This is a genomic window from Paenibacillus sp. tmac-D7, from assembly GCF_006519665.1.
GTDB classification, from domain to species: domain Bacteria; phylum Bacillota; class Bacilli; order Paenibacillales; family NBRC-103111; genus Paenibacillus_G; species Paenibacillus_G validus.
In genome coordinates, this window is record NZ_VIDW01000021.1 from 1 (window position 1) to 57,671 (window position 57,671).

Below are 57,671 nucleotides of genomic sequence, written 5' to 3' on the forward strand. Positions count from 1 at the left end.
CATTGCTATTGTACTTTGTTATTTTACTTTTTGGAAAATATTTTATAAAATGCCGAAAAAATGATAAGGCAGCCGTTTTTTCGGCTTAACGGCCGAATTTTCGTCATTTCAATGATAAAAACATAGCGTTTCTGCGTTTTTAGGGTTGGCATGGGTTTTGCGTATGTATGAAAGTGTTGCATGCCAAGCAACCATATTCGTTCATTTTGAAGGAGGATTCAAATGAAAGCTGCTATTGTAAATCAATTTCATCAAAAGCTGGAAATCAAAGAAGTACCGACTCCGGATGTCGGACAAGGAGAAGTACTGGTAAGAATCACAGCATGCGGAGTTTGCCATACCGACCTGCATGCCGCTCATGGGGATTGGCCCGTGAAACCTAAACTTCCTTTGATCCCTGGTCATGAAGGCGTTGGCTATGTAGAAAAAGTCGGTCCGGGAGTAAGTTCCATAAACATCGGGGACAGGGTTGGAATTCCGTGGCTGTTCTCCGCTTGCGGCGAATGTGAGTATTGCTTGACCGGTTGGGAAACGTTATGCAAAAGCCAATTAAATGGCGGCTATTCGGTCGATGGGGGATACGCGGAATATTGCGTCGCACCTGCTGCCTATGTCGCGAGAATCCCGGACGGCGTATCGGATGAAGAAATTGCCCCGATCTTATGCGCAGGCGTAACCACCTATAAAGCCCTGAAGGTGACGGGTGCAAAGCCGGGAGAATGGGTGGCGATCTATGGCATTGGAGGTCTCGGACATATTGCGCTCCAATATGCGAAGGCTATGGGATTTAACGTCATTGCAGTCGATATCAGCGACGATAAATTGGAACTTGCCAAGAAGCTGGGAGCCGATCTTACCATAAACGGCAAGTCGGTAAATCCGGTAGAGGAAATCGAGAACAAAGTCGGCGGCGCTCATGCTGCAGTGAGCGTGGCAGTGACTCCGAAAGCGTTTGAACAAGCGTATCGTTCTGTAAGACGCGGCGGCACACTGGTGGTAGTCGGTCTTCCGAGCGGCGAATTGCCAATCCCGATTTTCGATACGGTTCTCAACGGCGTTACAGTAACAGGTTCGATTGTCGGTACAAGAAAAGACATGCAAGAAGCTTTGGATTTCGCTGCCCGCGGCAAAGTGAAAGCGATCATCGAAACACAGCCACTGGAAAAAATCAATGAAATTTTTGAACGTATGGAAAAAGGAAACATTAACGGACGGATCGTCTTGACATTTTAATAATGTAAGCGCTTGCCGCTGAATTTATTGTGCAGTGACACACAAAACACCGTTACGTTATTGGATTTAGCTGAATCACCACTCCACTGAAATCCAATGCGTAATGGTGTTTTTTTCTGATTTGCCGAATAGAATTGTTGCGAAGCAGTGCTCCTATGTGAAACGGAAACGGTGTCTCTCGGTGTCCGAATTTGATCAAATCGTACCGTCGGTAAGGTGTAACATTTTGAAACAATCTTGTTTAAATGGGCACATCTGGATATCCATTATGTTATACTACAATCAATATCACACATGTTGTGTGGAGGTGTTTACGTTGTCATCTCTGGAAATAAGGAAGCATTCAGATGTTGTGGCGAGCTCTTGGAAGCGTTGTCAACAATATGGGTTGAAACAGATGGATCCTGTGTATGACCAATTGGTTACAGGAAAGCAAATTCATGAAATCCTTAAAGAGAATGAGGCTCTGATTAAGCATACCTCACATATTTTCGGGAAAATGGAGCACTTCATTAAGCAATCGAGACAAGTGGCCCTTCTTATCGATGCTCAAGGCAATATTATTTATTCCGTCGGAGATCCTGAATTCTCCAAACGGGCGGCTGCGGTTCAGCTCCAGGTGGGCGCCAATTGGGCTGAAAACAGAAAGGGAACGAATGCCATCGGGGTTGCCATTAACGAAAGAATACCTGTCCGCGTTCATGCCGAAGAACACTACTGCCAGTTGAATCATTTCCTTACTTGCGCATCGTCGCCTGTGTTCAGTCCGACCGGGGAGTTGTTGGGCGCCATCAATTTCAGCAGCAAACAGGAAAACTATAATGCGCTTAGTCTTTCTCTCTCAACGATGGCCGCGGATTCATTGCAGAACCAACTTCTCATCGAAGAATCCAGGAAGGAACATCTCATCACTTTGAAGGAATTGGAATATTCGATGAAAAACAATCCGCTTCCGCTCCTTTCGCTGGATCACGAAAACAGAATCATTCGCGCCAATCAAGCCGCTCTCCGGATTTTAGGCAAGGATGCCATCGGCCATGAATTCTCCGGCATCGAAGGATTTTTTATCGAAGAAATACACGATCATCAACAAAAAGTTTGGCGTTCCATAGCGATTCAAAAAAAAGTGATCAGCGTAAATCGCATGTATACTTTTTCCGATATCGCCGGATCGTGCCCAAGCCTCATACAGAAAAAAGAACTGGCCTACAAAGCGGCTCTCACCGACTTTCCGGTTCTGTTGTTGGGAGAAAGCGGCACCGGAAAAGAATTGTTTGCGCAATCCATTCATTCGGCCAGTTTGCGTTCGAATCAACCCTTCATAGCCGTTAATTGCAGCGCAATACCCGACAGCCTGGTGGAAAGCGAATTGTTCGGTTATGAGCGGGGCGCATTTACGGGAGCCAATCGGGAAGGAAATGCCGGGAAATTCGAGGCTGCCCATAAGGGTACGATTTTTTTGGATGAAATCGGCGATATGTCTTTGCGCGCACAGGCGGCTCTATTGAGGGTTTTGCAGGAACGCACCATCACCCCCGTCGGAAGTGCCAAAAGTAAGCCCATTGATATAAGAATCATTGCAGCGACTCATAAAAATTTGCAAAATGAAATCAAGGAAGGACGGTTTCGCGCCGATCTTTATTACCGTTTGAAAGGAATTCAAATTACATTGCCTTCACTCCGCGAAAGAAGCGATATCGTTGAGCTTGCCATACATTTGCTACGCAGCCATAACGATCCGAACCCTCATTTATCGAAAGAAACGGCAAATAAGCTCTTGCAGTATGCTTGGCCCGGAAACATTCGCGAATTAAACAGCGTCCTTATTCAGGCCGCTTTTCTGGCCGAGGGAAGTCCCATTCGCCCCGAACATCTGCAGTTCGAAACCGACTGTCAAACCGGGCGGCGGGAGGCTCAGGCTGCTGATGATTCCGTCCCTTCGCTTAAAGAGGCGGAAATCGAGGCAATCAAAAGGGCATTGCAGGCAACGGGCTGGAATTTGAGCAAGGCCGCAGCTCTTTTGGAAATCGGAAGAACGACGTTGTACAGAAAAATTGAAGAATACGATATTACAATCTAAAAAAAGCTGCAGGATCTATTGAAATCCACCGGCAGCTTTTTTTGCAGTTCTCCGCTCGATATGAGGTTTTATGAGGTTATGGATTAAGCTACTTCTGTAAGCGATGCATTCATCTTGATTTCATGACTTGCAAATCCGCCAAAGGCTTCGCTCGATCTCTCCAGCACTCAGGTATAACTTTACAATTATCGACGTAAACAGCCCGTAAATACTTTGACACGTTGATAACCTGATCTTCGATGAGTACCTCCCGTATTTCGGACGCTTTTGTCGGCACGATGTTATTCAGTATGATCTTGAATCCATTTAATGGTAGAAACATATCTGGACTCTTCTTGTAAGAACAGAGAGTCGGAAACCGCGGCGAGCTCCCCGAGTCGTATTTAGATAACTTCACTGCTGAATAATGCTCCAATAATAAGAAATACGCATCGAATTCCAGAATGGCAAACCTTTCATCCGGTTCTCTCCGCGTATAAGTGTCCATCATTTTCTGACAATCCTTTAATGTGGGCCAAAAAAATACATGCCGATCCAGACAAGCCCGAAATTGTTCCTGTGTGGTTTCAGCATCTATCATACTGTCAGGAATCCTTAAATGAGCATTTATTGTAACCGAATATTCATGATAGTTCACTTCCTTGGCCTCTGATCGGCGCTCACCTGCACCGTGGGGATTTAGGTTATAACTGGACAATAGAGCATCAAAATGAGCAATAGCCGGCAAATTCCTTACTCTTGTAAAATGATAAAGGGATTTTCTGCTTGTTGCTTTTGTTATTGCAGTGATAACAGCCTCTTTCATCACCTCACTCCTTCACGTCTATCTTGATAGGAGTAGGATTCCAAAAAAGGCTGCATTTCAAACCCTGTCATTTTTCCGTACGAATAGTGCAACTCTATTTATTGCGATTTCTATAAAGCAGATAAATAAAGAAAGGAGCACCTACACCTGCAGTAAACACACCCGCAGGAATATCGAGTGGAAGAAAGGCCGTTCTAGCAAACGTATCGGCAATCAAAAGCATAAGACTGCCAATAAGAGCCGCAACCGGAATTAAGCCGCCAAAAGAAGGACCTACGAGCTTTCTGGCGATATGCGGAGCAATTAAGCCGATAAACCCGATCGCTCCAGCAATAGCCACGGCTGAACCCGCCAACGCCACACTGATGATCAGCAGCAGGAATCGGTGAAGTTGAACAGAAGCTCCTAAACCTTTCGCGACATCGTCGCCTAGTTCTTGAACATTGATGTTTCTCGAATAAATGAGTGCCAAAGGAATAAAAACAATCACCCAGGGCAGCAAGGCATACACATTATCCCACGATGCACCGTAAATACTTCCAGTTAACCAAATATAGGCTTGACTGGCTGCTTTAATAGGGCTGAGGACAATCATTAACATCGTTAAAGAACTGGTCGCCGCTGAAATCCCAATTCCGATCAACACCAGCCTCGTTGAAGTAACCCCTTTATTCCATGCCAACAAATAAATCACGATCGAAACGAAGCCAGCCCCCAAAAAGGCTGCTACCGGGAGCCACTGGATACTGACCGTACCGGCAAAATAGGTAAAAAAAGCCACTGCCGCAAACGCGGCTCCCCCTGTAATCCCAATAATATCCGGCGAGGCTAGCGGATTGCGGATAATTCCCTGAAGGATCGATCCGGAAACACTCAGAGCCGCTCCAACCAGAACAGCAACTATTATACGAGGAAGCCTTAAAGTGCCAATAATCAACGAATTTACGGCTGTTCCTTGCCCAAGTAACGTTTTGAGCACGTCCACTGGTGAAGTACCCTTGTTGCCCAGCCCCAGACTCATAACAAATACAATGATCAACATTGCCGTTAACACCGAGAGCTGAATCACCGTTCTTTTCTGCACAAGAAAAGAAAACTGTCCCTTTTTGCTTCGAACAACGATTAACTGCTTCATGGCGAAACCCCTTTCGAGCGAAACCCCTTCCTCGCAGTGTAAATAAAAAATGGCACTCCGATTAAAGCCGTCATCACTCCGATCGGAATCTCTCCGGGCATAATCACAAACCGAGCAATGATATCTGCAAGTAACAACAAGATAGCCCCCAGTACGGCACTGTAAGGAATAACCCAGCGATAATCAATACCCACCAGGAAACGGGCAATGTGCGGAATAACGAGACCTACAAATCCGATGGAGCCGGCAACCGCAACAGAGCTTCCCGCCAATAAAATGACCGCAACCGCAATTGAAATTTTCACAAGGCCCGTTCTTTGCCCCAATCCCTTGGCGACATCCTCTCCCGAAGTCAGGATGTTGACAGGCTGTGCCAGTACCAATGCGGTGATCCCGGCGAATACCATATACGGTAAGACCGGAATTAATCCATCAGCCGATTTGCCGGCGACAGAACCCGCTAACCAAAACAAAACATTTTGTAAGCTGGCTTCATTAACAACCAGCATGCCTTGAGTAAACGAGGTAAATAAGGCCGTCATAGCTGCACCGGCTAACACAATTTTCAGTGGAGTTAATCCGTCCCTGCCCAGGGAACCGAGGAAATAAACGGTCAAAGCGCCAATACCCGCTCCCAAAAAGGCGACCCATACCAATTGATCCAGGGAAGAGACGGGGAAAAACGTTAACGCCAATATAACAAAAAAAACGGCACCCGAATTAATCCCGAAAATACTTGGAGAAGCTAAAGGATTTCGAGTCAACGCCTGCATCAGAGCCCCTGCAACGGCTAAATTCCCCCCGATCAGAGCAGCAAATATGGCGCGGGGGAACCGGGTCGTTTGGATAATCACATGTTCGTTCGATGACATATCATAATGGGTAAATGACTCGACAGCCGTTAGAAAGCTTATCTCCGTTGTTCCAAGGACGATACTTAGTATAAAAGAGATCATAAGTATAAAAAAACCAAACACCAAACCCAGCGCTCTTAAAGGTGTCTGGTGTAATAATGGATTCACAAAGACCCTCCTCTTTGAGGTTCATTCCCTCCATAGCCTTCATAACACGAAGCGGTATAAAACGAGTGAACTCATTGGAGGCTGTTGACACCAGCGCTCGTCAACAGCCTCTTTAATTTAACTATATTATTTCAATCCATAGAAAGCATAGAGATCATCCAGCATCTCCATAGCTGCTAACGGACCAGAGCCGTTATTCCATACCGCCGTATCTACCTCGAATACTCTATTGTTTTGAACGGCTTTCAAATTTTTCCACAGCGGATGCTCGCTCCATGCTTTTCTCAAATCCAGTCGACCGTCATTTCTTGTCGTACTCGTTTGATCAAATATGATATCTGCATCCATTTGCGGAATATTTTCTTTGGATGAGAGCTGAACTCCCCATTCTGTTCCCCTCTGACTAGCAGGACGGGCAATTCCCAACTCTTCCAAAACGAGAGCTGAGAATCCGGTATAAACAATTCGGGCATGATCCACTCGAAAGTCAACAATGCCCACTTCCAATTTTAATTTATCGCCCATTTTCCCCTTGAAATCAGTTACTTTTCGCTCCCACTCTGTCAGAAATTGTTTCTCTTCTTCCTTTTTGTTTAGAGCTTCTGCTGACAGTTTCAACGTATCCTTCCACAGATGTACCTCTTCTGTCATGACGGTTGGCGCAATGGCCGATAATTGCTGATAAATTTTCTCGTGGCGTGTTTTGGAAGCGATAATCAAGTCCGGTTGAAGTGAAACCAATTTTTCCAAGTCGGGCTGGTTTTCCGAGCCCAAGTTGGTTGCCCCTTCCATCTGGGCTCTGATGTAATTGTACCAAGGTTGTTCTATCCAGGATTCAACGGCTCCCACAGGCTTAACTTTCAGCACTAAGGCAGCGTCCGTAGCTCCTTGAAACAGCGTGACCACTTTCTTAGGTGTACCTTTAACTTCCGTAGTACCCATGGCATGTTGAATGACTCTGGCCTCTTGATTCTCAGTTTCTTGTACTTGTGTCGGCTGAGAAAGTGCTCCCCCTTGCTGATTCCCCCCGCAACCAGCGATCACGAACATAAATAGAAAAATCGCTGCTAGTACTAATCCATATTTGTTACTTCTAACCATCCTTGTACCTCTCCTTTTTCTTGTTGAACGTATGGTATTGATATTGATTCTTATTCTCATTATAAGAGAGTAATCTATAAAGAACATGGATATTAATGATTACTTTTTGGACTTTTCCGATATTTCAGCAGCTCATGGCGGATGTCCGCTTTTTTACTCCTCATCCGACATCAGCAGCTGATGCACTTTGTCCAGAAATAAGTCATGAGACAGCGCATTATAGCTCGTATAGAGATGCTGGCTGTCATACATACAATAAACTTTTCTGTTCCTGACTGCTTTTAAAGCATGCCATTGTTTGTTGTCATATAACGCACCTACTTCATTTCGGATCGCCTGATCCATCTGTGCAGTCCCATTGTGCCTATAGCTAGTTAATAGGATCCGATCCGCTTCAAACTCAAACAAATCCTCCAGCGTTACCTCCTTATAGTGGGCAATACCCGGCACCCCTTGGGGAGCGGTCAACTTTAAATCGCCATACAGCACCGTCCCCATGTTTCGTAGACCATACACACACATTTTCCCTTCGCCAATACCAACGATTAAGAAGGTTTCATCTCCGATTTTGCTTTTTATTTGTTTTCGAATCGTTTCCGCTTTTCGCTCATAACGCTCCAGCCAACCGTTTGCTTCCTTTTCTTTGCCAACGATCTTAGCTATGGTCTGAAAATGAACTCTCCAGTCATTAGAATAATGAAGAGTGATCGTCGGGGCGATTTGATTAAATATTCTCTCTTTTTGAGATTTTTCCACATGGCGAGAACCGCTCGCCACAATTAAGTCTGGCTTGGCAGTCACCAGTCTTTCCAAATCAGGATTGGAGTGGCCGACAGCAATTGTGTTGCGCAACCGGGTGGTGATCGGATAAGCGTTATTGATGACAGCGGCATAAGGCTCGATGCCCAGCGCAATCAAATGACCTGTTGTTTGATGATTAAGTGAAGCAATTTTGCTGGAATATTTGATTTTTTTCACATAAGACATCGGCGAGTAACCTGTCTCTGCTTTAAACTTGCGACTGAAATAAAATTCATCGCTAAAGCCGACGCTGTGGGCAATCGATCGAAACGATCCGTCAGACTGAACCAGCAATTGCTTGGCTTGGCTAATCCGAATTTCAGTCAAATATTCCATCGGGCTTTTTTCGACTTGTTTCTTGAATGCCCGTGAGTAATAATCCGCACTCAAACCTGCGATTTCAGCAAGCTTCTCTCGGGTAATATGTAATGGATAGTATTGTTCCATATATTCCAAGGTGAGATGAATCGCTTGTTTCAAATCTGACTTCTGTTCATGAATGGTATCCTTGAATAGCGCGACTATCATTTCTTGAAACATCATATTCGCTTTCATGACATCCCAGCTACTGTCACTGCGATGTTTTTTCTCCATCTCTTGAACCATGTCGGCCAGAAACTGAAAATGAGCAGTATATAGTTCATCCGGACATTTCAGTTCCGCAAGTACAAAATGACCCGGATCCGCAGGTTGCAGCGCATAAAACTTTATGTAATAATAATCTGCTTGGCTACTTGGGTGAATGGACAGTTTTACATAGGCACCGGGAGATACGATGAAAATCTTTTGCCGCTGTAAGGGATAGCTCCGTCCGTCGATGACAATGTCTCCTTCAGCTTCCATAAACAACAACATTCCATACAACGAATTATCATGCTGAAATAAGGTTTCATTCGAAATTACGTGTTGACTATCTTCCAGTTTATACAGGCAAGCAGCGAGTCGCGTTGAAAGATGTGAGCTGTTATTCATTTGCACTCGTCCTTTTCTGTGAATAATAATCATTCTCATTACATGTTATTTCGACAAATCTATCGCGAATTCCTTGTTCGGATACGATTTTATCCTTCCTTCAGAACAGTTGCAGCGGCAAATAAGACCCGACCATATCCGTACTTCTTCCGGATCAGTGAGTCCACGTTTCCACAATAACAACACGGTCCTCTCTTAAAAAAACTCACTTTCATTATAGTAAAGCGGAGCGTTCTTGCAAGCTTCTCCCTATCAAGTCATTCGTGTTTCTTAACTACTTTCGGACAGGTTGAACAGTAGCTTTCGTTCGCGGAAACTTTATAATAGAAACAACAAGTCTTTCGAATACGAACCGGTTGATTTGCAGAAGAAGTCATACATGCAGGAAAGTAAAACTTTTCCATGGGATTGTCCGTTTCCCCGAATACGGTCCCTGGCGCTTTACTTATCAGATATTCGAAGTCCTCCTGTATGCGCTTGTTTTCTTGTGAATTGGCCCCTTCCCCCATTCGTTTCTCATACAGCGAATATAAACGAACTGCGGTATTTTCCCATAAAATAGCCACTGGAATGTTGGCGGTTTCAGAAATGGAACGCCACAGTTTTGCCAAATGCCCTGCGAAGAGATTTCTTATCGTTTCATTACGCCATTCATCCCGTTTCCCAGCCGCAGGTTCGGTAACATGCAAATCTGGCGCACATATCCTGGTCGACCAAGATTTATTGTGGGTTACGGACGATTCAAGAAGGCTATTTTCGATACCTAAATCCAATCCTTTATTGTACATCGTCATGGCATATAAACCGGTAGTCAGGGTTAGAAAGGCGTACCTCTTGGAGAACTGCGAAGCGGTAATCATTCTTGACGGAGACCGGAGAACACTTGATAATTCATCCAAATACGACGCACATTTTTTACCGTCAAGCAAATCGACAGATCGAATACAATCCGTTGAATATGGCAATGGCTTGATGGATAAATGAAAATTTTTTGTTAAGTAATCCAATTCTTCCACTTCAAGCCGGGATTGCATATTCACCAAATTTCCTCCCTTTGATTGATTATTATTATTATCAATACAATAAAATGATTTGAACATGGACATTTATGTCCGATTTTTGGAATAATCCGACATAAGCAGGACGATGATAAGCGTTATCCAACCGGAGAGGCAAAATAACCTCTCCCCTTCTGTACGGACCGAAAAAACAGAAAAGCACGCCAAATGCCTATCGGCATTAAGCGTGCTTCGCTTTTTGCGACCCTTTCGGAACTGTTCGGTGCAGCTGCTGGATCTCGAATCGAAACAATTGGACGTCTCGGCGAACCTTATCCTTGTTGGAATCCACGTTGTCCTAACGCAAGTAAACTTCATCGCTGCCTTCATCATGAGCGGGCTTCGCGGAAGTGGACAACAGACTGGCCTTTCTCAAGATTTCCCGGAACGACAAGGAAAAAAAGTCGGGATCCTCCAGCCCGTTCACGTACCCTACCGCCGCGGAAACGGCAACATTGTTGATGAAGACAGAGCAGGAGAATAACCGGATGTAACGATCGACTTCTGCCTCGTCTGCCAAAGTGATCATGACGAATTCATCGCCGGCATATCTGCAAACAAAATCCCGATCTTCCTTTACCAAGGATGCCATCCTGCCGGAAAATTCACGTATCACATCATCGCCGAAAGGATGGCCGTAACGCTTGTTGATGTTGCCAAAACCGTTCAGGTCAATAAATAAAAGATGAAAAGGTTGTTTCTTTTTCAGGAACGCCTCACCGACGGATTGGATATAAGGTGCACGATAGAATCCCGTCAGCGAATCCATAAATTCAGACAATTTCATCTTGATGGCTTCCCGGGTTACCAAACCGGCAAGCTTGCCCTCTTCCATGATTAATAGACGTTTAATTCGGTGTTGATCCATAACTTTCAGCGCGTCCCATATAAAGAATTCAGAGGTAATCGTGATAGGGTCGGGCGTCATGGCGTCCGCTACAATCCGGTTGGGATGCGTTGAGCGCACATCACGGGAAGTGAAGATGCCTACGACCGTGCCGTGATCCATAACGATTAGCGACCCCACTCTCCATTCGTTCATGAGTTCCGCTGCATAGAAAACACTCTTGTCTGACGAAACCGTATAAACCGGGGACGTCATGAGCTCGGACACTTTCATCCCAGTTCGACCTCCCGTTGTACGGAAACTGCAATTTTCAGTTCCGAGCGCAGCACCGTAGTATCGAGGATCAATCGTTCCGCTTCCTCCATGACAATCTTCATGAGGAGGGTTTGGTCCAGCATTTGCAAAAGCGAATTTCGGACCAGAATGGCTTCTATTTTGGGATGATCAATCTTAAGCAGGGTAAATTGTCCGGGGGAGAGCGCCTCTGACATTCGCCTGACGGCTTCTGGACCGATTGGCGCTTTTTTCCCGATAATTAACAAGTCCTGCATCGGCGGAACTTCAAATTCGGAAATTTTGAGTGAAAGTGTTGCTTTGCGTGAATACATGCTTTTATCTTCCATCTTGCGTAGTCCTCCAGTTTCAGATTCAACTTCTTCTTCATATGTTCAGTCGATTCGGTTTCCCTAAATAATACCCCTGTCCGATCGTTACACCGAGACATGCTGCACAGACGAAATCCTCTTCCCGCTCAATCCCTTCCAAAATAAGGGTGCTGTCAGCGTCCCCGCAGTAATCGACAAAGAGCTGGACTACCTTTTGTTTCTTCTTGCAAAGGGATAGCTCTTTGGAAAAAAATTGGTCTATCTTAATGAAGTCCGGCGATATCTCGAAGATTTTCCGAAACGTAGTCGTTCCTTCCCCTACATCATCCAAAGCAATCAAGAACCCATTGTTACGGAGATCTTTGATTCTTTGCATAAATACAGGGTTGCTCCAAATCGGCTCTTCGGTAATGGATTCGTTGATTTCAAGCACAATGCGATGGACAAAAGAAAGGAGCCGCCTCCTGAGATCATTCACAAACAAAGGAAAAGCATCGGCAATGATGGTAGATGGGAAAAGATTAATGAACAACAACCCGTCTTCTTGTGCAACCGGAGAAAAAAAGAAGCTGGAAAGCGCATGATCAATGGACCAGGTATCCAATTGATACAATCGGTTCTGTTCAATAGCTCCTTGAAAAAGCGCATTCGGGCCAATGCCGGATGTACTGCGAATCAAAGCTTCATAACCGACCTTGCCTTGATCGGGAAGTCGCCGCAGCGGCTGAAATACATGGTAGAAATGATTGTTTTCAATAAGATTTGCAATATTCTCCATCGAGTCTTCTTTCCTCTCAAATGAAAGGGCTACTCCGAAAGAAAAGAGTAGCCCTCCAGCATCCATTTCGGTAACCCAACTGCCGCAGATGGAATCCTTAGGCCTGAAGTATTGCTCCCCTGCCTTTGGGCAGGATCGATTCATGCGTCCGATGACCTGTTTTTGAAAAAAGTGAACAGCGACCTCTGGTTAATGTAATTCCAACGTACTGCGCTAATATACCTATATAATACCTTTCGCCAAATTTCACCAAATTCCTTCACAAGCAAATATGTTTTTTGTTTGAACGTTATTCATCTAAACGTTATACATCTAAACGTTCGTCTCAATTGGTGAAGTATTAAGAAGGTTAAGGAAAGCGTGGGGAGATACGAAATGAATTGGTTGCGGATCCGCTTGTTTCGGTTGTTTATGTAACGAGGAATGACGGGGTGTAACCGAATGGTCGGGTTGTTGGGGGTCTGTCCCCCAATCAACCGATTCCATTCGGGAATGAAGCCTTTCATTTGTTAGCTTTAGAGGAAACGAATTAAACAGTCAGGCGATTACCAGCCGGGGACTAGCACAGTCTTACCACCATAAGCTTCCAGAAATGCTTTTTTCATTGCATCACTTTGATACGCTTCCTTCAACACCTTTATTTTAGGTGAATCGACCAACTCCGGACGGGTAGCAATGATATCAGGAGATAAAACTTCTTTTCTTTCCTTCGCCAAAGCATCCTTGTCAAAATCGAACCCATTATCTGCAGCTACTGTGGCATGTAAAAAAGCGGCATCTACGTCATCCAGCGAGCGTGGCAACATGGCATACTCAATTTCTTTAAACTTGTAATTGTGGGGGTTTTCCACAATATCATTAACTTTGACCTGAACACCGCTTACACCATCTCTTAACTTAAGTAATCCCGCGTCCTGAAGCATAACCAATGTACGGCCATTGTTGGAGGGTTCAACCGGAATAGCAATAGTTCCGCCGTCCGGAATGTCCTTTAGACTTCTATGTTTTTTGGAAAAAACACCGCCCCAATCGTAAAACGCTTCAAATGCCGCTACCAGATTAGTTCCATTACCGGCATTAAATCCATCCAGATAGGCTTGATGCTGGAAATAATTGGCATCTGCATTTCCTTCTTTAACCGCTAAGTTTAACTGAATACTATCACTAATAAATTTATAATCCAATTTATATCCTCTTTTTTCTACCTCTGCTGCCAGAACACGAGTGGTATCCTGATACAATTTATAATTCGTTGCTAAGAATACAATCGTTTTATCATTAGAATTACTGCCAGTTGCGGTTTCTTTCGTACTGCATGCCGTCATGAGAAGGAAAATCGCGATAATAACCATCAACAGTGTCTTTTTCATAATAACTCTCCATTTTTTCATATTTTATATTTTATACTTTTAAGTTTTAGATCTTATTTATTTCCTTTTATCCAGTTTCCGGACTGCCATATTTCCGATCATCTGAATCAGCTGCACGATGATCACAATCATCACAACCGTAAAAACCATTACATCTGTCTGATACCTGTAATATCCATATCTTATGGCAAAATCTCCAATGCCGCCGCCTCCAACTAGTCCTGCAACTGTCGAGTACGAAAGGAAGCTGACACTAATAATCGTAGCGGCATTTGCAATTCCTGATCTCGCCTCTACATAAAGAACCTTCCAAATGATCTGATAAGTATTCGCTCCCATAGACTCCGCAGCCTCTATAACACCACGGTTAACTTCAAGCAAGGTTTGCTCTACAAACCTTGCAAACTCTGGAATGGCGCTAATAGCCAGAGGAACCGTAACTGCTGTAGTGCCGATCGGTGTCCCAACTATAAAGCGGGTAAGAGGAATAATGGCAATCAATAAAATGAGAAACGGGAAAGAGCGAACGATATTGACCATTCCGTCAATGACAACGTAAAGACGAGGCGCATTTACGAGCGAGCCGGGACGGATTAAAAATAATAAGGTCCCAAGTGGTGTACCTATCACGATCGCAATACCGAGCGAAATGACCATCATGTAAAACGTCTGGCCGAGCGCTACAACGATCTCCGGCCATAATGCGATGATATTATCCAACAAATACACCCTCTCCTTCCCGGCGTACTTCAATTTCATTATTAAATAAAAACTTCGTGATTCTTGTTTGAGGAACAAAATTCGGGTCTTTTAATTGAAACTTTTCCACGACATGACCATTTTCCATAACGGAGACTTTATTGCAAATAGATTTGATCACCTCCATTTCATGGGTTACGATGACAATGGTGATCCCGGATTTTTCATTCAGTTCTTTTAAAAATGCTAAGATACTTTCCGTTGTTTGCGGATCCAATGCGGATGTCGGTTCATCACAAAGCAGTATTTTAGGCTGAGTCACCATGGTTCTGGCAATGGCCACTCTCTGTTTTTGCCCACCGCTCAATGTAACTGGATAATGATCTGCTTTGTCCGATAAACCAACAATCTCCAAGCACTCCCTGATTTTTTTTCTGCGTTCTGATTTCGACACCCCTGCTATCTCCAAAGGAAAAGAGACATTATCAAAAACGGTTCGGTTGCCGATTAAATTGTAGTTCTGAAAAATCATCCCCATAGACATTCTTTTTTTCAGTAGTTGTTTTTTGGTAAGAAGGGTCAAGTCTTCCCCATCCACGATAACTGAACCGCTGTCAGGCTTTTCAAGCAAATTAATCGTCCGTAAAAGTGTTGATTTTCCTGCTCCGCTAAAGCCTATAATTCCGTAAATATCCCCTTGATCGACTTCCAACGACGCAGAAGAAATGGCCTGGAATTTCCCCCCTGGAGTTACAAACGTTTTATTGATGTTATCTAATAAAATCAATTTTTCATTCCTCCACACTCACGAAGTAACTTGAAAAGCAGGATATCCATTTCCACAGCTTCCAACTCTCAAAAGAAATCGAGCATATAGGTCGTCCGCCGTGGAATAATCGCTTCCCATTGAGCAAGAACTTCTTCCACTCCCCCGATCCGTCCGATTCGATGCAACTCTTCAGGTCTCTTATATCCTAGCAGCAGAGCTGACAGGGTTTGGATATCGCAGCGAATCGCCGTTCGATCAGACACAGTATCGTTTTCATTCAAAGGATTTATGCCTGCCCTCCCTTCCCCATTAATCGTTAGCTCCCATAATCCATCGTTCCACGGCGCGTACTTGTCGGTAAGACGAATGGCAAGCTTAAGTGATTCGCCTGTTGCTGAAAAAACGTACTGCTCTATGAATTGTTGGACATCGACAATTCGCGCCATAAAATACGGCAGCACCTCTTGATGAATGCGCGGGTCGGGAAGCAAAAATGGCAGCGCATCATCTACCGGCGCCGTCACCACGGCTCTTTCCACCATGGAATCGTGATTGGACAAATACGACCACAATCCCCATCTGGCATCCTCATCTAAAAATACAAATTCATGAACGAGTAATTCCCTCTGTACCCGAAATTGTTTGGCCTTAAGATGTTCCGACTGCTTCCTGATCTCGTAAAGAGCATACCCCGCAGGCGTACCGTCCTCCCGAAAATATACAGCTGCATGGCCTTTCTTGCGCTGAAAAATCGGACTTTTCCACCAATCTAACGGACGGACTAACGTACCGTTATATCGTGCGGCATAAACTTCGTATACTCGACTCAATAATTCGATGTCTCCGTCCCGGCGTTCCACATATCCGTTCGTTTCTACACGAGGCGGAAATTGAGCCGTCTCCAGCACATATTGTTTATATTCAGTGTACGTTTCCCATCCGTACTTACGGTAAAAACCAAAGGAAAAGGGCACAAGGAAGGAGAGGGACTGCCCATTCTCCTTCATCGTTTTGAGAGAATGCAATATGAGTTTGGATATCAGCCCCTGCCGACGCAGTTCAGGCCATGTCGATACACGCGTAACCCCCCCTATCGCAACACGAGTTCCATTGATATACGTTTCAAACGGAACGATCGCTAATTGAGCGGAGAGGCGGACTTCGTCAAATATGCCCCATGTTTGCTCCTTCGTGAAACGTGCGCGTAAAATTTCTTTATCCTTTTCATTAAAGTCCAATTGAAAGGCATACTTCGTTAATTCCAGACTCGTTTCGAAATCGTCCTGACCTAAAGCGCGAATCTCCATGCGACACCTCATCTTTTGTACGGAATTTCAACTGCATGATGAAATCAAGAGTAATAGCCTGGCGTTGGATATTCTTTGGTTAACACCCACCTTCCCACGTTGCGTAGCTTGTATTCCGCAGGATTATGGAGAGTATGCGTACGAACGTTGCGCCAGAAACGGTCAAAACCGTATTTGGTCGTGGCAGAACGTGCGCCCATCACATCAAAGATCCGGCTGGTCACGTCCAACGCCACTTTCCCGGCCAGCACATTGGCGGCAGCGACAAGAACGGCCGTTTCCCCGCGTTCCTCTTCGGTCAAATCGAACTCTTTCTCCCAAGCCCGGTCTAATTGGACCCATGCTCTGTCGGCCAAACTTACAGCCCCTTGGACTTCGACCCAAAACTCGCCATACTGACGGAGGATAGAGGGATCCTCCGAGGCTTTTTCCACTCCGGAAGTTATCCATGCGCGTGAAGTCGTAGTGGTGTACTTGCTTGCCTCTTCAATGGCGCCAAGCGCACTGCCGATAAATACATTGAGCAGCACACTTTGAGAAAAGGAAGGAGAAATCGTAGAGAAAGCCGTATGCTTATGATAATTCGTATCCAAGATCTCCTCTTTCTCCACAATGACATCCTCAAAGGACACCGTTCCGCTGCCGGTTTGTTTCTGTCCGATGCCATCCCAATCTTCATGAACCGTAACGCCTTGACGATTGGTCGGAATAGCCCCATAAATCAGCTCGAAAGTTTGATCGTCCTCCCAGCTAATAATGAGATAGTCCGAACCTGGCGCCCCTGAACTAAAAGGCCTCTTCCCGTTCAAAATATACCGATCCCCGTCGCGTTTACCAAACAAACTTCGGCTCATTGCATTTACTGAATTTCCCCAAAACCAGTTGTTTTTGGCCGATTCCGTGTAATAATACTCTTTTTGTTTAGGTGAACCATGCCAATGCGGTGACCCTGCCGCTATAAAATGGTAGCCGTACAAATGGGCAAGTGACGCGTCCACCTTGGCAAACTCCCGAACGATGCGCAGCACAGCCGACCACGGTTGTCCCTCTCCCCCGTATTGCTTGGGGATAAGTAAATTCAACAAACCGCTTTCCCGAAGCATATTCAGCTGCCGGATCGGTGTCCCGCCTGCTTTATCTCGTTCTACCGCATCCTTGGCAAACTCTTGCGCCAACTGAACCGCTTTTTCAAAATATAGATCCGTTTCATTTATCACTAAACTCATTTCTTATCTCTCCATTCTATTTGGTAAATTTTGTACTGACCGTTTATGAATACCGCTGCACTCCTGGGTCGAGGGACAAGACAGAATCTACTAACTTTCGAGTTGACGGGTGTACTGCCCTTTCGTACAATTCATCTGCCGGCAGCATTTCGACCACCCGTCCTTTATCCATCACAGCCACTCTGTCACAGAAAAACTCGATGACCGCCAGGTTATGCCCGATAAATAAATACGTTAGATTTAATTCCTCACGCAAATCCAACAGCAAGTTTAAAATTTGGGCTTGAATGGATACATCCAAGGCGGAAGTAGGCTCATCCAGGATAAGAAATTCCGCTTGTACGGCTAATGCCCGTGCGATCCCGATTCGTTGACGCTGTCCGCCGGAAAACTCGTGAGGATAGCGGGTAAAATGTTCTTTTTTCAACCCCACCTTCTCCAGTATGAGATATACGGAAAATTCCGCTTCCGATCGATGATTGGCAATCCCCATCCTCAACATGGGAGTCACGATTTGTTCTCCGATCGTTTTACGCGGATTTAAGGATGAAGCACTGTCCTGAAAGATAACCTGCATCCTTCGGTAATATGGAATCAATTCTTTATGGGAAAGATTGGTTATGTCTTTGCCGTCAAAATAAACGCTCCCTTCACTCGGTTGAATGAGCCTTGCAATCAGTCGGCCCAATGTAGATTTACCAGAACCGGACTCCCCGATCAGGCCTACGATTTCTCCGCTGCGAATGGCCAAGTCAACCCCGTCAACTGCCTTAAAACGATGCGGCTTCTTCCACAAAAAGCCTGACGTAATGCTGTAGGTCTTACTCAAGTTCTTCGTTTCAACCAGCAGCGTCACTTCGCTTCACCTCCCGTTGAAAGCAAGAGACCAGATGTTCCTGTCCCAAGGAAACTACCCCGGGCGGGTGGCTGAAGCAGCGTTCCGTCGCCTCCTTGCAGCGGCTCCCGAAACTGCAGCCTTGTGGCATATTCATTAAATCGGGTGGAACTCCATCAATTTGAGATAATCTGCGGCGTGCTGACTTTGTGCCTTTGTTCCCGATTTCGGGCACCGAACGGATCAGTCCCCGTGTATACGGATGTTCCGGTGCTGATAGAATACGGCTCGTATTTCCGTATTCCACAATTTTCCCCGCATACATAACCGCCACCTTGTCGCTCAAATAGGCCACCACACCAAAATCGTGGGTGATGATGATGATTGAAGTATTAAACTCCTGGTTGATGCTCTTCAATAAATTCAGAATCTGTTTCTGAATGGTGGCGTCGAGTGCCGTAGTAGGTTCGTCCGCAATAATTAGCTTGGGTCGGCAGCTGATCGCCATCGCGATCATCATACGCTGCCTCATCCCGCCGCTTAAGGCGTGAGGATAGGACTTCAGCACACGCTCTACATCGGAAATTCCCATTCTTTGAAGCCACTGCCGGGCTTCGATCACCGCTTCTTTCTTTTTGATCCCCCGGCGGTACGCAATCGTCTCAACCAATTGCGTGCCGATTTTGTAAGAGGGGTCGAGCGCCGTCAATGGATTTTGAAAGATCATCGAGATTTCTTTACCGCGAATCAGGTTATACTCTTTCTCTTCCAAACTAGTGAGTTCCGTTTGATTAAAACGTATTTCACCAGACGTGATTTGTGCCGTATTCTTGGGAAGCAATCCCATAATGGAAAGTGCGGTCATGCTCTTTCCAGATCCGGATTCCCCTACCAGTGCCAACACTTCACCGGGAGACACTTGGAAATCGATACCATTCACCGCTTTGACAGTACCACGGGGAGTGACAAGCTCCGTATGGAGATTGCGAACTTCCAGTAATGACAAGCGATCGCCTCCTTTTATCGGATTTTATCATTTCATTCGTTTATAAGGATCCAGCCAATCTCTTAATCCATCTCCCAGCCAATTAAATCCAAGTGAGACCAGCATGATGAGTAATCCTGGAATCGTAGCCACATGGGGCGCACCTTGCGTCAAAACCTTCATTCCATCTCCAGTCATTCTGCCCCAGTCTGAATCGGGCGGTTGAATACCCAATCCCAGAAAACTAAGTCCCGATGAGAATACGATCATGGAACCGACTAAAGTAGTGGCATAGACGATTAACGGTGAGATGACGTTAGGAAGCAACTCCCTGAAAAGTATGGACGTCGTAGAAGCTCCAAGCATACGTGCCGCCTCAATATATTCTTTACCTTTCTCCTCTTTGACGGAAGCGAAAACGACTCTCGACATATAAGGGATGAGCGCTACTGTAATGGTAACAAGTATGGTCATCACACCTGGACCTAATATTGCTGCTATCGCAATCGCGAAAAGAATCATTGGGAACGCAAAAAGTACATCCAAGATCCGCATGATCAATTCGCCAATCCTCCCTTGGACAAAGCCAGCCATTAGACCTAACCACATACTGATAACAAAAGCGATTGTGATCGGCAGCAGAGCCGCAAGCAAGGAATATCGGCTCCCCCATATCAGACGGCTCAGTATATCCCTGCCTTGATCATCCAGCCCCAGCAGATGCCCTGGCGTACCAGGAGGCGAAAGGCGTAGAGCACCATCGCCGGCATTCGGGTCATAAGGGGAGATCCATGGCGCCAGCAACGAGATCAGAATAGCGGCTAGCACGATCAAAATGCCTGCTAAAGTTTGTTTGTCTTGACGGATTCTTCTCCATGCCTGATTTACATCTAATTTCGGGTTTAACGTCGTCGGGATCCATGCCTCTCTGTTTCGCATTTTGTACACCTCTTGCCTGCTTGGAAAACTTAGCCGCTCATTCGCGGATTGAGCATATCTACAACGAGATCGGTAATCAAGTTCACGAGTACAAAACTGAAAGCAACGAACAAAACGCCTGCTTGAATCATCGGAATGTCATGGGCTGTTATGGCTTGGTAAAGCAGCGTTCCTATGCCGGGCCAGGAGAAAACCATTTCCACGAATAATACGCCCCCAAGCAAATGTCCGATTTGCAAGCCAGTAATATTGATGACTGGAGATAGCATATTACGGAACACGTGTCTTCGTATGATCAAGCTTGCCGGCATCCCATAGGATCGAAACGTTTTAATGTAATCGGCATTCATGACATCCATCAAGCTCGAACGGGTCAACCTTGCAATAACAGCTAGTGAAACGATAGCCGTAGCAATAGACGGTAACAGCATATGTTCGAGAAGACTGAAGAAGCTTCCCTCATTTCTCATATCGTACATGCCGGATGAAGGGAGCCATCCGAGTTGAAGGGAGAATATCCACATGAGGACAATCCCAAGCCAAAACACCGGAACACTGGCACCGAGCTGTGCAAGAAACATACTGATTCGATCAAACCAGGAAGACGGTTTTAAACCGGACAACACACCGATTACTACTCCTAAACCGACACAAATGATTAGGCTTCCCAAAGTCAGAATGAGCGTGTTTTTAAAATTTTTCATCAAAACATCCATAACCGGAACACGCATAATGATCGAATCTCCCAAATCCCCTTTTACGATGTGACTCAACCAAAGGAAATACTGCATCAAAAACGGTTCATCTAAACCGAACTCTTTACGTAATTCCGCGACATTCTCCGGCGTGGCCTGTTGCCCCAGAATATTGGACACCGGATCGCCGGGGCTTAAATAGACGGTTAAAAATACAAAGAAAGTCACGCTGAAGAGCACAGGAAGTACCGAGAGAATTCTCTTCAATACGAATCCCGACATCAAATCGATCTTCCCCTCCTTATCAAGATTTGTTTACTGTTTAATCCAAACTTTGTTCAAGTCATACCAATCTTGGGCAGCGACAACAAACCCGTTCACATTTTTACCAATCGCATAATGTGTGCGATCGTAATAGATTGGCAGTATTCCAGCATCCTCAGCAATAATCTTGTTAGCTTCTTTCCAATAGGTAATTGATTTTTGCTGGTTCGGTTCCAGAATGGCTTTGTCTACGGCTTGATCGAAGGCAGGGCTTACGTACTTTCCGCTGTTTGACCCGCTATTAGAATGAGCGACAATATATAGCCAATAGGGAGTAACAAATCCCCATTCCATACTGTCTAAACCTATATCTGGCGTCTTGGCTTTCTTTACGGCTAAATAGCTGTTCCAGTCATAGGTCTGGATCTTTAACTTGATTCCGACTTTGGCCAAGTCCCGTTGTATCCATTCGGCGACAGGTTCCTTCCCCGCATAGGTGATCAATTTTGTTTCGAACCCTTCCGGATAACCTGCCTCTTTCAAAAGCGCCCTAGCCTTCTCCGGATCATAGCTGAAATCCTTAAAATTCGGATCAAAAGCCTCATTGCCGGGATTTTGAATACTAAAAGCCGAAGAAACGGTGTTTTTTAACAGATCTCTCGCAAGTCCTTCTCGATCAACGGCATAAATAAACGCTTGCCGGATTTTGGGATCTTTAAAGTATGGACTATCAAAATTAAAAGCATAATAAAAAATAGATGGCAAGTCACCTTCCCCAATTTTGAACCCTTTATCCCTTAGTTTGGCAACACTATCCCTTGATGGCCACGAAATGATATCGATTTCCCCTGTCTCCAAAGCGGTTACTCGAGCATTGTCATCAGGAATCGGCCGGAAAATCACTTTGTCGAGATAAGGTTTATCTCCCCAGTATCCATCGAAACGTTTCAACTCAATTTTTTCCCCACGAATCCTTTCAACGAATTGGAACGGGCCTGTTCCAACGGGATGCTCTGCATAACCGTCGTTCCCCCATTTCTTGAGCGCCGTAGGACTCAAGATCAATCCCGTACCCCCACTGCCTTGAGCGAGCATGCGCAGGAAAGGGGAAAACGGCTTTTCAAATATCAATTCGACCGTGTAATCATCCGGGGTTTTAATTTCTTTCAAGCCGTTATAGGTAAGCTGCATGACTGCGGCGCTAATCTTATCGTAATATTCGAACTGAGGATCCCAGGCTCGGCGGATATTAAATTCCACAGCCGCAGCGTTGAATGGCGTGCCGTCATGGAAATTGACTCCCCGCCTCAAGTGAAACGTATATATCAGACCATCCTCAGAAACTTTCCAGGATTCAGCCAGTGCAGGTTTAAGAGGAGGAATCGGCACTTCCTTTGTCGGCTTGGATAAATCCTCGGTTACCAACGATTCGTGAATTTGACGGTTGACCCGGAAAGTTTCCCAACCTGCCTCCCGTGAAGGATCGAGTACCGTAATTTCCGCATTAAGACCTACGATGAGCGTTCCGCCTTGTTTCGGTGCGTCTTTCGTGGAGGTAGATTCGGCGATGGTTCCCTGCTCTTTGCTTGTGCAGCCCGAAAGTATCATGGCAAAAACGACGACTAATGCTATAAATGCATGTGCTGTCTTTGTTTTCATTGGTTTCCCTCCCCCTAAAAATAAATTGTGATAGGTCATCACTTTGCAAGACCGACTTTGCGGAAGCGAGCTCCCGGATGATGGTCGGGCAGTCGACCGTTGCCCCCGAATAGTTTTTGCCGATACGAGCCTTCCTCGTACTCTTCTTTTACAAGCCCGCGGTTTTGCAGCTCCGGCAGCACAAGTTCGATAAAATCCTTCACGGTTCCCGGTGTCGTGACTTGGGCCAGATTAATGCCGTCGATTCCGGCTTCCTCGACCAACTGCTGAATACGATCGGCAACCTCGATCGGCGTTCCGACAACCATATTGGCTCCGCCTGCACTGCCTCCGAAATCCCCGATAGCTTCCATCACCTCCCGCACAGTCCGCTTTTTGTTCCCGAACTTGCTGTATTGAGCGGTGTGTGTTTGGTTGCCCACGGTTTCCACATATTCGAAGATCTCATCCGGATCATAATCAGCCAAATTCAAATTCGTCGATCCGCCAAAATGAGCCAAAGCTCCTTCGGCACTCCAATATTTTTTGTAATCTTCGAACTTATCCCTGGCTTCGCCTGCTGTTTTCCCAACAACCACATTCAGTCCCTTGAACATTAAAAGCTGTTCGGGATCACGGCCGTAAGCCTTTGCCTTCTCACGAATATCCTGTGTGTAATAACGAACAGCATCCATCGAAGTACCACCGACAAAAACGCACTCCGCATGCCTGGCCGCAAATTTCCGCCCGCGATCTGAATTGCCTGCCTGATAAATGACCGGCGTACGCTGTAATGACGGTTCGCATAAGTGAGGACCTTCTACTTTGAAATACTGACCTTGATGATTAATTTCATGTACTTTGGCCGGATCGGCATAGATGCCGTTCTCGAGTACAACTGCATCGTCTTCCCAGCTGCCTTCCCACAATTTATAGCAAACTTCTAAAAATTCGTCAGCGATGTCATATCGGTTGTCATGTTGAATCACCTCGCTCAGCCCAAAATTACGGGCAGCGCTCGTCACGGCCGTAGTTACAATATTCCATGCCACCCGTCCATTTGTTAAATGGTCGAGAGTAGACAACCGGCGGGCTAAGGAAAAGGGATGCTCGTAAGTTGTCGAAATGGTTACCGCGAAGCTCAAATGAGTCGTAGCTTGCGCCATCGCCGGGACAATCAGCATGGGATCGTTGGCTGGTACCTGCATGCCCGTCTTCACGGAAATGTCCCGCGATTGTTGATAAATGTCACACACCCCAAGAATGTCTGCTAAAAAAATGGCGTCAAACTTCCCCCGTTCTGCAAGCTGCGCCAATTCCACCCAATAGCTCAGTTCATTGAACCGCCGACGTTCATCGGATGGATGATTCCATATTCCATGTGCAAGATGCCCGATCACATTCATATCAAATAGATTTAAGCGTATCTTTTTTGCCATAGTGGTCAATCCCCTTTCTTGTCTAAACTTGATCCCGATAATTTGAGTATGTTTATCGGTTTAGTCAGTTTTAAGATATAAAAATATATTACTTTATTCCGTGTCAGTTCCCCCTTCTACCCTCTAAACCAAAAAGGTTCCCTTTACTTTCGGACTGTGAAAGTAGTAGGGAACCTCCGTTTGAACGGTCGATTAAGTTGTTATATCCATCTGCAAATCTTTATTCTTATCATGGATCATATTGATTTTAATCATACTATTCATATCTGTCAAGTTAGTTTATACAAATATATTCCTGTTTTCCAAACGCTACGGAAGCAATTTCAACTCCGCCCAATGCGGATGTGCCTCAAGACGCCGTTCCATGTCACGGAATGCTTGGAGCGAGCGACTCAGCTTCAGGTAGGCGTCGCCCCCCTCGCTCCAACCCTGAAAGCCGATCATCCCGTGAAAACCGATCTGTTTAAGCTGCCCAAGCAACGCGAAATTATCCAACTCGCCTTCGTCCAATGGCTCGATCGTCGCAACGTCACCAAAACCGTGCGGATTCCGACGGCTGCCGGACAGGTTCACTTGCTTCAGGTACGGCGCCACCGCCTCCAGCGTACCTGTTAGATTGGTCCCGTCAACGGCGTACCAATGGAAGCCGCAGAATACGATCCCCAAACGGGGATGATTCAGACGCCGGCACAGTCGCACCGCATCTTCGTGGCGTTCGACCCAGAAGGATAGATGCGTGTATAGCAGGATGTCGATGTTGCGCCGCTCGCAAATCTGGAGCGCTTGTCCCAGCCACTTCACCACAGCGTCGTCACCCGCCGGGTCTGAGGGGCGCAGATGACTTCCTGCGGATTGGATCGCCAGCTCAACGGTCGAACAACCCTCCAGCGTCTCCAACAAATTCAGGATGCCTTGGTTTCTCGGATGGCTCTCGCCTAAAGAGAGATCCAACACGACGTACACACCCGCGACGTCCAGCCCATATCTCTGCTTGACGCTGCCGAGCTTCGCCGCGTCCCGCCACCGCTCTCCGTGCCAGATGGACAAATGCGCCGCATCGTACCCGATCTCTTTCAGCATCTCGCATCGTGCTTCAAAACTGTAAATTCCCATGGAGTTGTAGAAGGAAAAATCCATAGCATAAACACGGTAAGCCATCGCTGCCAGCTCCTCCTTATCGGCAAATCGATTCCCGGGTCTTTCTCCCATGAACGCATCGATTTAATACGTCGTCATTTTTACTTGTGAGCGAGCGAATCGCTGTAGGTATACCCTAACTCATACACTCGCTGAAACATACTTTCGTAATGCTTGTTAATTTCATCCCCGCTCTCCAGTTCTTCAGCCAGCGTGTTATACAGAAATGCTACTTCCGACTGTGAAATGCCCGTATATCCAGCCAGACCGACATTCAGATAATGGGAAATCATGGTATCAAAACTCCGTTTTTTCAAGCTATCTTCTGTCTCCCCGCCAAGCGGAATCCAGAGTACTTTTTGGTGTGGAAGATGCGCTCCGCCATAAGCGCAACCATAGTTCCACGTGCGGTCTATATAGCCTTTCGTCATGGCCGGTAAGGAATACCACCATAACGGAAAGATGAACGCAAGTCCCTCGTTTCTCTTCAGCCTTGCCATTTCAGCTTGAACACGTGCGGAATAGCTCTTCCGGGGGTTATCCCAATCAGGTTCATCTTGTTCGAAGACGAGCGGATGAAATTCCTCCCCGTACAAATCCGCCATTTCAACTTCATGTCCGGCATCGGTGAGTCCTTGAACAAAACGTTCGGCCACAGAAAACGTAAGGGATTCCCTTCTGGGATGCGAGACGATCGTCAGCACCTTCATTATCAGCCACTCCCCATCAGATTTTGGTGAACCAACCGATCACGCGGCAACCGGGGCTTTCCTGTTACGAAATTTCTTGTGGTTCGCCGGTTAATGCGGGAAAGTGCGGGAGAACCTCTTCTCCCAGTTCTTCAATCACTTCTTCAACAGGACGATGGCCATATTTCAAGTTGACAATCACATGATTGACACCCACATTTTTAAGAAACTGAATGAATTCAATCAGCGGTTTACGCCCGATTCGGAATCCTAGATGAATAGGGATTGGCGCCTGATTCGGATCCTCCGCCAAATCTATATAGAGAGACTGGCTGAATGGTTTAAACTCATCGGTAAGAGAGCGCCAATTTTTAATCAGATCCGCCTGGAATTTCAAGTTTCGGGGATAATACATCCAACCGTCACTATTTTCGGCAATCCATTCAACAGACTGCGAGCTGTGGCCGGTTACCAGCACTGGAATATCCGCCAGCCGCGGTTTGGGCAACAGGTCCCCCCCTTGCAACAGTTCGACTCGTTGCGATCGGATCGTCGAAAAGCTCTCTCCCCACACTTTTCTCATGACCGTTAAGGCTTCCTGAAACAATAGGGGACGGTCTTCGAAATCCACTGAGAAGGCCGGGAACTCTATTGGGCGATCCCCGGTCGCCACGCCGAGAACCAGACGTTCGCCGGACAGGTGATCGATGGAAGCCGCCGCTTTAGCGACATGCAGCGGGTGACGCAAGGTGAGAATAATGCTTGCGGTGCCCAGTGCGATGTTTCGGGTATGGGCGGCAATATATCCTAAATAGGCCCAGGGATCATAGATTTGGCCCACATCCCCAAAATTCGGGTCATGCAACGGAACATCCCTGACGAACAATGCGGCAAAATTCAGCTCCTCCGCTCTTTTCGCCAGTTTAATTTGCTTTTCCAGATTCATCTCCGGAATGCTGCCTGCGTAGGATTCCAACGGAAAGAACAATCCGAGAGTCAGATTGTTTTCTTTAAACATGCGTGAGTACCCTTTGTGCTTTCCAAACTTGTTCATCTTCGTCCCTCCATATCCTTATTTTTAGATATCTATAATTATCGATATAATAAAATAAAAATCGGGATCATGCAAGCATTAAAAAAGGAGTGGAATACAAAGATTATGATTTACAATTCTTTGGATAACCATTCCGTCATTTTTTTGATGTTTTCCTCATCCCTTTTATAATAAGTAAATTGCCCGATGCGTTTTGCTTTTATCAACCCGGCGTTTTGCAGCATGGATAGGTAAAGGGACACTGTGGATTGTGACAATCCAACTTTTTTATGGATATCGCTCACGCAAACCCCGTCTTCTTGTATATCCCCGTTTTGCGGTTTTGGAAAATGAATCTCCGGATCTTTTAACCACTGTATGATCTGCATTCTCGTTTCATTGGACAAGGCTTTAAATACTTCCAGAAGTTCCATGGCGCTTCCTCCAGAATCTCCGTTTTACTCATTCTAACACTACATAATGACCGTTTGGAATACCCTTATTAGAATACACTCCATCTTAGACTCCCATGCCGCCTTAAGCTTGTTATACAGTGGTGATGATGACTCCATGAAAAAGATACTTTCAACGTTCCGTCTTAAAATTTAGACATTTCTCCCATAATTTAATTAAGGGCCCGCTCCGGGAATGATCCCCAAGTTTAATTCCGGAAGTCCCAATCTGGCATTCGAGCCTAAACGACCCGTTCTTCGACCGGAACTTCCGGCTTGATCCGGCCTTCCTTGATCCATTGACTGATTAACTGGGTGTGAGATGATACACTTCCGCTGTCCATCCGAATTCCGGATATTCAATTATTTACGGTTTCATGTGAATGGTAATTATGATCATTAACGAAAAAAATTAACAAGCATTAAACAACAAAAAGGTAAGTTGTTTAATGCTTGTTAATTTTTTGCGCCCATATCAGGCTGCCTATAAACTTAACGTTATATTGGGCAATACGGCGAAACACCATAAGAAAACTCGATAGGCTGGACGTTTTCTTCCGTCCATGCCTGCTCTATTTTTGTAGATTCCCTGATAAATACGCTAACTCTACCTCATTATCAATGACTATCTTTTTCTTTCCTATTAATCTGATAATTCCTAAATCTTGCAATTGATGAAGCGACTTTGCTACAGTAATTCTAGACTTACCGATAATTGACGCCAGTTCTTCCTGGGAGAGTGTCACATAATTTCTTCCGGATTTTTGTTGTTTAGGAAAAGAATTTAAAACAGAAGCCACTTGGAATATTAAATCGCCGAAACTGTCTATTTCAACATGATTGAATAGACTTTCAATTTGAAGGGCTACACACTTTAGTAAATAGGAGGCAATATTCGGATTATTATGAATGCAATTCAGGACAACTTCCTTGGATATGGATAAGATTTCCACATCCGTTACAGACATAACTACGATCGAATTCGAAATAGGACGCTCCAGAAAAACGGCTGATAACCCAAAGAAAATACCAGGCGTCACATAATTAACCGTTCGAATCTGTCCGGTTTCAGATAGTAGTACCACTTTCGCGATCCCTTTGACTGTGCAATAGGCATATTTCCCAACATCCTTCTGCTCAAAAACGACAGATCTTTTGGAGTGACAAGTTATACTGCCCAGGCTTTTAAAAATTTCCAAATAAGATAAATCATCCTTTGAAAGTTCATCAAGGTATACTAACATATGCATTGTATGGTAAAATTATCAATTCGGGATGATGCCAGAGCAGTCGCAATTTTCCCCATAGTTATACCTCCATAATAAACAGCTTGCAGAATCAGACGAATCTGCGGATCCTCATTCGGATAGAACCTACATTGCAGTATGCCCGCCATCTACAGCAATGGCTTGCCCCGTAATCCACGACGATTCATCCGAACATAAAAATAAAGCACATTGCGCAATATCTTCCACTTGGCCATGACGTTTAATCGGCTGAACCTGAAGCATCATGTTGATAAACTGATCGTTGGATAGATCTTCCGTTTGCTGCGTATAGGGAATAAACCCTGGCGCTATCGCGTTACAACGTATCCCTTTGGGTCCATAGTCCACAGCGATGGAGCGGGTCAAGCCAATCACACCCGCTTTCGATGCAGCATGCGGACCATGACCCGGTATGCCAATCAACCCGGACGTGGACGCTGTATTCAGAATCACACCGTATCCTTGCTTCTCCATTTGTTGAAGCGCATATTTACAACCGTAATACACCTGGTTTAACTCGAACCTGATTGTAAAATCCCATTCATCCGTGGGCAACTCACCTATAGGGCGCATTTTGACCAAACCGGCATTGTTGTACATAATGTCCAATTTACCGTACTTTTCTACGGTATACTTCACCAATGATTCGACCAACGACTCTTCCGTTACATCGACATGATAAAACTCCGCATGTCCATGCCCGGCCGCAATTTCATCGACCACTTTTCGTCCTTGTTCATCGTTAAAATCCGCCACAATAACCGTTGAGCCCTCTTGGGCAAACAACAAAGATGCTGCCTTGCCTTGTCCTGATGCTGCACCCGTAATAATAGCAACCTTGTTTTTTAAGCGTTCCATCTTTTCCTCCCCGGGAGAGCAGTCGTTCTCCTACAAGAATATGCCCAGTGTACGCGGTATTACCGAACCGAGCAAGATCACTTTACGTTTGGCCAGCTTCCATTGTCCATTCGTGCTGCGCAGCAGATCCTCCCGCCGGGCGCGCCAGACCGTCTCAATATCTCCATGGCGAACCTGGGTCACCTGCAGATTGGAATGCACTTTCACTTCTCCTTCCCGCTCGGCGGGATCTACAAGAATATTGGTAACGATTCGTTGCGTGACTGAAACTGGAATCTCGCTGTGTCGCAGCCCCGTCTCCAGTTGAATGACCCGCATTTCTATCAGATCACGATTATCATCTACATACGGGACATAAGGAACATCCTCGCGATAAGACCCGGTTTCTCCAAAAACGCTCTCGATTGTCGGAATCCAGTAGCGGATATCGTCCGTAAGGAGTTCGAGCCAATCGCGTACCTTGTAGTTGTCGAGCAGCCAAGCCTCCCGGTAGAGAAACTCCTCAATCTCCTGTTTCAGTACTGTTGTCGAAGCGAAGCTCATGTCACACCTTCCTTTCACAATGGGTTACATATCAATGGGGGACGCTTCAGCGTTCCATTTTCATGAGATCACGATAATACTGATAGAATGCAAGAGCCTTCTCCTCGGTGAATACGGGCAAAGGAGTTCCTGGTAGCGCTTCCAAATCAAGGCCTGCCTCACGGAATTCCTCATAGAAGCGCTGCAGGTCAATACCAGGCATGGCATAGTTGAAGGGACGTTCTTCCACTCCTTTGGATATAACGTTCTTATACATCCGGTCGAAGTTCTCCGTATCGTCGGTCGTAATCATGCCGGCCGGCGCCTGATCAGCCGCCAGAACACTCGCGCCATACCGCTTCACAACGTCCGGAGCGTCCTTCTCAACAGCAAACCACTGCCAGCCTTCAAGCATCATAGGCCCCTTCGGGTGCCATTGGATAATGCCGCTTGCCCGCAAGGCACCGGGCATAAGAATCAAGCTGAGGTTGGGGAAAATGGTCCAGTTCGCGCTGCCATGAACCTTATGTTGTTCTTCCTCCATGAATTCTTTCATCCTGCGCTCCCGCTCCTGCAGCCATTCTACGGCTTCGGGACCTAGACGCTCAGCTATGGCCCGGTCATTCAGGGGTTGGACTTGAGCCGATGAATCCGGACGCGGGTCATTCCAGAATTCAACCAGGCCAGCGGCATGGGGAACGCCTGCCGGAGAAGTGGCGAGAACATTAAAACCCCGATCAAACTGATTGCCGCACATCCAGTTGTCTCCACCATTCTGAGACATATGCATCAGCGCACGAAAAAAGGAGACATGGGTGATGGGCACATGATACTCGTCGTGCATGAAATTATCCGCCATCATCTTCCAATTGGTCGGCATCATATATTTTCCCCGCCCGGGCAGCACCTCGATGCCACCGAGAAAAGGCTTGAGGAGCATGCGGTCAAGATACCAGCGAATGTCGCCCAGGTAATCGTCCAGGGAGCAGATCTCTTCATCCCAACTGGCAAAAATGAGCCCTCCGTAGCTGCTGACTTTCGGAACCTCCTTGAGGCCCCACTCTTCCCGCTTCAAGCTGCCGGCATAGGATTCGCCTTGTGGAAGTCCCATCAGCCCACCCTCGATATTATACTGCCAGCCATGAAACGTACAGGTGAAACTCTTCTGCGAACCGCGGTCAAAAAGACAAACTTTATTCCCGCGATGCGTACAGCGGTTCAAAAAGACGCGTACACGATTGCTCCGATCGCGGACCACGATGACTTCGTCCTCGCCCATTTTATTGAGGATATAATCGCCCGGCTTGGGGAGACTCGATTCGTGACCAACAAATAACCAGGTGTGTTGAAAAACCTTTTCCATTTCCAGGCGATAAAGCTCTTCATCCGTGAAAATCCTGGAATCGATGTAGCCCTCCTGATCTCTGATTGCCTTATCCAAGTTCAGCATTACTCAATCACCTCCATTGAGATTTAAAAAGTTGCACAATCACAGTTCTCGATGCCGTCTGACAGGATCGACACGGTTGTTCCGCTATGACTGCCCTTGCTCTGAAGCAAGCCTTTCAGAGGCGGAAATCCAAAGAGCGGCCCAAGCGTCAAACGGCAAGTGCGACACGCCCGAACGGCTGTATTTCGGCATGACGGCTTCCAGTTTGCTGTACATCTCTTCCATTTCCGGCGGCAACGAAACGTCGCTCCAAGCAGCGGAATCGCCGAATCCGTGATCGTAGTTCCATTCCGGGACATAAACGAGCCGTCCCGTGACCCCTTGCCCGTTTTGCCCCGCTAGGAAAAGAATCGAAGGCGTGACATGTTCCGGAATGGATGGCCGCATGAAGTAAACCATCCCCATTTCGCTCCAAGACTTCGCCGTTGCGTCGAACCACGAAGCACGCGTATGTCCGGGCATGATCGCATTGACGGCAACGCCTTCCCCCCGAACCTCTTCCCCCAAATAGAAGGTCAGCGCCATCGTCGCTGCCTTTGTGGCTTGATACGGCATTTCCACCGTCCACGGGCGCAGCGCGAAATAAGATCCCCCTTGATGAGTCGGCAGCACTCCACTGCTAACGACGTTGATGATGCTGCCGCTGCCTTTATCAAGCATCGGGCGAATAAACCGCCGGATCGCTTTCAAAACACCGAACGTGTTCACTTTGAACATCGTTTCCCAATCGCTATCCTTTGTATCGAGCGTCTTGACATGACCTTGCGGATAAAAAAGTGTCTCCGATACAAGAGCGGCGTTGTTCACCAGAACATCAACAGTCCCAAATCTCCCCATAACTGCTTCATAAGCCGAATCCAGTGAAGCGTCCTCCGCCACGTCCACTTGTACGGCCATTCCTCTTCCCGTGCTTTCTAAATGCTTGCGAAACTCTTCAGCATTGTCCCACTTTTGATCCGCAGCCACTACGTTGGCTCCAGCCGCAAGAAGACCTTCTACGATCACTCGGCCAATCCCGCGAGCACCGCCTGTGACTACCGCAACCTTTCCGTCCACTTGACCTTTCCACTGTTGTGTGGCTTGACGGACCATCTCACGTTGACGAACCATAATCTCATCTTTTTGTTGAACCATTTTTAAATTTCCCCTTTCACCGCCATATATTTATCAGCATTCTTAATCCTAAAGTCCCACAATGAGATATTAGACATTTATTTCCTCAATCCTTTAGTGCCGTCTATATTTTCAACTCAACTTCTGTAAGGAGACCTTCATCCAAGGCGACTTTATACCTCTATGGATTGTTATATCCCCTGTCTGTACAGTTCCCGTATGTCCATCCTATGGATCAGAGACAGGTGCATAAGCAGCAGCGGATGAACACCCTCCTGATGTAAACGGGTTACGCTGCACTGCAAGATCGCTTCACGCTCTTCAGGTTCAAGATCGTAATCATCAAAAAGATTTGCATCGCCTTGCAAAAAGAGAAGCTGGTGCTCTTCCCGTTGCGACAGGTGAAACAAAAATTTGTTGATGCGGTAACCGTTCATGCCACACACCTCTTTCACTTGATCACTGCACCAAAATCAATAAGGGCAATCCCCGTTCCCCAAGCTTCGACTGGTTCATAGCAAATAAGCTCACGCCGTCCCTGCGGCAGCGCTCCTGCCAGAGCCATCCAGCTTTTAATTTCCAACGCGCCGTTGCCCGCTTCTTCCTCGATGTGTGCGTTGCTCCATCCGAGAATTTCCTCGTCCCTATGGTGCAGCAGCAATTCCAGGAAACGCCGGTCAAAGGATTCGGCGATCTCCCCCATGCGGGGAACAGCCACCCAATGCGAAATTCCGCCCGTGGCCACCAGCGCCACCTTCCGGTCCTTCTCCCACCCGTTAACCGCATCGGCCACCATCTTCCCAAAGTGGTACAAGCGGTGGAGCGGCGCAATCGGGGGCGATGCGGCATTCATGAACACAGGAACAACCGGAATGTTCATCTGCGGTGTCAGAAAGTGCAATGGTACCATAAAACCATGATCCAGTCGCATCTCGTAAGAATAAGCCAGGTCGAACTCCTGATCAAGACCGTACTGCAATACATGCTGTGACAAGTCCAAATCCAGATCAACCGAATAGGGGGGAACGCCGGCTTCGCCCCATCCCTGTGCTTTTTCACCTGTCCCTATACAAAGTGAAGGCATGTTATCCAAGAAAAAACTCTTCATGTGTTCGGCGGAAAAAAGGATCACCGTCTCTGCCCCGCTTTCCTCCAGGCGGCGTCTTATTTCTCCAAAAGCCTTATAAACCCGTTCCATTTGTTCCTGAGGAGCCTTGTCTTTGGCCCGCAGTATCAGCGCTGTATGAGCAACGGCAGCTGCGAAGACGATTCTTGCCATCGTTCAACATCCACCTTCCTTTCTTATCTATCTGATCGGCTGCATGGACACATGCAGCCTTGATGTCCACGCTTACTCTTGCCGGAAGAACTCGATCACCATGCGATTTACCAATTCCGGCTGATCCGTTTGGCACTGGTGACCCGCCTCTCTGATGTAAGAAAATGGAATATTGGGCAACAGCTTCTCTAATTCATGCCCCATCTCCACAGGAGCGAAGCTGTCGTCGATCCCCCATATAAACTCGGTCGGCACCTTCAATTGTGGCAATGAATCCTTTAAGCTGAACCGATCCCAAAGTTGAGGCTCTCTCCGCATACGCGACTGGTAGTCTTGAAAAGCCTGCATCGATTCGCGAATACCAGGACGGTTGGCCGCCACATGGCGAGCTCTCACAAGCTCATCCGTCACTTTGGTCGGGTCGTTGATAATGGCCGTGAGGAACTTGCGCATCGCCTCTTCTGTATAGTCATAGTGGAGCAGGGCTTGGAAAGCCGCATTGTTCCCCCCGTCCGGCCGCTCGAGGCCCATGGACATGGCGATGGTGGCACTGCCAATAAGGAAGCATTTCCTCACACGTTCCGGATGGTCAATCGTATACTTAGCCGCCACGTAAGCTCCTTGCGAATTGCCAACCAAATACACCTCATCCAAACATAACGCGTCAATAAAATCACTTACATGATTAACCAGGCTCTGATGCCCCAGCACAGGCCAAGCATGAGGCCGGGCATCCGTCCATCCCATGGAAATCTGGTCAGGCGCATATACACGAAAGCCTGCTTCTGCCAAAGCCGGCAGCATGAATCTCCAACCGGCTCCTCCAGACGAACCGGGGCCGCCGCCATGACATAAAACAACTGCAGGCCCTTCAGTTCCGGCCCAAGAATAATGTGTTCTCACCCCATTTGCCAAAACCCATCCGTTATGGTACGAGGAACCAAGTTTCATTTTTTGCACCATCTCCTTGCAATCCAGTTTTTATTGTACCATTCACATAATGTAAGTGCTTTCATATCGATAGTATCAACTTAATCAAATAAAAACTGCTAAATACTTATCATTTCAAAAACTTTCTTTACACCGGGTCACTTGGATTTGTGCATCTTGGATTACTTGATTATCGTCGCCTTCTTCAATACGATTTGTGTGTTTTGGCAGTTATAGATGACGTAGCAGAAGAAATTGGACAACATATAATACTATTGCGTCCTAGTTATGGCGCTAAAGGAGGTGAGAACATATGTCTATCACTAACATTATTGTCAATGGCGGGTTTGAAACAGGGTCTTTATTGCCCTGGATTAATTTTAATGCAACCATTACAACCGATTTCTCGCATTCAGGTTTTTACGCAGCGCGTTTGCTCGGCGGAGATTTAAACTCCTTTATTACGCAGTTTGTGCCCGCAACCCCCGGAGAGTCATACGAATTCCTGGTTTCACTTGCGAAGGTCGGAACTGCGCCAAGCCCTCCCATTTCCTTGACTGTCGCCTTTTATAACGATTCATTCACATTTCTGGGATACGGATTGATTACTACGATTCAGACCGACCGATTGCCTGATGTAAACGATGATACTTGGCTGGAAATCTACCAAACAACCTCTGTGGCGCCGGCAGGTACTACGCAAGCTTTAGTCCTGATCAATAAACTTCCTCAGACGGGTAGTCCGGATGTCATTGCGGATGACGCAGCGTTACTGGAGGCGGCAGGGGGTGGAGCTACCGGACCGACGGGACCGACAGGGCCGACCGGAGCGACGGGCGCGACTGGAGCAACGGGCGCAACGGGCGCAACTGGGGCGACTGGAGCCACGGGCGAAACCGGAGCCACGGGCGCAACGGGCGCGACAGGCGCAACGGGCGCGACAGGCGCAACGGGCGCAACGGGTGCAACGGGCGCAACTGGGGCGACTGGAGCAACGGGCGCAACCGGAGCAACGGGCGCGACAGGCGCAACGGGCGCAACCGGAGCCACGGGCGCGACAGGCGCAACGGGTGCGACAGGCGCAACGGGCGCAACCGGAGCCACGGGCGCGACAGGCGCAACGGGCGCAACGGGCGCAACCGGAGCCACGGGCGCGACAGGCGCAACGGGCGCAACCGGAGCAACGGGCGCGACAGGACCGACAGGACCTTCCGGCGGGCCGCAGGGACCAACTGGAGCAACAGGGCCTACCGGCGCGACAGGGCCGACAGGTGCAACGGGACCGACGGGACCGACCGGAGCAACGGGGGCGACAGGGCCTACTGGACCTTCCGGCGGGCCGCAGGGACCAACTGGACCAACTGGAGCAACAGGGCCTACCGGCGCGACAGGACCTACGGGGGCGACCGGACCGACGGGAGCGACAGGTGCGACGGGACCGACGGGCGCAACTGGCGCGACTGGCGCGACAGGGCCTACCGGAACGGTTGAGCCCAATCCGTTTCAAGTTTATGTTCAGGCAGGCGCAATAGGCGGGGATGGATCGCAAGCAAGCCCGTTCGGTACAATCCAGCAAGGCGTAACGGCAGTATTGCCCACCGGAACGGTTCACATTCTGCCGGGAACGTATCCGGTCACATCCACCATTTTGGTTAACAAAGCCGGCGTCAGTTTAGTTGGTTATCCGGGCGCGATCGTCATGCTGCAAGCGAATGTCATTCCAATTATCGTGTTGGGAAGCGGAGTAACGGTCAAAGGGCTGACCATGACCAGCGATATCCCGTATGCAAGGGAATTTATTCAAATTGGAGGTAACAATCATCGAATACTGGACAACACCATATTCGGCCCTCCACAAGCCGGGCCTTCAACGGGCTGGGTAGTCAATCGCGGCTTTGTGACACAAGCTGGCAACATGAACAACCTGTTGGTGCAAAATAATCTCTTCTATTCTCTTCGCCAGCCAGCGTATTTAAATCCGGGTACAAACGGCAATATCCTGGATAATGTTGTCTATAACACCCGCGGATTTGTTGTTGAAGCAGCTGTATTTGTCTTTTCCGGAAATTCATGGGGCATCCCGGAAAACGCTGTAGATATCGCGCTGATACCTGGAACAGTGGTCGGTCCTCCATACGATCCTCTGACAGTACTGGCCGAGAATAACAGTAATGCTTCGATACAAGACACTCGATAACTACAAGCTGCAAGTTTCACTGAAGAGGATGGTAACGTTGTAAAAAGATTTTGGATAGAAAATTGACCTGAAAAGGGTGGCATATGATGTCACCCTTCATTAATTTCTTGAAAATCAACATTAAAATTTAACAGAGCCTTAAATTAAAGAAACGCTGTTTTCGCAAAGGTTGTTGTTTTAGGTAAAGTTTTATAATATCCAGATTTTCTGTAATATTGTAAATAAGAAATAGGATAAATCCGTCTTGTCTCTAAATCAATATTTGGTGGTGATTAGATGATGAAACATCTTTCTTGGATAAAAGGTCTTATCTTCGGTGCTTTATTTTCATTCATTACTGCATTATTATTTATGTTAATAGGTCAAGTTTGGGCTGGTGGAATTACTTCATTCTGGGGTGAAGAGTGGCTATATTTCTCAGTGATAATTCCTTTTGCTATTACCTTTGCAGTTTTAGGTGGATATTTTCACAATAGAAATGCATTATCTAACAAAAAACTTTGGCTGATAAGCCTTATAAGTGCATTTCTCGTAACCTTATACAGCGGAACAGTTGGTGCGATTTTTGGCGAAACTATCGTTAGGGGCGGATTGGAAACGATAAACGTTGAAGGTACATTCGTTTGGGGTACAATCTATGCTTTTATTTTACTTCCCCTTACAACACCATTCGCAAGATTTTTGATAGGAGTTTTTTATAAAATCATTTAGAAGATAAACCACTTTCGTGCTGTAAACCTTTATCCTTAGCGAATCAGGGAACAAGTCATTCTTAATCGCTCTGAACAGCTCTATTTGGTCTGCTTTGCTCACGAAAACAGCGTAAAGAAAAGACCATCGAGAATTCCCGACGGTCTGAAGCACGTGTTCAGTAGACACGGCCTTCGTTTCCTCTAAGTCCATCAGCGGCTCCAAAACGAAGGCAATAGGCCTCCAGCTCATGAAACGAAACCGTATAGAGAGCCAAGTTGTTCACGATGGATTTTGTCGAACCAGGCAGTTCGCTGAATTTCGTGAAGAGCCTTTCCAGCTCCCCCTGACCCTCAGAAGCCCAGAACTGAACCTTCTCGACATTCGGGTTTCCCGCTTTCATCTGGTCAATCAGCGCCTGCAATCCTCGTGCAAACACAAATGTGCGCCGATAAGCCTTCTGAATAAAAGCAACCTCCACCTGACATACTTCCCGGTCCTCATATTGGTTGGCGCCGGTACCATAGACGAAACCGGCCGCACCGACAATCTCGTAAGGCTCTTCACTGAAGATGAGCATGGCTTTGCCAAAAATTAAAGGGCTGCTGATAAAACTAAGCTTAATGGCAAATGAATAAGGCAAATTCAGTTCATCGTGATGCTTGATTACAAACTTTACATACGATTCATAGTCCATTTCCAAATCGCAAGGACGAAATTCGTAGGGCATTACTTCGGTTGTGCTCTTAAGGAATCATTGATGATGACTAATTGCCCAAATCTGTCACCTTTGCCGCCGGTTCCTTTAGAACCAAATCCTTTTGGTGGAATCATTCGGTACCCCTCCTTTTCGAAATCAATCCTTTGTTTTCTTTTTCCTAATTATACCTTGTCGAAAATTTTTAAGATAGTCCTAATCTGGTTAATTTTCACACAAAAGACCAATTCTTTTCCAAGCATACCCTCACGTCTGTAGCTTGTTTCGGAAAATTTGGAATACAATTTGCATAAATATTCATTTTCCTCCAGAGCGGCGAATCTCAATTCCTGCACCTCCGGATGCTCCTTCACGAGCTCACGAACCCAAAACCGCAGCCCGGTAATAAATAGCCGCGTCCCCCTGTGGGCTTTGTCGAAAATGACCATATCCGCAAAAGCAACCTCTTTATCCTTAAATTCCTCTTCCGGTGTACCCTGATAATAAGCCAATACACCGATCACCCGGTTGTCGGCATCCGTGGCTTGAAGCAAATGGCCCTGCGTCAAATAGGAATAAAGCAGGCTAATCGTATCCATGGTCGTATAAGAAAGATGCAGGTCGCGTCTGTTCTCAAGAAAGAATAAACTGACTTTGGCGAACTCATCATCATTGGAACAGCGTCTGCAAAGCGTCGTCATTGCGATCCTTCTTTCTGTCTCCACGAGACGTCAAATTCGCTTCTTCAGCGTTTGCTCCAGCGTTTGAAGAATTTGAGGGTATTGGTTTGTTAATATTTGAAATTGTTCCCGTCTTACAGATAGCAGCACCGATGGGCCCATGGCCCTCACCGTAGCGGTCCTTGGAATATCCCTGAGCAGGGCGATTTCGCCAAAGTGATCACCGTCCTGCAGAACGGCTACCCGCTTATCTCCCTCTTCGGGAACCTGCTTCACGATTTCAAACTTGCCGCGGACAATAATGTAAAATTTATGGCCTTCCTCTCCCTCACGCACAATAGCCTCGCCCTCTTTGCACGTTTCGGTGGAAAACAGGCTAGCCATGTCCTGGAGCAGCGGAAGCTCGATCCCTTCGAAGAAGGGCAGCTTCGCAAGCCGGTCAACCTCCACCGTTACATGAAGGCCATCCTGAGACAAGTGAAACCCATGCTGCTTTTCCCAAAGGCTATAGTATAGTCCGTTTTGCTGCAGAAGTTCCTGGTGGGTACCGGATTCGACGATTCGGCCCTCCTTGAACACATGAATCCTATCGGCATTCACAACAGAGGCTAACCGGTGGGTTACGGAAATAATCGTAGTGTGCCTGCGAATCTGTTGAATCCATTGATTGATATCCGCTTCCGTAGCCGGATCCAGTGCCGACGTCACCTCATCAAGCAGCAGCAGCTTCGGATTTCTCAGAATCGCCCGTGCAATCGCGATGCGCTGACGTTCACCCCCTGACAAAGATCCCCCTTCATGGTGGATCATTGTCTCATATCCCGCAGGCCAGCTTGCAATGACGTCATGTATTTTCGCCTGCTTCGCAGCTTCAACCATGTCCGCATCCGTGACGTCAACCCCGTCCAGCAGCAAATTATCCCGTATCGTTGTGTTAAATAAAAAAGTATCCTGAGTAACCAACGTGGACAGCTCTCTTAAGGAAGCCTCGCTTACGGTACGCAGGTCATAATCATCCATCGCAACCGTGCCCTGCCTGGGATCGTAGAAACGGGACAGCAGCTGCAACGCGGTGCTTTTGCCGGAGCCGCTTGAACCTACGAATGCCGTATAGCTGCCGGCTGCGATGTGCAGGCTGACGTCCCGCAATTGATCGGTTTCCTCGGTATATCCGAAGGTGACCCGTTCCATCCGGATCGAAGTTATGGAAGCTGGAAGCTCTATGGGGTTGGCGGCTTCCGGAACGCCGGGCTGCTGATCGAAAATTTCCCCGACGCGCCGGAAGCTAACGCTCGAATCAATGAGGTTCGGGATCAGGAACGATAAATTGGAGGCCGCCTGACCAACGCTCATAAACAATGTAAAAAAGGCCATAAAGCCGCCGACCGTCATATCGTCATGGAGTATCAAATATCCGCCGAAGCCGAGCATAATCCCGTTCAAGATCAATAAAGCCGTTAGAGGCAAGCGCTCCATCAGGGAGTTGGTCATGTGCATGTTCAAACCAAAGGAAAACAGCTCTTGAATTTGCTTACGGGCCCGCTCCCGCAACCTGGCCTGCTGATGCAAGCCTTTAATCGTTTTATGACCCTTGACCATCTCGTCGATCGTATTGGAGAAGCGCTCCTGGGCTTCTTTATAGCCCGCATTGGCCGTTTCCGCACGGGCTTGAAGGAGTCTGGGCCCGACAAACATCAGTACGGAGCCGGCAAGCACGGCCAGCGCGAGCTTCCATTCGATTGAAAACAGCATAAAGAGTCCGAGCAGGATGCTTAAAGCCTCCTTCAGAAAGAAGGGACACGAGATGCGGATCACTTTCTCCATGGACGCCATATCCGCTGCGAAACGAGTAACAAGGTCGCCGACTCTGTATCGTTGATAAAAAGGCAGCGATTGCTGCTGCAGATGGATAAACAGCTCGGTTCTCAGCTTCCGAATCACCTCGCCGCTCAGCTTGCCTAACGAGTAATCCCCGCATGCACTTGCACAAATGTTGAAAAATCCGCCTCCGAGCAAAATGCTCAGAATGATCGTGAACGCTTGGAAGTCCTTAGGTGTGAATGCCTCATCCACCAAGTATTTCAGGCTCAAGGGGGCTGCCACCGCATAAGCGACTTCAAAGAGGATGCTAAACAAAAAAATGGAGAACAGTAGTTTATATTGAGTAAAATGGCGTAACATGGTCCTTATAAAATCCAATTTTAATCGCCGCCTCCCAGTACCCATAGATTACCGCAGTTTCGTCAGGCTGTAAACGATTTCCATGATAGGAGCGAGATTTGATTGCAAAAAAAAGGCAGCTTTTAGCGCTGCCTTTCATTCACGAGCATTTATGGAGCTGGCGCGTATAAACGGTCCAGCCTGCGACGCAGCCATCCGATTTCCCCACTCAGCATCCGTCCAGGTTCGGCCCCGAACCATTCCAGAGAGGCGAACTTGCCGCTCGACCCGATGCGATCGATAATACGACGGTAATCGACCGCTCCGTCCGCCAGCGAAACCATCCCTTGCCGGCTGCCGTTAGCCGCATACACCTGATGGGGTTGAAACACGCTGCAGTGAGCAAGAGAGAGGACATTTTTCAGATGGAAATGCTCCACCCATGGCTCCAACTGCTCATAGCTTTCCAACGGGTCGTCCCCAGCCTCCCATAAGTGAAGGAAGTCCATATTCAGCTTAACCGCTTCATGGCTCACTTCCGTCATCAGCCGATGAGCCGCCGCTTTGTGATCGGCCAGCGTCCCCGGATGTGTTTCCACCAGCAAATCGATTCCATGATCCATACACAGGTCGCCAAGGATTCGAAGCTGCCGAACCGTATCCTCGAACTCGCCTGCGCTCACCTCTCTGCTGCCGCGCCTCCCCGCAAAAGTACGAATCCGCCTCGTTCTAAGCCAGCCCGCCAACGTGAGCAGTTCCTCGCATCGGGTAACGGTATCCGGGAAATTCACCCGGGATCCCACTTCCAAATAATCGCTGATCATTGAAACCGTCAGCCCTGCGGCTTCCGGCAAATGCATCCTGGAGCCCTTGCGCTCCTCATACAGGTGACGGGCGTGAACTCCCCATACTTCCATTCCGTTGAAGGCATGGACTCGGGCAAATTCGATCAGCTGCTCGAAAGAAATCAACGTGTGGCGAAAAGAGATGGTGCACAACGAGCACCCTAATCTGAATGAATCAGACATCAATAAGACGCCCCCCTGCGTTGGAGTAGCGGGCAGACCATAAGGCAAGCTCCCGCTCCAGTTCCTGTTTAAGCCCACGTTCGATCGCTTCGGCCTTATCCAATGTTTCCAATAGTGAAGGAAGCAGCTCGGTACGGCCGGTCAGCGATAATTTGACAGCCATAAATTGCATCGTGTTGAAGGCTTGAACCAAATCGCGGATTTGCTGCGCCCAATGCTCATAATGTTCCCGTGGCAACTGCAGCTCATCGTGAAAGTACATGAACGCGTAATCATACCCATATTTGCGAATCACAATCACGTGCAGATGCTTGAGCGCATCCGCGAGCTGAGGCAGCTTCTCAGGCTCCCCGGCCAATCTTGAGACAAGCGCTCGCAGCTTGGATACCAGCTCATTGCCATGGAGATTAAATCCGTCATAAAAGTAAGAAACGACCGTATTCGGTGTCGGCGCCTGGATAGCGAGGGCTTCGATATAAAACCCGTCCGGATAAGGGTTATGAACAAAAGCCTGGAGCACCTGCTCCCGGCTGACGACCCCCTCCCACTTCATATCCGCGTCAAGCATGAACCATTCGCCCTCTCGTTCGGTAGACGAAACCAGCAAATAATGAGGGAACGGATTCAGATTGAACTTATTTTCCCGCTCCGGCATGAGAGACATGTCAATCTGCACGACGACATGCCTGTGCTTAGGGGCATTTTCAACAAGTTCCACCAGTCTGGCCGCATTTGCCGCCGAATCCTGATGCCGGTCATGCCACTGGATCACCCGAGTTCCGAACATTCGTTCATACCACTTCATCGATCGCTCATGCTGAATGGTATCTGAATAATACGACAAACCCGCCTCCGTCCAGGCAAACTCCGCATCCCACACGCCAAAATAAAAAGGGCGGTAATCGACATCGCTGTACCTTTTGACCACCTCGCACAAGCAGCTCACCACACAGTGAACCTTAATGCGCTGCTCCTTCCATCCGAACATAAATTCGCCTCCTTCTGTTACGCTCTTTGCTCCTCGTCAGTACCGGCGGGAGCCAAACGTTCCATGAAATCAAGAAGTGAGCCCACCGTATGAAAGACCCGCGGATCCACCTCCTCCTCCGGTATACGAAGCCCGAATTCCTCCTCAATCCAGACCAACAGCTGCAGCATCATCACCGAATCGACGCGAAGGTCCTCATTCAGCCTGTGCGTTTCCTCCAAGGGAGACAAGTCTGTCAGAAGAAGCCTGGTTTTCATCAATGAATGCAGCTCTGTTATCCGTTGATTCCGTCTCATCAGCTTAGATCCGCCTCCTCCAACATTTTACGGCTGATTTTACCCGTCGCATTCCTTGGCAGCTTCGTGACACACTCCACTTTGGCCGGCACTTTATGGGGAGGCAGCTTGCGTATGCACCATGCGCGAACCGCCTCGGGCGTAACCTGATGATCGGCCGCCACCATGCAGCAAACGACCTCGCCCATCACCGGATGCCGCCCTCGGTAGACGACGCACTCGCGGATGCCGTCCAGTTCGGAGACGACGTTTTCTACCTCCGTAGGATATACTTTAAGGCCGGATACGTTGATCACATCGTCGGCCCTGGCTAGAAGCCGCAGCTCTCCCTGCTCCATATACCCAAGATCTCCGGTGCGGATCACCCGGTCTTGCACGGCTATGATCAGTTCTTTCGGCATGTCTGCTGAAGCCCCGGCTTGCCTAATCCGAATGTAGCCTAACGGCTTGCCGATATCTGCGCTAAACCGAAGGGAGCGGCTGACACTGATGCATCCGGCTTCGGAGCAGCCATACTGCTGAAGCACACCGTCCGCCAGAGGAGCAAGCTTATCCAGCAAACCTTGCGGCAGAGGAGCGCCCGAGCTCATCAACTGATGATAACGAAAGCCGGAAGCGAAAGATGTCAGCACATGCAGCGTCAACGGTACCCCATACACGATATGCTTCGGCGTGTCCCGAAGGAGAGCCAAAGTCAGCTTCGGATTCGTATAGGCCGCGACGTGAGGCACCGCTTGCCGCTTCATAGCGGACAACACTCCGCTGATCAGGCCGTAAGCATGGCTTACCGGCGAGATGATGACCGGGGTAACCGAACCGTCCAGATCAATCGCTTCATTATAAGCCGTGATTTCCTCCGCTACAGCCGACCACGTTCGGCAAATGAGCTTAGGCTTGCCGGACGTACCTGAGCTGAACATGCAAAGCGAAGCCTCCTGGGCGGAGACAAGGGTATCGTTCGCTCCTTCCGGCGGCGTAAACGTCAGAAAGCCGTCCTCGACGGATCGGTACACGAGGCCGCTGCACCCTGCTTCAATCGCCAGAGACTTGGCCGTCTCCAGCGGAGTTTCTCCGTGGAGCAGAAGCACCGATCCCCCTTGCTCCCGCAAAAAAAGCACCAGTATAATCAACTCGGCCGCGTTCGCCATGCAGACCGCGATCCGGCTTCCCGCTCTCCCCGCGTCCCGATAGTGCGGCAAAAGCCCCCAGGCTTTCCAGCGTATATCCACATCCTCTTGGCCGAAATACAATTGGTTGACGGCAAACAGCTTCCCATTCACATGCGGACCTCCTCTCTACTTGTACTAGTCGGGCGATTGGAAAGCCGACAATGGATTGGGTACCCTGTGCGATAGCCCTTTTGATTGAACCGTCAATCGTTTATACGTCAACTGCTCCACTCTGGTAGTCGGGGCAAACAAATCCAAAGCCTCAAACCGCTCTTTCCAATGCGGATCTTTTGCCTGATGGCGATGTATACATGCAGACGTCATCCGCCAAAATCGCCTTTCCTCAAAGCCGTACCGGTCCGCTAGCATCATAGCCAGTTCACCGAGGTTGACGAAAAATAGCGCCCCCAAAGTCAAATACCGCAGCGGCGTCACATCCTCCGTTTCAAAATTGGCTCTCTCCTCCTGGACAGCATACCGTTCGTGAACAACCGTTAAATCCGGGCAAAACTCCGGTTGCTTCAGAAAGGAACGGCAGTACAGCACATCCTCATGAAAATCTTTGAGCGCCAACCGCTCTGGCCAACCTTCCCGGTGCACCATCACCATATTTTGCGCATGCGATTCCGTAGCGACGCCATGAACTGCGGCCAAGTGGAGGACAGGCAGCACACACCGCTCCAGAAGCCGGTTCAGCCACGCCTCGATCCCATAGGCTTGAAGCCATGGCTCAATGAGCGGGGTGCCATCCCGTTCCGAAGCACAGAGCGCATAGAAGGGCACGCATTCTTCCCCCAACTGTAAATAGCGGTGCAAGCTTTCCCGCCAAATGCAGCCCACTGCTGCGTACAGCGGGTGCGGGGCCTGGTCATGCTCCCGGCCCGAGCGTCTTCCGTCGCCCTTGTGATCCTGCGGATCATACGAGACGGCAGCCACCTCCCGCAGCAAAATCAGTTTCGCTTCCTCCTTCAAATAGCGGTCTCCATCCACTAAGCTTTGAAGCCAGAAGGACAAGACCGGGGCCGTTACCGTATAGTGGGGCAGCAATTGACGGGAACTTGACGTATTCAACAGATTCATCGACAGCTTGATATACGCTTTATGCGGCTCTGTCCGGTTCGCAAGCGTGCGAATCGACTGCTGGGCGCGATAAGTATCAGGAGAACATCCCAGCAGCACCATACGTTTCGTGCGGAGCTCTTCCGCGCAAGCCGGAACGATCGCCCGGCGCCATTGCCACGGGTGTACCGGCGCGAAGAAATAGTCCGCAGGGTCGCAGTTCTCGCTCCGCAACAACGCTTGAAAGGAATCGACAGCAGCATCCCCCAATTCCTCACACAGCAAGCCGTCGAGCGACATGCCCGGCAGCACGGCCGCCCGGCTCTCCTCCTTCCGCACGGCCAGCCATATAGGCGTCACATCCCGGGCAAACTCGGGGCCGTAAGCAAGATGGTCGGCATAATCAAAGCCGATCCGCGACTTATAGCTCGGATGGTACCGATGCCCGTCCATGACCGCCGACTCCAAGTCATCACCGCTTAACCGCCGCAACTCACGGCCTTCCGAAATCCGATGAAACTGAGCTATGGCATCCTTCAGCAGCGTCTGCTCCAGCTCCTCCGCAAACGAGATCAGCTTGGACCGATCTACACCCGGCACATCCAGCACTTCCTCGACAAATAAACGCAGCGAAGACGCCTCCGCTTCTACGCCGCCGCCAAGCCGGATGAGCGGAGATTCCGTTAACATCCGAATCCGGCCGAATGTGAACCTTCTTTGCCCAAGACACCGGTAGATCACCTTCCGGCCCGCAGCATCTTGACCTTGAAGGCTGTATAATATCTTTTCCCCTTCCGCTTCCATCAGCGGCGTGACGATTCCTTCATAGATGACCGACTCCGCCAATTGCCGGAAAATTCTTCTGCGCACATGCACGCAGGCCTCGGATCGTAAAGCTTGAGCAGCCATTAGGTCTTGCTGCCATGTACATTCCACTTCGCTGCCTCCTTCGGCGATCTGTGAATAGCAGACCATCTGAACAATAGGGTATTCACCAGGCACAACAAGGCGGCGGCAAGCAGCGGCGTATTCAACCCCGCCTGGATCGACAGGAACGAGGCAAGCAGCGGAGACAACAACTCCCCGGCCGTCTGAAACGATACCATGACACTGAAGGTCATAGCAGCGCCCGTCCCTCGTTCCCTTTCAAACAGAATGACGTCCAGCACCGCCATCGTTATTGCCAGAAACATGCCGTACAGCATACGCCCAATGATCAATCCTGTAATGCCCTCCGACAGCGCTTGAATCATCAAGCCGGCGGCCATCGTCGCAACGCCCAACGTGTACGCGACATGCAACCGCCCCGGTTTGCAAATACTGCGAAGAAACGGCAGCAGCGTTAAGGCGCATGCATGCGGCAGAAGGAACAGCACCCCGGCTATGCCCGTCGACAGGCGGAAGGCTTCCTCTACGTATGGTGTAAAAAAGGGCCTGACCACTTGATTCGCGACCGTCAAAGTAAAAAACAACAGTCCCAGCGTTACGATGTATCGATCACGCAGCAGCCCTATTAACGAAAGTTTCGAGCCTGCAGACTCAGGTTCGCCCGCTTGCCGGGAGCCGCCCCGCCACCCCCAAAGCACCCCTATGCATACGAGCAATTGAACGACATCGGCGGCCGCCGCTCCATAAAACAGCGTTAGAGGCCGTTCCATTTGGAGCATGTGGGCGCCGGTCAGCGCAGCTAACAGAACGGCTGTATGGTGCACGGTGTGAAACTTGGCCGCCGAACCCGCCTGACCGCCCCTATCGGTCAGTTCCATCAGAATAGGATAAATCAGCATGTAGCTGCTTTTGAACAGGAGCAGACATACGGTCAAAATCAGAAACTCCGTCGCACTATCCGCCGACGCCAGCAGCGCTGTCGTCAATGCCGTGCCGGCCTGACCTGCAAACAGCAGCCGCTTGGCTCCCGCCTTGCGGGCCAGCCAGCCCCAAACCGGGGAGCAGAGAACGACGGTCAACCGGCAGACGAACAAATAAAAGCCCGTGTAGCTGTAGTCCTCGACGCCGAACACCTGACGAAAAAACTGCGGGTAATACGGCGACAGAAGCACTTCGGTGAAAAGGCCGAGAAACACGCAGCCAAGGAGCGCAGCCTGCATGCCGGTTCTCGAGCGAAGCCCTCCCGCCTCTTGAGCAAGCCGCCTCATACGTTCGCTCCGAACTGCTGAAATACGTTTCGTTCCCTTCGAGGATACACCGCGCGTCCCGTCAATTGTTCGATGATCAAGCTGTTCCGGTATGCGCCCAGACCCAGATCCGGGGCGCCGACGCCGTGCGTATGCAGCTCCCCATTTTGAATAAATATGCGGTTTCCCCCGCCGATTCGAAGCTTCAGCGCGTAATTCTCGGAAATGTCATACCGGCCTTTCGCATCCCGGCAAATATACGGCTCCAACGGGCTCAAGCAAGCCGGCTCGGCATGCTCGTAGCCAGTGGCCAATATGACTACATCGCTGACATGCTCGAACGAAATGTCCTGCTGCAGTTGTCGGCAAACCAGCCTGTATCCATCGCTTCCCCTCCCGGAGAACGGAAGTAGCTGCTCCACTTCCGTTGAGGCCATGAGCCGAACACGGGGGCTTTCCTCCCCTCCGGTTCCCGCGTCGTACAAGGCATCGTAGATGTCAGCGATGGTGCGGGCGCTGATCCCTTTGTACAGCAGGCTTTGTCCTGCTCGGACAGCATCCTTGCGCTCGGGTGCAAGCCCGTAGAAGTACCGCGTGTAATCAGGGGAAAAATGCTCTAGTCCGAGCTTGGAATATTCCATCGGGAAAAATCCCGCCGACCGCGTAAACCAGTCCAGCCGATACCCGTATTCCCGCTGCCCGCTTAGCAGATCAAGCGTAATCTCCGCTGCGCTCTGCCCGGAACCGACCACCGTAATCGAACGGGCTTGAAGGCAGCGCTCCCGATGCGTTAAATAATCCGCCGAGTGAAATACATGCGGACCGCACAGCGATCGGAAGCGAGCCGGCATTTGAGGACGGCTCCCTACGCCTATAACCAGATTACTGGCAAGATAGCTTAACATGCGCGGAGTGCCAAGCTCTCGCACCTCCACCACAAACCGGGCGTCTGATCCGGCTTCTTCCAGCCGGATCCCGGTCACCTCGCAGCCGAAACGGCAAGAGGCCAACCGCTCTGCCGCCCACCTGCAGTAGTGGTTGTATTCCCGGCGCGAAATATGAAACTTTTCCCGAAAGTAAAAGTGGTACAACCTGCCATGCTCATGCAAATAATTCAAAAAGCTGAGCGGATGCGTCGGATCAGCCATCGTTACCAAATCCGCAAAGAATGGAACCTGGAGGGTCGTGCCCTCGATCATCATGCCGGAGTGCCAATCAAACTGCGCTTTCCGCTCCAGAAAGACAGCTTTCGTCTCCGGTACGCGATCCAGCAGCGCAGCTAAACCGAGATTAAACGGACCGATTCCGACGCCCAGCACATCCAGCACGTCTGAATGATTCAGACCGGCGCCCGTCCTCGACATAAGCCATCCCCCTTTCTCTATCCAAAGCTTCAAAGATCTCACGCTCGCAAAGCATCAGCGCTGCCGTTTTATCCGGAAGCTGCACTTGCCGTTGGAAGCGAAAGCCGCACTTTTCAAAAATATGCCGCATCTTCGCATTCCGAATATCCGGTTCGGCGACGATTCGAATAGTTCCCGGGTTCAGGAACTGCAGACGTACGAGGGCAAGCAGCAGCGGGAGCGCATAACCTTGCCCGAGATAGTTCGGCGGGCCGATGAGCAGATGCACCCCCTGATCTTCCGGAGCCGCCTCGTAATATTGACCGATCAAGTCGGACGCCGCCCAATACGATTCGAAATAGCTCATCGGCTCCCCATCCAGCAGACCGATGCACAGCGTCTGATGCGGGTCGGCCAAGAAGCGCTCCAAGTGGTTGCGGTACGCATCCAGAGGAATTTGGAGCTGCCAAAAGGGAACGACATGAGGCTCCTGATGCCAGGCGTGCAGCCGCAGCAAATCGTGCTCCATCGTGACCGGACGAAAGGAAATCGTTCTACCGATCGTTCGATCCTGGATAGTAGCTAGAGGATGATCCTCGTAAAGCTGGTTTAAATTACGAATCAAGACGCCCGACATCCTCCGGCACCTCCAAGACAAGCGGATTATCCACCAGAACGTAAACCGACTGGTTTTCGAGCGATCCGACCAATTCGTCCATGTCATACAGCCGGGTAAGCAAGTTGGCCTTGCACGGAAGCTTCTCCTCCGCTAACAAGCTTTGGAGGAAGGTGGACGGCTCCCTGTTCATAGGGAGAAACCCGGCCAGCACGGACCGCAGCTCGCGAAGCAGCAGACGTTCATCAACAAGCCCTGCGGTGCCGAAGCCGTTAATTAAGCCAAACAAATGGTTGAAGACCAGATAATAACGAAACCGCTCATCGGCAACGGCGTCATCGCAGAACGTCTGACTTTTGACTCCAAGATCAGGAAGCTCTTGCTTCAAGCGCTCTGACATGGAACGGCAGAAATAATAGCCTTGATTATCCCGATAATAGAAGCGGTTAGGGTACCCTTCACGCAGCTGAACGACGCTGTTTTGCTGATGCGCCTCCAGAGCGATGCCATACGTGAAATACAGCCACAGCATCGGCTTCAGCGACATCTCCAGATAAAGGCGGAACCAGTCCAGACTGACGGCTTCCGTCGTGCGGTCCTCCCGTTCAGCCAAACGGCGGACGATGCGGCTGAGGCGGGATTCGGAACCGGGCAGCGGATCCTGAATGAGTGAAGCGACTAGCGCCGCTTGAAGCGCCCGATCACCCTGAAACGGATTTTCACGCAGCACCACTTCAAAGCCCGATTCCTCCTCCCCTTCCAAAGCAATCGACACATAAGCCGGGTCCTTCACGATTGAAAACGCCGGATAACGGCTTGAAACCTCGCCGATTCGCGTGTTCATCAACCGTGCTACCTCAACGCCCCGCTCCAGTTCTTTGAATTTATTCACCCGCAGCGAGTTTGTAATTTTCACGGGAACGGATCCTTTAGCCATCCATGGCGACTCCGGGTGATACACGGTCCGAAACGACGATGTCGCCGAATAGAATCGTCCCCGTGCACCCAAATCTTGAAGCAAGCCCTCCCCGATCAGCTTCAGTACGGACGGTTTACGCAGCATATCCCGGGCCTGCAGCGGGTGAAGCGGAATCAATGTGTAGTCGTCGAGCCCCGTATAGGCGGATATAAAATCCGGTTCCGTCTGCGGACCATCCCGCAGTTCCGATTTAATCCATTCCGTCGCCGTCATGCGGTCAAGCGCCGAGTCTTCACGAACAATGGATCGGTGCGCCCTGAAGTAGTGCAGCTGAAATTGTCCTTTCAGCTCAGGGGAATACACCGACTGTGCGTTATCGGGAACACCCTCGCGGCTCTTCGGTGCAGGATGCAGCAGATGTCCGAACAGCAGCGATTGCTCTGCAGTAAGAAAATCACCGTCATAGCCGTACAGCTGCTCGCGGTCCCCGTCACGGGCGGAAACAAACTGTTCGATACGTTCACAGCTTTCCCTGATTCGCTGCAGCAGTTCCTCTGTTCGCCCGGACGCGTCAACCTGAACCCGTTGTCCCAATTCCCGGACCAGACGCTCCGCGATCGCCAGCTCGTCCTCCGTGACCGCCCCAAGGTCTTCGCTTCCTTTCCATTGGAGTGGAAATTGGAACAGATGCCTTCCGGTCGGAGATTTATACTTCACCGGGACGATGACCGTCCCGTGTTGGTTGACCAGAGGAAGCTGAAGCATCCAACCCTCGTCTGATTCATGCCAATCTCCCAACCCGGTCTCCCTGAGGAAACTGTTAAGCAAGCTTTGCAGCGTAGCCCTTGCTGCGATTGTACGCGCCTCACAACCCTCTTCCCATAAAACTTCCGTAAGTTCCAGCGGCCGTTCCCCGATCATGTGACAACACTCCTTTCCGAGCAAGCAGCTCCGCAGCATATTGACATTCCAATTCCTTGCCGATGCGTATGACATGCCTCAATATTCCGGCCGTATGCTGCAGCGTCGCTAACGGATTCAACAGCGTAAATTTTAAGCAAGCCTTCCCCTTCGCCTTCGTCCGGGCGACAACCGCTATGCCGCCTTCAAGCAGCCGATCCCGAATCCGGCAGTTCAACTCATCCGTCCAGCCAGCGCCGTCTTCCGCTCCAACTGAAGGTACATACCGGAAAACAACAGCGTTCAATGTCGGCTCTGCTATCAGTTCCAGCGCGTCCTCCTGTCGAATCCGCTCTGCGGTTTCCTCCGCCAGCTTCAGGGTATGATCGATCATCGCGGCAAACCGCTCGCGGCCGACATGCTGCAGCGACATGTAGAGCTTGAGCGCGTCAAACCTGCGCGTTGTCTGGACCGACTTGCCTACAAGATTAGGCATTCCCGCCTGATCATCCGCTTCCGGGTTTAAGTAGTCGGCATTAAGCCTCAAATAACGGTAATGCAATCGATCCCGAAGCAAAAAAGCTCCGCAGCTGATCGGTTGATAAAACAGTTTGTGAAAATCAACGGTAATCGAATCAGACAAAGCGATCCCCTTAAGCAGGCAGGCGTGTTGATCGCTCAAAGCGAGCGCGCCGCCGTATGCCGCATCGGTATGGAGCCATAGACCATGCCTTCGAGCCGCTTCTCCCAATTCCGGAAGCGGATCGATACTGCCGAAATCAGTGGTCCCGGCTGTAGCTACGAGTACGAAGGGAATCAGTTCGTCTTCGCGCAAACGGGCGATTGTGCTTTCCAGAAGATCGCTGTGCATTCGGCCCTTCGAATCCACGGGCACCGTGATGACGGATTGTTGTCCCAGACCTAATAAAGCCGCCGATTGCTTGACTGTAAAATGGGCCTCTTCCGAGCACAGCACCCGGAGGCGGTCAGCCTGTGGAGGTAATCCCCGCTGCTGCACATTCCAGTTCCAGCGCATGCAGCAATAATGGTCTCTGGCAAGCAGTAATCCCATGAAATTGGACTGCGTTCCCCCGCTGGTGAACACGCCGTCGCTGCCGCTGCCTGCGAATCCGAACAACCCGCACAACCAGCCGATGACCTCTTGCTCCAGCATCGTGGCCGACATACTTTGATCCCATGAATCCATGGAAGGATTCACCGCGGAAAGCAGCGCCTCCGCAACCAATGAAGCCTGCAGGGGCGGACAGTGAAGGTGAGCCATACAAGCCGGGTGGGTCACTACCGCTGAATGTTTCAGTACAGCCTCACCTATGAAATCCAGCAGCTCCGCCATACCGACGCCCTGCTCGGGACAAACCGGCCGCTGCCGTAAGGAAGCCGCCAATTGATCAGGCAGAGCTCCGCTGTAGGGATGCTTGGCACTTGCAAAATCGCGAATTAACACGCCCAAAGCCGTATTCATATGCTTGCGGAAGAGCACCTGGCTTTCCTCGCTGTGATTCAAAAAATCCGTTGCGAAGGTACCGTTCACCTGAAGACCCCCTGGGGAATGCGGTTATGGCGTTCCGCCGCCAGAACAGCCTCATGGAAAATTTCCGCGATTCGATCGATTTCTTCTTCCGTTACGATTAACGGAGGCAGGAAACGAACTACGCTGCCATGACGTCCGCCGAGCTCCAGAATGAGGCCTCGTTTCAAACATTGCCGTTGAATTTCGCGAGCCAGCTCACTGTAGGCGGGATAGCTTCCAAGCCTGTCCGAAGCGCGTTCATGATCGATGATCTCCGCGCCGATCATCAGCCCTCTGCCCCTCACTTGCCCAATGCAATTTACGGCAGAACGGGTTTGCTCCAAGTGCTTGACGAGGCGCTGACCGACACGGGCCGCATGCTCGACCAGCCGTTCTTCGCGGATAAACCGCAGCGACGCTGTACCTGCTGCCATCGCCAATTGATTTCCGCGGAACGTACCCGCATGCGCTCCCGGCTCCCATCGGTCAAGCTCCTCCCGGTATACGATCACGGACAGCGGAAGACTTCCGCCCACGGCTTTGGAAATAACGATCACATCGGGCAGAATGCCCGCATGCTCGAAAGCAAACATGCGGCCTGTTCGGCCGATCCCCGTCTGCACCTCGTCAATGATGAGCGGAATCTCCCTTTCGCCCGTTATTCGCCGAATCTCCCGAGCCCAGGCATCGGGCGCGGGAATGACCCCTCCCTCTCCCTGAACTAACTCCATAATCATGCCGGCGGGCGGCAGCACACCGCTCTCCGGATCGTCGAGCAAATGTTCGATATAGCGGCTTCCGACTTGATGCCCTTCCTCCCCGCCGATTCCAAAGGGGCAGCGGTAATCATAGGGATAAGGCAGGAAGTGTGCGCCCGGCATCAACGTACCTACCTGGCGCTTAGGCTGCAAATTCCCCGTCAAACTAAGCGCGCCGCTCGTCATACCGTGGTATCCCCCGTGAAAGGACATCATGACGCTTCTTCCCGTTGCCGTCTTGACCAGCTTCACGGCCGCTTCAACGGCATCTGCTCCCGATGGGCCGCAGAACTGAATACGGGCTTTACCCGCAAATTCCGATGGCAAGGCTTCGAAGAGCTCATCGACGAATCGCTCCTTGACCGGCGTTGTCAGATCAAGCGTAAGCAGAGGCATACCGGAGTTTAAAACATCCTTCATGGCCTCGACCACCACGGGGTGGTTGTGGCCTAAGGCAAGCGTTCCCGCTCCGGCAAGACAATCGTAATACGTCCGGCCGTCCGCATCTTTCACCTGCACTCCTCTGGCTTCAATAATGGCTATGGGAAGCTTGCGCGGATACGTACGGGCATTAGATTCGCGTCGCTGCTGGCTTTCAAGATATATCGCATTGCCCTTCGTCATATAAACTTTCCTCCTTTGGGGAATTGTCTCTAACCTGCCTGTTCTTAACTGTCGAGGCATTGGTAATATTTTACACCGCCATAGTTGCTAATTGTAAATGATAATCATTATCAGTGCAATAGTTATTTTGTCCCTCTAACTTGATCCGTCAAACCTAATTTTTGGCCCGAACGCAAACAAAGGAACCCTTCCCTGCGGATGGGTCCCCTCTTCGGAACGGACTGTCGGTTTATCTGCGTTTATACAAAAGATACATGAAAAACGGTGCGCCGATCCCCGCCGTAAATACGCCCGCAGGGATATCCAGCGGCTGGAAGAGCATTCTCCCCGCCAGATCCGCTAACAGTACGATGATTGCTCCAAGAAGCGCGGAAATCGGAAGCAAAATTTTATAGGAATTGCCAGCGAGCTTTCTGGCCATGTGCGGCGCAAGCAGACCGATAAACGAAATCGTCCCCGCTACGCCGACAGCAGCCCCGGCCAGGGAGACGCTAATAGCAAGAAGCATAAAGCGGTTAAGCTGAAGCCGGCTTCCAAGACCGACGGCAACGTCCTCCCCCAGCGATTGAACATTCAGCTCTTTGGCGAAGAGGACGGCAAGCGGCAGGAACACGGCAACCCACGGGAATAGTGCAGCTATATATTTCCAGTTTGTTCCGTATATACTGCCGGTTATCCAGTTCAGCACCTGGGAGGCCAGATAAGCGGGGCCGCTTATCAGTATGAACGTCGTCAGCGCGCCCATTGCGGTCGATATACCGATACCGATCAGCACCAGCCGAAATGGGGAGACCCCCTTCTTCCATGCCAGCATGTAGTTTAATGCAGCTGCAGCGAACGCCCCCACCATTGCGATGACGGGAACCCAGTGGATGCTGTAGGCGCCTGCGGACAAGGTCATGAACGCCACAACGGCAACGGATGCTCCTCCGGTTACGCCCAACAAATCCGGAGCGGCCAGCGGGTTGCGGATGACCCCCTGAAGCAATGCGCCCGAAACCGCCATGGCGGCGCCGATTAATATAGCGGCGACAACCCTCGGCAGCCGAAACTCCACGACGACCACCCCGCTGCTTTCGCCGTTATGCCCGATGACCGCCATAATCACTTCGGTAAACGGAATACGGACACTGCCCATCGACAAACTGACCAAGGACAGGACAAGTAAAACCAGGCAAAGCACGAGGGCGGTAAGGAGCCCCTTTCGTTTTCCGGATTTAAGCATGGGCCCTCCTTCTTGCCACATAAATCAGGAACGGAACCCCCAGAAGGGCCGTTGCGACACCTACGGGGACTTCCTTCGGCATGATGATAAAGCGGGAGGCGAGATCTGCCGCAACAAGCAGTACCGCGCCTGTGATCGCGCAATAGGGCAGGAGCCACCGGTGGTCGTTCCCCACCAAATAACGGCACAGATGCGGCACAATAAGCCCGACAAAGGCGATCGGACCTGCTACGGCAACGGAGCCACCGGCCAGCAATACAATAGCAATGGCGGACGTCGTACGGATCAGCACAATTCGTTGGCCCAATCCCTTCGCTACATCGTCTCCCAAGGCCACGACATTCAGCGACCCGGATAAAATCATCGACAGCACCCAGCCAGCAGCAACATACGGAAGAACGACCGCGAGATGCTTCAACTCCCGGTCCGCAACAGAGCCGATCATCCAGAACAGCGCTTGATCAAGCGACTGCTTGTCGATCAGGATGACGCCTGCTGTAACTGAAGAAGCTAAAGCAGCGACGGAAGCACCCGCCAACGTCAGCTTGACCGGATCGAAGCCTCCCCTGCCCTGCGAGTCCAGCAGAAACACGAACATCGCGGTGAGCGCCGCCCCCGCAAACGCGACCCAGATCATGCTTCCCAGGGTAAGCCCCGAACCGAGGACCGAAATGCTGAGCACAAGGAACAGTACGGCCCCTGCATTGATCCCGAATACGGAGGGAGAGGCGAGCGGATTTTTCGTCAGTACTTGCAGCAAGGCACCGGCAATGGCCAGGCTCGCGCCTACCACAGCTCCGATCAATGCCCGGGGAACTCGCGTATTCGTAATAATGACGTGCTCATTGGAGCCGTTAAAATGTACATAAGCCTGCCAGACTTCGCTCAGTCCAAACTGTTGAAGGCCGAACAGAACGCTAGAGAGCATACAGCCGAGCAACAAGAGCACTCCCGCCGCCAATCCGAACAGCTTCATCATGCGGCTGCTCATCGAATGAGCCATACAAGTTCATCCCTCCACAAGGTGCAATTTTACTAAAAAAATGACATTTTCATTGTAGGGGCGGGCTACCCCCTTGTCAATGATTTTGATTCTCATTATCAATTAAAGGTTGACATCCAAAACCTAATCCCTTATATTGGCAATGATAATGATTCCCATTATCAGTCTGCGTACGCAGCGAAACTAAATCATTAAGGAGAGACGAAATCATGCTTTCGATTGTTCGACTCAACCGCATTCCCTTGCTGTTCATCCTTATAACTGTTCTGTTCTTAACGGCGGTCGGCTGCGGCAGCGCAGCGAAGGAAACGCCCCCCGC

The 57,671-nt window shown here is 49.4% G+C and carries 53 protein-coding genes (1 of these 53 running past the window's edge); 5 read left to right on the plus strand and 48 right to left on the minus strand.

Annotated elements, in window-relative coordinates; genetic code table 11:
- Positions 1–222 precede the first annotated feature (222 nt).
- Positions 223–1,233 carry an alcohol dehydrogenase AdhP gene (adhP, locus tag FKP33_RS15300; RefSeq protein WP_127609223.1) on the plus strand — a complete coding sequence of 337 codons (1,011 nt, stop codon included), beginning with the start codon at positions 223–225 and terminating at the stop codon, positions 1,231–1,233.
- A 397-nt stretch (positions 1,234–1,630) separates the two neighbouring features.
- Positions 1,631–3,313 (plus strand): sigma-54-dependent Fis family transcriptional regulator, encoded by a 1,683-nt coding sequence (locus FKP33_RS15305; RefSeq protein WP_258313454.1) that lies wholly within the window; start codon positions 1,631–1,633, stop codon positions 3,311–3,313.
- Positions 3,314–3,422: 109 nt separating this feature from the next.
- Here the strand turns inward: FKP33_RS15305 and FKP33_RS15310 are convergent, their stop codons facing one another.
- The 32 genes from FKP33_RS15310 to FKP33_RS15465 form a co-directional block, all read right to left on the minus strand.
- Positions 3,423–4,118, minus strand: a complete 696-nt coding sequence (locus FKP33_RS15310) for a DUF7002 family protein (protein ID WP_141335641.1) — start codon at positions 4,116–4,118, stop codon at positions 3,423–3,425.
- Positions 4,119–4,212: 94 nt separating this feature from the next.
- Entirely contained in the window at positions 4,213–5,253 is a 1,041-nt protein-coding gene (locus tag FKP33_RS15315; protein WP_141335642.1) for a FecCD family ABC transporter permease, read from the minus strand.
- Entirely contained in the window at positions 5,250–6,275 is a 1,026-nt protein-coding gene (locus FKP33_RS15320; RefSeq protein ID WP_141335643.1) for a FecCD family ABC transporter permease, read from the minus strand. The genes FKP33_RS15315 and FKP33_RS15320 overlap by 4 nt, the downstream gene beginning before the upstream one ends.
- Positions 6,276–6,401: 126 nt before the next feature.
- The gene (locus tag FKP33_RS15325; protein WP_141335644.1) at positions 6,402–7,376 is read right to left on the minus strand and encodes an ABC transporter substrate-binding protein; all 975 of its coding nucleotides are present in this window, start codon (positions 7,374–7,376) and stop codon (positions 6,402–6,404) included.
- 153 nt (positions 7,377–7,529) lie between these two features.
- Positions 7,530–9,149, minus strand: a complete 1,620-nt coding sequence (locus FKP33_RS15330; RefSeq protein ID WP_141335688.1) for a helix-turn-helix domain-containing protein — start codon at positions 9,147–9,149, stop codon at positions 7,530–7,532.
- A 257-nt stretch (positions 9,150–9,406) separates the two neighbouring features.
- Positions 9,407–10,183: an IucA/IucC family C-terminal-domain containing protein gene (locus tag FKP33_RS15335; protein ID WP_236595926.1), complete on the minus strand. Its 777-nt coding sequence runs from the start codon at positions 10,181–10,183 to the stop codon at positions 9,407–9,409.
- Positions 10,184–10,505: 322 nt separating this feature from the next.
- Complete coding sequence (locus FKP33_RS15340; RefSeq protein WP_141335645.1) at positions 10,506–11,327, minus strand: GGDEF domain-containing protein; 822 nt, start codon at positions 11,325–11,327, stop codon at positions 10,506–10,508.
- Positions 11,324–11,677 (minus strand): hypothetical protein, encoded by a 354-nt coding sequence (locus FKP33_RS15345; protein ID WP_127609850.1) that lies wholly within the window; start codon positions 11,675–11,677, stop codon positions 11,324–11,326. The genes FKP33_RS15340 and FKP33_RS15345 overlap by 4 nt, the downstream gene beginning before the upstream one ends.
- Positions 11,678–11,714: 37 nt before the next feature.
- On the minus strand, positions 11,715–12,437 hold the full coding sequence (locus tag FKP33_RS15350; RefSeq protein ID WP_141335646.1) for an EAL domain-containing protein: 723 nt from the start codon (positions 12,435–12,437) through the stop codon (positions 11,715–11,717).
- 545 nt (positions 12,438–12,982) lie between these two features.
- A complete protein-coding gene (locus FKP33_RS15355) occupies positions 12,983–13,807 on the minus strand; it encodes a MetQ/NlpA family ABC transporter substrate-binding protein (RefSeq protein WP_181410162.1) in 825 nt (274 codons plus the stop codon).
- Positions 13,808–13,864: 57 nt separating this feature from the next.
- Positions 13,865–14,530: a methionine ABC transporter permease gene (locus tag FKP33_RS15360; RefSeq protein WP_054799897.1), complete on the minus strand. Its 666-nt coding sequence runs from the start codon at positions 14,528–14,530 to the stop codon at positions 13,865–13,867.
- The gene (locus FKP33_RS15365) at positions 14,520–15,293 is read right to left on the minus strand and encodes a methionine ABC transporter ATP-binding protein (protein WP_141335648.1); all 774 of its coding nucleotides are present in this window, start codon (positions 15,291–15,293) and stop codon (positions 14,520–14,522) included. The genes FKP33_RS15360 and FKP33_RS15365 overlap by 11 nt, the downstream gene beginning before the upstream one ends.
- Positions 15,294–15,361: 68 nt before the next feature.
- Positions 15,362–16,582, minus strand: coding sequence for a GNAT family N-acetyltransferase (locus tag FKP33_RS15370; protein ID WP_181410163.1), 1,221 nt, complete (start codon positions 16,580–16,582; stop codon positions 15,362–15,364).
- Between the two features lie 44 nt (positions 16,583–16,626).
- Entirely contained in the window at positions 16,627–17,808 is a 1,182-nt protein-coding gene (locus FKP33_RS15375) for an acyl-CoA dehydrogenase family protein (protein ID WP_141335650.1), read from the minus strand.
- Positions 17,809–17,851: 43 nt separating this feature from the next.
- Positions 17,852–18,664, minus strand: a complete 813-nt coding sequence (locus tag FKP33_RS15380; protein WP_127609863.1) for an ATP-binding cassette domain-containing protein — start codon at positions 18,662–18,664, stop codon at positions 17,852–17,854.
- Positions 18,648–19,649: an ABC transporter ATP-binding protein gene (locus FKP33_RS15385; protein WP_141335651.1), complete on the minus strand. Its 1,002-nt coding sequence runs from the start codon at positions 19,647–19,649 to the stop codon at positions 18,648–18,650. Before FKP33_RS15385 ends, FKP33_RS15380 begins: the two co-directional genes overlap by 17 nt.
- Before the next feature lie 27 nt (positions 19,650–19,676).
- On the minus strand, positions 19,677–20,567 hold the full coding sequence (locus FKP33_RS15390; RefSeq protein ID WP_141335652.1) for an ABC transporter permease: 891 nt from the start codon (positions 20,565–20,567) through the stop codon (positions 19,677–19,679).
- A 29-nt stretch (positions 20,568–20,596) separates the two neighbouring features.
- Positions 20,597–21,544, minus strand: coding sequence for an ABC transporter permease (locus FKP33_RS15395; RefSeq protein WP_141335690.1), 948 nt, complete (start codon positions 21,542–21,544; stop codon positions 20,597–20,599).
- Between the two features lie 33 nt (positions 21,545–21,577).
- Positions 21,578–23,185 (minus strand): ABC transporter substrate-binding protein, encoded by a 1,608-nt coding sequence (locus FKP33_RS15400; RefSeq protein WP_181410164.1) that lies wholly within the window; start codon positions 23,183–23,185, stop codon positions 21,578–21,580.
- A 38-nt stretch (positions 23,186–23,223) separates the two neighbouring features.
- Positions 23,224–24,603 carry an LLM class flavin-dependent oxidoreductase gene (locus tag FKP33_RS15405; protein WP_141335654.1) on the minus strand — a complete coding sequence of 460 codons (1,380 nt, stop codon included), beginning with the start codon at positions 24,601–24,603 and terminating at the stop codon, positions 23,224–23,226.
- 309 nt (positions 24,604–24,912) lie between these two features.
- Positions 24,913–25,761 carry a sugar phosphate isomerase/epimerase family protein gene (locus FKP33_RS15410; protein ID WP_141335691.1) on the minus strand — a complete coding sequence of 283 codons (849 nt, stop codon included), beginning with the start codon at positions 25,759–25,761 and terminating at the stop codon, positions 24,913–24,915.
- A gap of 80 nt (positions 25,762–25,841) precedes the next feature.
- A complete protein-coding gene (locus FKP33_RS15415) occupies positions 25,842–26,450 on the minus strand; it encodes an NAD(P)H oxidoreductase (protein ID WP_141335655.1) in 609 nt (202 codons plus the stop codon).
- Positions 26,451–26,514: 64 nt separating this feature from the next.
- Complete coding sequence (locus FKP33_RS15420) at positions 26,515–27,483, minus strand: LLM class oxidoreductase (protein ID WP_141335656.1); 969 nt, start codon at positions 27,481–27,483, stop codon at positions 26,515–26,517.
- A gap of 110 nt (positions 27,484–27,593) precedes the next feature.
- The gene (locus FKP33_RS15425; RefSeq protein WP_127609877.1) at positions 27,594–27,896 is read right to left on the minus strand and encodes an ArsR/SmtB family transcription factor; all 303 of its coding nucleotides are present in this window, start codon (positions 27,894–27,896) and stop codon (positions 27,594–27,596) included.
- 590 nt (positions 27,897–28,486) lie between these two features.
- Positions 28,487–29,113, minus strand: coding sequence for a Crp/Fnr family transcriptional regulator (locus FKP33_RS15430; RefSeq protein WP_181410165.1), 627 nt, complete (start codon positions 29,111–29,113; stop codon positions 28,487–28,489).
- Between the two features lie 174 nt (positions 29,114–29,287).
- Positions 29,288–30,040 (minus strand): SDR family NAD(P)-dependent oxidoreductase, encoded by a 753-nt coding sequence (locus FKP33_RS15435; RefSeq protein ID WP_054799890.1) that lies wholly within the window; start codon positions 30,038–30,040, stop codon positions 29,288–29,290.
- Positions 30,041–30,070: 30 nt separating this feature from the next.
- Positions 30,071–30,583, minus strand: coding sequence for an aromatic-ring-hydroxylating dioxygenase subunit beta (locus FKP33_RS15440; protein ID WP_054799889.1), 513 nt, complete (start codon positions 30,581–30,583; stop codon positions 30,071–30,073).
- A gap of 46 nt (positions 30,584–30,629) precedes the next feature.
- Positions 30,630–32,012: an aromatic ring-hydroxylating oxygenase subunit alpha gene (locus tag FKP33_RS15445; RefSeq protein ID WP_141335658.1), complete on the minus strand. Its 1,383-nt coding sequence runs from the start codon at positions 32,010–32,012 to the stop codon at positions 30,630–30,632.
- A gap of 84 nt (positions 32,013–32,096) precedes the next feature.
- Positions 32,097–33,146 (minus strand): SDR family NAD(P)-dependent oxidoreductase, encoded by a 1,050-nt coding sequence (locus tag FKP33_RS15450; protein ID WP_141335659.1) that lies wholly within the window; start codon positions 33,144–33,146, stop codon positions 32,097–32,099.
- Positions 33,147–33,316: 170 nt separating this feature from the next.
- Positions 33,317–33,562: a hypothetical protein gene (locus FKP33_RS15455; RefSeq protein WP_127609885.1), complete on the minus strand. Its 246-nt coding sequence runs from the start codon at positions 33,560–33,562 to the stop codon at positions 33,317–33,319.
- A 14-nt stretch (positions 33,563–33,576) separates the two neighbouring features.
- Positions 33,577–34,404 carry a DODA-type extradiol aromatic ring-opening family dioxygenase gene (locus FKP33_RS15460; RefSeq protein WP_127609887.1) on the minus strand — a complete coding sequence of 276 codons (828 nt, stop codon included), beginning with the start codon at positions 34,402–34,404 and terminating at the stop codon, positions 33,577–33,579.
- Between the two features lie 72 nt (positions 34,405–34,476).
- Positions 34,477–35,367 (minus strand): alpha/beta fold hydrolase, encoded by an 891-nt coding sequence (locus tag FKP33_RS15465; RefSeq protein ID WP_127609889.1) that lies wholly within the window; start codon positions 35,365–35,367, stop codon positions 34,477–34,479.
- 280 nt (positions 35,368–35,647) lie between these two features.
- Here FKP33_RS15465 and FKP33_RS15470 point away from each other — a divergent pair, with 280 nt between their 5' ends.
- Positions 35,648–37,531, plus strand: coding sequence for an NTTRR-F1 domain (locus FKP33_RS15470; protein ID WP_141335660.1), 1,884 nt, complete (start codon positions 35,648–35,650; stop codon positions 37,529–37,531).
- A gap of 276 nt (positions 37,532–37,807) precedes the next feature.
- Entirely contained in the window at positions 37,808–38,242 is a 435-nt protein-coding gene (locus FKP33_RS15475) for a hypothetical protein (RefSeq protein ID WP_230876251.1), read from the plus strand.
- A 157-nt stretch (positions 38,243–38,399) separates the two neighbouring features.
- On the opposite strand, the gene FKP33_RS15480 is transcribed toward FKP33_RS15475, so the two are convergent.
- The 16 genes from FKP33_RS15480 to FKP33_RS15555 form a co-directional block, all read right to left on the minus strand.
- Complete coding sequence (locus FKP33_RS15480; protein WP_181410166.1) at positions 38,400–38,864, minus strand: hypothetical protein; 465 nt, start codon at positions 38,862–38,864, stop codon at positions 38,400–38,402.
- A 239-nt stretch (positions 38,865–39,103) separates the two neighbouring features.
- Positions 39,104–39,619 carry a hypothetical protein gene (locus tag FKP33_RS15485; protein ID WP_181410167.1) on the minus strand — a complete coding sequence of 172 codons (516 nt, stop codon included), beginning with the start codon at positions 39,617–39,619 and terminating at the stop codon, positions 39,104–39,106.
- A 30-nt stretch (positions 39,620–39,649) separates the two neighbouring features.
- A complete protein-coding gene (locus FKP33_RS15490) occupies positions 39,650–41,824 on the minus strand; it encodes an ABC transporter transmembrane domain-containing protein (protein ID WP_141335663.1) in 2,175 nt (724 codons plus the stop codon).
- A gap of 104 nt (positions 41,825–41,928) precedes the next feature.
- Complete coding sequence (locus FKP33_RS15495; protein ID WP_141335664.1) at positions 41,929–42,786, minus strand: sugar phosphate isomerase/epimerase family protein; 858 nt, start codon at positions 42,784–42,786, stop codon at positions 41,929–41,931.
- Entirely contained in the window at positions 42,779–43,774 is a 996-nt protein-coding gene (locus tag FKP33_RS15500) for a DUF6005 family protein (protein ID WP_141335665.1), read from the minus strand. The genes FKP33_RS15495 and FKP33_RS15500 overlap by 8 nt, the downstream gene beginning before the upstream one ends.
- Positions 43,775–43,791: 17 nt before the next feature.
- Complete coding sequence (gene asbD, locus FKP33_RS15505; protein WP_054797982.1) at positions 43,792–44,070, minus strand: petrobactin biosynthesis protein AsbD; 279 nt, start codon at positions 44,068–44,070, stop codon at positions 43,792–43,794.
- Positions 44,070–45,350: an AMP-binding protein gene (locus tag FKP33_RS15510; protein ID WP_141335666.1), complete on the minus strand. Its 1,281-nt coding sequence runs from the start codon at positions 45,348–45,350 to the stop codon at positions 44,070–44,072. The genes asbD and FKP33_RS15510 overlap by 1 nt, the downstream gene beginning before the upstream one ends.
- 24 nt (positions 45,351–45,374) lie before the next feature.
- On the minus strand, positions 45,375–47,234 hold the full coding sequence (locus FKP33_RS15515) for an IucA/IucC family protein (RefSeq protein WP_258313455.1): 1,860 nt from the start codon (positions 47,232–47,234) through the stop codon (positions 45,375–45,377).
- Entirely contained in the window at positions 47,207–48,454 is a 1,248-nt protein-coding gene (locus FKP33_RS15520; RefSeq protein WP_141335667.1) for an MFS transporter, read from the minus strand. The genes FKP33_RS15515 and FKP33_RS15520 overlap by 28 nt, the downstream gene beginning before the upstream one ends.
- A complete protein-coding gene (locus FKP33_RS15525; protein WP_181410169.1) occupies positions 48,451–49,797 on the minus strand; it encodes a lysine N(6)-hydroxylase/L-ornithine N(5)-oxygenase family protein in 1,347 nt (448 codons plus the stop codon). Before FKP33_RS15525 ends, FKP33_RS15520 begins: the two co-directional genes overlap by 4 nt.
- A complete protein-coding gene (locus FKP33_RS15530) occupies positions 49,724–50,413 on the minus strand; it encodes a GNAT family N-acetyltransferase (RefSeq protein WP_141335668.1) in 690 nt (229 codons plus the stop codon). The genes FKP33_RS15525 and FKP33_RS15530 overlap by 74 nt, the downstream gene beginning before the upstream one ends.
- A complete protein-coding gene (locus tag FKP33_RS15535; protein ID WP_141335669.1) occupies positions 50,391–52,232 on the minus strand; it encodes an IucA/IucC family protein in 1,842 nt (613 codons plus the stop codon). The genes FKP33_RS15530 and FKP33_RS15535 overlap by 23 nt, the downstream gene beginning before the upstream one ends.
- Positions 52,177–53,763 carry a pyridoxal phosphate-dependent decarboxylase family protein gene (locus FKP33_RS15540; RefSeq protein WP_258313456.1) on the minus strand — a complete coding sequence of 529 codons (1,587 nt, stop codon included), beginning with the start codon at positions 53,761–53,763 and terminating at the stop codon, positions 52,177–52,179. Before FKP33_RS15540 ends, FKP33_RS15535 begins: the two co-directional genes overlap by 56 nt.
- A complete protein-coding gene (locus tag FKP33_RS15545; protein ID WP_141335670.1) occupies positions 53,760–55,184 on the minus strand; it encodes an aspartate aminotransferase family protein in 1,425 nt (474 codons plus the stop codon). The genes FKP33_RS15540 and FKP33_RS15545 overlap by 4 nt, the downstream gene beginning before the upstream one ends.
- Positions 55,185–55,353: 169 nt before the next feature.
- Positions 55,354–56,349, minus strand: a complete 996-nt coding sequence (locus FKP33_RS15550; protein ID WP_141335671.1) for a FecCD family ABC transporter permease — start codon at positions 56,347–56,349, stop codon at positions 55,354–55,356.
- Complete coding sequence (locus FKP33_RS15555; RefSeq protein WP_141335672.1) at positions 56,342–57,352, minus strand: FecCD family ABC transporter permease; 1,011 nt, start codon at positions 57,350–57,352, stop codon at positions 56,342–56,344. The genes FKP33_RS15550 and FKP33_RS15555 overlap by 8 nt, the downstream gene beginning before the upstream one ends.
- 209 nt (positions 57,353–57,561) lie before the next feature.
- On the opposite strand from FKP33_RS15555, the gene FKP33_RS15560 reads away from it, so the two are divergent.
- Positions 57,562–57,671, plus strand: partial view of an ABC transporter substrate-binding protein gene (locus FKP33_RS15560; protein WP_141335673.1) — the 5' end (the start) only. Its footprint extends 892 nt past the window's final position; only the first 110 of its 1,002 coding nucleotides appear in the window; the start codon lies at positions 57,562–57,564; its stop codon lies off the right edge, out of view.

Coding starts and splice junctions, on each gene's coding strand:
- adhP (WP_127609223.1), top strand. CDS start 223: ATGAAAGCTGCTATTGTAAATCAATTTCATCAAAAGCTGGAAATCAAA.
- FKP33_RS15305 (WP_258313454.1), top strand. CDS start 1,631: ATGGATCCTGTGTATGACCAATTGGTTACAGGAAAGCAAATTCATGAA.
- FKP33_RS15310 (WP_141335641.1), bottom strand. CDS start 4,118: ATGAAAGAGGCTGTTATCACTGCAATAACAAAAGCAACAAGCAGAAAA.
- FKP33_RS15315 (WP_141335642.1), bottom strand. CDS start 5,253: ATGAAGCAGTTAATCGTTGTTCGAAGCAAAAAGGGACAGTTTTCTTTT.
- FKP33_RS15325 (WP_141335644.1), bottom strand. CDS start 7,376: ATGGTTAGAAGTAACAAATATGGATTAGTACTAGCAGCGATTTTTCTA.
- FKP33_RS15330 (WP_141335688.1), bottom strand. CDS start 9,149: ATGAATAACAGCTCACATCTTTCAACGCGACTCGCTGCTTGCCTGTAT.
- FKP33_RS15335 (WP_236595926.1), bottom strand. CDS start 10,183: ATGCAATCCCGGCTTGAAGTGGAAGAATTGGATTACTTAACAAAAAAT.
- FKP33_RS15340 (WP_141335645.1), bottom strand. CDS start 11,327: ATGAAAGTGTCCGAGCTCATGACGTCCCCGGTTTATACGGTTTCGTCA.
- FKP33_RS15345 (WP_127609850.1), bottom strand. CDS start 11,677: ATGGAAGATAAAAGCATGTATTCACGCAAAGCAACACTTTCACTCAAA.
- FKP33_RS15350 (WP_141335646.1), bottom strand. CDS start 12,437: ATGGAGAATATTGCAAATCTTATTGAAAACAATCATTTCTACCATGTA.
- FKP33_RS15355 (WP_181410162.1), bottom strand. CDS start 13,807: ATGAAAAAGACACTGTTGATGGTTATTATCGCGATTTTCCTTCTCATG.
- FKP33_RS15370 (WP_181410163.1), bottom strand. CDS start 16,582: ATGGAGATTCGCGCTTTAGGTCAGGACGATTTCGAAACGAGTCTGGAA.
- FKP33_RS15375 (WP_141335650.1), bottom strand. CDS start 17,808: ATGAGTTTAGTGATAAATGAAACGGATCTATATTTTGAAAAAGCGGTT.
- FKP33_RS15390 (WP_141335652.1), bottom strand. CDS start 20,567: ATGCGAAACAGAGAGGCATGGATCCCGACGACGTTAAACCCGAAATTA.
- FKP33_RS15395 (WP_141335690.1), bottom strand. CDS start 21,544: ATGTCGGGATTCGTATTGAAGAGAATTCTCTCGGTACTTCCTGTGCTC.
- FKP33_RS15400 (WP_181410164.1), bottom strand. CDS start 23,185: ATGAAAACAAAGACAGCACATGCATTTATAGCATTAGTCGTCGTTTTT.
- FKP33_RS15405 (WP_141335654.1), bottom strand. CDS start 24,603: ATGGCAAAAAAGATACGCTTAAATCTATTTGATATGAATGTGATCGGG.
- FKP33_RS15410 (WP_141335691.1), bottom strand. CDS start 25,761: ATGGCTTACCGTGTTTATGCTATGGATTTTTCCTTCTACAACTCCATG.
- FKP33_RS15415 (WP_141335655.1), bottom strand. CDS start 26,450: ATGAAGGTGCTGACGATCGTCTCGCATCCCAGAAGGGAATCCCTTACG.
- FKP33_RS15420 (WP_141335656.1), bottom strand. CDS start 27,483: ATGAACAAGTTTGGAAAGCACAAAGGGTACTCACGCATGTTTAAAGAA.
- FKP33_RS15425 (WP_127609877.1), bottom strand. CDS start 27,896: ATGGAACTTCTGGAAGTATTTAAAGCCTTGTCCAATGAAACGAGAATG.
- FKP33_RS15435 (WP_054799890.1), bottom strand. CDS start 30,040: ATGGAACGCTTAAAAAACAAGGTTGCTATTATTACGGGTGCAGCATCA.
- FKP33_RS15440 (WP_054799889.1), bottom strand. CDS start 30,583: ATGAGCTTCGCTTCGACAACAGTACTGAAACAGGAGATTGAGGAGTTT.
- FKP33_RS15445 (WP_141335658.1), bottom strand. CDS start 32,012: ATGCTGAACTTGGATAAGGCAATCAGAGATCAGGAGGGCTACATCGAT.
- FKP33_RS15450 (WP_141335659.1), bottom strand. CDS start 33,146: ATGGTTCAACAAAAAGATGAGATTATGGTTCGTCAACGTGAGATGGTC.
- FKP33_RS15455 (WP_127609885.1), bottom strand. CDS start 33,562: ATGAACGGTTACCGCATCAACAAATTTTTGTTTCACCTGTCGCAACGG.
- FKP33_RS15460 (WP_127609887.1), bottom strand. CDS start 34,404: ATGGCAAGAATCGTCTTCGCAGCTGCCGTTGCTCATACAGCGCTGATA.
- FKP33_RS15465 (WP_127609889.1), bottom strand. CDS start 35,367: ATGGTGCAAAAAATGAAACTTGGTTCCTCGTACCATAACGGATGGGTT.
- FKP33_RS15470 (WP_141335660.1), top strand. CDS start 35,648: ATGTCTATCACTAACATTATTGTCAATGGCGGGTTTGAAACAGGGTCT.
- FKP33_RS15475 (WP_230876251.1), top strand. CDS start 37,808: ATGATGAAACATCTTTCTTGGATAAAAGGTCTTATCTTCGGTGCTTTA.
- FKP33_RS15485 (WP_181410167.1), bottom strand. CDS start 39,619: ATGACGACGCTTTGCAGACGCTGTTCCAATGATGATGAGTTCGCCAAA.
- FKP33_RS15490 (WP_141335663.1), bottom strand. CDS start 41,824: ATGGGTACTGGGAGGCGGCGATTAAAATTGGATTTTATAAGGACCATG.
- FKP33_RS15495 (WP_141335664.1), bottom strand. CDS start 42,786: ATGTCTGATTCATTCAGATTAGGGTGCTCGTTGTGCACCATCTCTTTT.
- FKP33_RS15500 (WP_141335665.1), bottom strand. CDS start 43,774: ATGTTCGGATGGAAGGAGCAGCGCATTAAGGTTCACTGTGTGGTGAGC.
- asbD (WP_054797982.1), bottom strand. CDS start 44,070: ATGAGACGGAATCAACGGATAACAGAGCTGCATTCATTGATGAAAACC.
- FKP33_RS15520 (WP_141335667.1), bottom strand. CDS start 48,454: ATGAGGCGGCTTGCTCAAGAGGCGGGAGGGCTTCGCTCGAGAACCGGC.
- FKP33_RS15525 (WP_181410169.1), bottom strand. CDS start 49,797: ATGTCGAGGACGGGCGCCGGTCTGAATCATTCAGACGTGCTGGATGTG.
- FKP33_RS15530 (WP_141335668.1), bottom strand. CDS start 50,413: ATGTCGGGCGTCTTGATTCGTAATTTAAACCAGCTTTACGAGGATCAT.
- FKP33_RS15535 (WP_141335669.1), bottom strand. CDS start 52,232: ATGATCGGGGAACGGCCGCTGGAACTTACGGAAGTTTTATGGGAAGAG.
- FKP33_RS15545 (WP_141335670.1), bottom strand. CDS start 55,184: ATGCCTCGACAGTTAAGAACAGGCAGGTTAGAGACAATTCCCCAAAGG.
- FKP33_RS15550 (WP_141335671.1), bottom strand. CDS start 56,349: ATGCTTAAATCCGGAAAACGAAAGGGGCTCCTTACCGCCCTCGTGCTT.
- FKP33_RS15555 (WP_141335672.1), bottom strand. CDS start 57,352: ATGGCTCATTCGATGAGCAGCCGCATGATGAAGCTGTTCGGATTGGCG.